The organism is Nocardia sp. NPDC050718 (assembly GCF_040654235.1).
Taxonomy (GTDB): Bacteria; Actinomycetota; Actinomycetes; order Mycobacteriales; family Mycobacteriaceae; genus Nocardia.
The window spans coordinates 55490-111361 of sequence record NZ_JBFAHQ010000011.1 but is presented as its reverse complement, the minus strand read 5'-3'; the positions used below and the strand labels follow the sequence as shown (position 1 = coordinate 111361).

Below are 55872 nucleotides of genomic sequence, written 5' to 3'. Positions count from 1 at the left end.
GGCGTGCTCCAGATGATGACCTCTTCGGCCATCCGGCTCAGGTCGACGCCGATCATGGCCAGCACGAACGCGGCCTCGGCGGCGAAGTCGCGCGCGGAGGTCGCGTCGATCGAATTGGCTGCCGACGCGGTGAAATCGAGCTCGGCGGCGATCTGCTCGGGGTCGAGGCCCAGCGACGACCCGGCCAGCGCGCCCGAGCCGTACGGGGAGATCGCCGCGCGCTTGTCGAAGTCGCGCAGGCGTTCCAGGTCGCGCAGCAGCGGGTGGGCGTGCGCGAGCAGGTGGTGCGCGAGCAGCACCGGCTGCGCGGCCTGCAGGTGGGTCTTGCCCGGCATCACCGCGTCCGGGTGCGCGGCGGCCTGGGCGACCAGGGCGTCGACCACGTCGAGCACGCCGGCGGCGACGCGGCGCACACCGTCGCGCAGCCACATCCGGAACAGGGTGGCCACCTGGTCGTTGCGGGAGCGGCCCGCCCGCAGCCTGCCGCCGAGCTCGGTGCCGACCCGCTCGATCAGGCCGCGCTCGAGCGCGCCGTGCACGTCCTCGTCGGACTCGGCGGGCCCGAAGGCACCCGAGGCGACGTCGGCGGCCAGGGTGTCCAGCCCGGCCAGCATGCCGGTCAGGTCGTCGTCGGCGAGCAGCCCGGCCTTGTGCAGCACGCGGGCGTGCGCCTTGGAGGCGCGGATGTCATAGGGCGCCAGCGCCCAGTCGAAGTGCGTCGACTTGCTCAGCGCCGCCATCGCCTCGGCCGGGCCGGACGCGAATCGCCCACCCCAGAGGGCACCTTCGTTGGTTCCGCTGTGGGTCATCGGATTCTCCTCCGGTCGGGCTGGCGGGCATGGCTGGGCACGGCACCGGCCGGTCCGTGACGGGACCGGCCGGTGTCGAGACTACGACGTGCTGACTACTACTTCTGGTTCAGGTCGCGACGCGCGGCGACCTTCGAGGACAGACCGTGGATCTGCACGAAGCCCTTGGCCAGCGACTGGTCGAAGGTGTCGCCCTCGTCGTAGGTGGCCAGGTTGAAGTCGTAGAGCGACTGCTCGGAGCGGCGGCCGTTGACGACGGCGGAACCACCGTGCAGCACCATCCGGATCTCGCCGGTGACGTGCTGCTGGGTGTCCTGCACGAAGGCGTCCAGCGCGCGCTTGAGCGGGGAGAACCACAGGCCGTCGTAGGCCAGCTCGCCCCAGCGCTGCTCGACCTGCCGCTTGTAGCGGCCCAGCTCACGCTCGATGGTGACGTTCTCCAGCGCCTGGTGCGCGGTGATCAGCGCGATGGCGCCCGGCGCCTCGTAGATCTCGCGGCTCTTGATGCCGACGAGCCGGTCCTCGACCATGTCGAGGCGGCCGACGCCCTGGCGACCGGCGCGGGTGTTCATCTCCTCGATGGCCTGCAGCACGGTGACGGGACGGCCGTCGATGGCGACCGGCACACCCTTGTCGAAGGTGATGATGACCTCGTCGGGGGCCTCGAAGTTCACTGTCGGGTCGGCGGTGTAGTCGTAGACGTCCTTGGTCGGCGCGTTCCACAGATCCTCGAGGAAGCCGGTCTCGACGGCCCGGCCCCACACGTTCTGGTCGATCGAGAACGGCGACTTCTTGGTGACGTTGATCGGCAGGTTGTTCTGCTCGGCGAAGGCGATGGCCTTCTCGCGGGTCCAGGCGTAGTCGCGGACCGGGGCGATGACCTCCAGGTCGGGTGCCAGGGCGCCGATGCCGACCTCGAAGCGGACCTGGTCGTTGCCCTTGCCAGTGCAGCCGTGCGAGACGGTGGTCGCGTTGTGGAACTTCGCGGCCTCGACCAGGTGCTTGACGATCAGCGGGCGGCTGATGGCCGACACCAGCGGGTACTGGCCCATGTACATGGCATTGGCCTGGATGGTGGGCAGGCAGTACTCGTCGGCGAACTCGTCGCGCGCGTCGACCACGATGGCCTCGACGGCGCCGCAGTCCAGGGCGCGCTGGCGCACCACGTTCATGTCCTCGCCGCCCTGGCCCAGGTCGATGGCCACGGCCACCACCTCGGCACCGGTCTCCTTCGCGATCCAGCTGATGGCGACGGAGGTGTCAAGCCCACCGGAGTAGGCGAGTACGACGCGATCGGACATGTCTGTTGTGCTCCTCGAAGTGTGTACGTGATCTGCACGGGCTGCCTGGAGCAGTATGAATGCTCCGGCCGCCGGTCGGCTCGCGCCGCTGCTGCAAATGATTATGCACGATGATGCAATCTCATTCATACCCGGGGGTAGAGATACCACATGCCGCATCGCCCGGCGCGGACGAAATCGCCTATCACCTGCGACGACGTCCGACAGCAACTTGGCAGCAAGCATCGTCTGTGAGACGCTGGTCACATCAGCTACCCATCGGTCGGGGTCGAGGAGTGGACATGCAGCAGCTACGTGATTTCGCCCAGGCGAACTACGACCTGATCGGGGCCGTCGTCATCGGGCTCGGCAATCTGGGGTTGACGGTCGCCAAGACGGTGATCGACCTCGGCACGCCGATCCTCCAGGGCTTCTTCGCCTGATCCCCCGCCCGCACCACCCCACCGGGAGCATCCATGGTTGACGCGATCCTGCAGTTCCTGTCCGACCACTACGAATCCGGCGCCACCGCGGGCCTGCACGTCGGTCGCGTGCTGTTCGACCTGAGCGCCCCGCTGGCGCTGGCCATCCTGAACTTCCTCAACTCCTGACCCGCCAGATCAGCGGTCGCCGAGCCGCGCGGCGAGCCCCGCGCGCACCCGCGGCCAGTCCTCCGCGGTGATCGAGAACAGCACACTGTCGCGCACGGTGCCGTCCGCGCGCCGGAACTGACGCCGCAGCGTCCCCTCGTAGCGCGCCCCGAGCCGCGCGATCGCCTGCTGCGAACGCTGGTTGCGCACATCGGTCTTCAACTGCACGCGGCCTACATGGAGCTCGTCGAACGCGTATTCCAGCAGCAGCAGTTTGGCTTCCGGGTTGACCGGACCGCCCCAGACCGACGGCGTGTAGGCGGTGAACCCGATTTCCAGCGCCGCGTCCCGCGGGCGGACGTCCAGGTAGGACGTGACGCCGAGCACCGCTCCCGCCGCTCGATCGCCGATCCCGGTGCGCGCGCGGACGATCCAGACATGCCAGTCGGGGTTGGCGTTCAATTCCTGGAGATGATCGGCGAACTCGCTCGCCCCGCGCGGGCGCCAGGGCAGGTGCGCCCAGACCGCGTCCGCGTCGAGGGCGGCGAAGAGTTCACCGGCGTCCGCCGACGGATCGACAGTGGTCAGCCGCACCGTCTCGCCGCTCAACCGGGCGCCGTCGGGCACCGGCCACACCATGTCCGGCCAGGGCTTGTCGTCGGGCCGGGGATCGGGCACGGGCTGGAATCGGACGGTCGCTGGACTCTCGGTCACCTGTGCAATGTAGTGCCCATGTCGGCGGTGTGTGGCACTCTGGGAGAGCACTATTCGGCTCGCCAACGTGAGGACGAACAAGATGCTCCATTACGTCGCGCAGGAATTCTCCACTCTCGGCAACGGCGTGCTCGATGTCGGCCGGGCCATCGTCGCCCTGGTACAGAGCATCATCGACGTCGCCACCCCGAACTCCCCCGGCGGCGGCGCGGGCGGCGGGCAGTACCCGTTCACCTGATCCGGCGTGGGCTCCCGCCGCTGAGCGCCGCGCGCCGCTAGTCTCGCCGGCATGGCCGCCGACGATGTGCGACTCCACGCGGGCACCACCGGACTGACCATCGCGCCCGGTGACGGCGGCGCGCTGCACAGCCTCACCGTCGACGGGACCGAACTGCTGCGGCAGGACCCGGGGACGGGCTGTTTCGTCATGGCACCCTGGGCGGGCAGGCTCGGCTACGGCACGTTCACGGTCGGTGACCGGACCTACGAGATGCCGATCAACAATCCGCCGCACAGCATCCACGGCACCGCGCGCGACGGCGCGTGGGAGGTCGTGTCCGCCACGGCGACCGAGGCGACGGTGCGGCACCGGCTGACCGACCCGTGGCCGTTCGCGGGCACCGTCACCCAGCGGTTCGCCCTCACCGACACCGGCCTCACCCTCGACCTGCGCATCGCCACCGACGCCGATCCCTTTCCCGCCCAGGGCGGCTGGCATCCCTGGTTCCTGCGCGAGGTCCCCGCGGCCACGGGTCCGCTCGCCCTCGACTTCCGGCCGGCCTGGCAATACGAGCGCGGGCCGGACTACCTGCCCACCGGCCGCCACATCCCGCCGTCGCCCCCGCCGTGGGACGACTGCTTCGCCATGCCCGACGGCGTCACCGCGCGCCTCACCTGGCCCGGTTTCCTGGAATTCACGATCACCAGTCCCGTCACCGATGTCGTCGTCTGGACCCTGCCGGAGGAGTCGCTGTCGGTGGAGGCCCAGTCGGGTCCGCCCAATGGCGTGAACACCGATCCCCGGATGGTCACGCCGGACGCGCCGCTGGATATCCGGGTGGACTGGACCTGGCGCCGGCTGACCCGGGACTGACCCCGCGGCGGGCGGGATAGCGTGGCGGGGTGCCGATCACGCTCGCCCACCCGGTCGCGGTGCTGCCCCTGGCTCGGCGCCTGCCGCTGTCGGCGCTGGTGGCCGGGGCTATCGCGCCCGATGTCGTCTACTACCTGCCGATTCCGCTGGGTGGTGCCGCGACCCATTCGCTCGTCGGGGTGCTGAGCTGGGACCTGCTGATCGGTGTCGGTCTGCTGCTGGGCTTCCGGCTCTCCGCCGGACCGGCCGCCGCGCTCTTCCCGTTCCGTGTCGCCCTTCCGGCTCGTGTGCCCGCCGATGGTCTCCGGCGCCTGTGGGTTCCGGTCGTCGCCATCGCCCTGGGCGCCCTGACGCACCTCGCGTGGGACTCCTGCACGCAGACAGCCGGTTTCGTGGCGCGGCACTGGGCGCTGCTGCGCACCCCGGTGGTCGGGCCGCACACGGTGTACAACGTGATCGGCTACGCCTCGTCGCTGCTCGGTACCACCGCGCTCGCCCGCTACCTGGTTCGCCGCACCAGCCGACGGTCATCGGCGCCGCCGGTCCGGTGGGGTCACGCGATCCGCACCGGGCTGATCCTCGCTCCCGTCCTCGGCGCCGTGCTCGCCATCGACGACCCGGTGACCCGGGCCAGCTCCTACGACCTGGTCCGGCACACGATCGTCGGCGCAGCCCAGGGACTGGGCTGCGCCTGGACGCTCTACGTACTGCTCTGGCAGATCAGGGGTTTCGGCTCATCGCGGCGACCGGATACTGCGGAAGGTGAGGGCGACCACGAAGGTCAGCGCCGCGATGACGGCGGCGGCGCCGAACGCGGCGGTCATCCCGCCGACGAGGGCGTGCGTCGGTGAACCGCCCGCCTCGCGGGCCGCGGTGCCGAAGACCGTCACCAGGACGGCCAGGCCGAGCGCGCCACCGGTCTGCTGCATGGTCTGCAACGCGCCACCCGCCGCGCCCGCCTCGTCCGGCGACACCGTGGACATGATGATCACGTTCAGCGGCGAGAACGCCAGCCCGATCCCGCAACCCATCGCGACCATGGCGACGAACAGCAGCGGGAAATAGCCGCTGTCGGCCGAGAGCCGGGTCAGCAGCACGAGCCCGGTGGTCATCGCGACGGTGCCGGTCACGGTCACCGGTTTCGGGCCGAAGCGGGCCAGCAACCGGGGAATCAGCCGGATCATCGCGAACATCAGGGCCGCCGTCGGCAGGAACGCGAATCCCGTTGCCAGCGCGCTCATGCCGCGCACGTCCTGCAGATACTGGGTCAGGAAGAAGAACATCGACATGCCCGCCATCGGCCCGAGGAACATGTTCAGGTAGGCGGCGGCCCGATTGCGATCGGCGAACAGGTGCAGCGGCAGCAGCGGTTGCGGTGCCCGGAGTTCGATCGCCACGAACGCCGCGAGCAGCGCCGCGCCGACTGCCAGGGAGATATCGGTGCCCGGCGCGCCCCAGCCGTCGGCGGCCGCGCTGATGAATCCGTAGACCAGCGCGGCGACACCGGCCGTCGCGGTCACCGCGCCCGGCAGATCGAGCCGGGCGGCGCGGCGTGGCGCGTCGGGCAGGTAGCGCAGCGCGAGCGCCAGGATCAGCAGCCCGAACGGCACGTTGATGAACAGCACCGAGCGCCAGCCGACCCATTCGGTCAGCAGTCCGCCGACGATCAACCCGATCGCGAATCCGGCGCTGGACATGCCGGAGAACAAGGCCAGCACGCGGATGCGCGCCTTCGGCTCGGTGAACGTCGTCGTCAGCAGCGCGAGGGTATTGGGCGCGGCCATCGCGCCACCGATGCCCTGCAGCACCCGGGCCGCGAGCAGCCAGCCTGCCGAGGGCGCCAGCCCGCCGGCCAGGGAGGCGAGGGTGAACAGTGTCGTGCCCGCGATGAACAGCCTGCGCCTGCCGAACAGGTCGCCGGCGCGGCCGCCGAGCAGCAGCAGGCCGCCGAAGACGAGGGTGTAGGAGTTCATCACCCAGGACAGGCCGGTGGCGCTGAACTCCAGATCGGTCCGGATCCGCGGCAGGGCCACGTTCATCACCGTGACGTCGAGAATGATCATCAGCTGGCAGGTCAGCAAGGTGACCAGGACGACGCCCGGACGGGCGCGCGCTACCTGGGCTTTCGCCGGAAGTGTGGTGGTGGTCAAGTGCGCTCCATCGAGAGGGAAGCTAAACGGAGATAGTCTCCGTTTATGACAGAGCTAGCATAGGGAGAAAGTCTCCGGTTCCGCAAGCCTAAACGGAGACTTCATCCGTTTCCAGTGGAGGACCGAGTGGACGCACCGTCGCGGCCGATGCGCGCCGACGCGCGCCGCAACTACGAACGCATCATCGAATGCGCGCGCGACGCCTTCGCCGAGCACGGCATCGAGGCACCCCTCGACGACATCGCCCGGCGCGCGGGCGTCGGCCCCGGCACCCTGTACCGGCACTTCCCGAATCGCACGGCGCTGATGGAGGCGGTCTATCGCGCCAATATCGAAACCCTCGCCGCGCGCGCCGCCGAGCTGCGCGAAACCCGCACTCCCCCGGATGCTTTCACCGAGTGGTTCGGCGAACTGGTCTCCTACATCCTGCACCGGCACGGCCTGGCGGCCACCCTCAAGGCCGCGATCGACCGGACCTCCGACGTCTTCGCCGCCTGCTCGACGCTGCTCGCCGAGGCGGCCGAGTCCGTCCTGGTCCCCGTCCAGGAAGCCGGGCTCGTACGCCGTGACGTCACCCCGCGCGACATCCTGCGACTCGGCCACGGCATCGGCGCGGGCTGCCAAGCCGCCCCCGACTCGGCACCCCTGCTCACCGAGATCGCCCTGACCGGCCTGCGCACCCCACCCACCCCGGCAGGATGACCCCGATGCGGATCAGCGTCACCGGCCACATGAACCTCACCCCCGCCACCGAAACCCTGGTGCGCGAGGCGATCTCGGCCCTCCTCACCGACGTCCCCGACCTGGTCGGCATCACCTGCCTGGCCCGCGGCGCGGATTCGATCTTCGCCGAAGCGGTACTGGCGGCAGGCGGACGCCTGGAGGTCGTCCTCCCCTCCCGCGACTACCGCGCGGCCAAGGTGAAGCCCGACCACGCACCCCTGTTCGACGCTCTCCTCGCCCGCGCGAGCACGGTGCGCGTGATGGACTTCGACACCGCGGGCAAGAACGCCTACGAGGCAGCCAACGAAGTCCTCGTCACCGACTGCGACCGCCTCGTCGCGGTGTGGGACGGCAACGAGGGCGAACGCGGCGGCACCGCCACCGTCGTCGAATCCGCCCGCGCCCAGGGCATTCCGGTGGACATCGTCTGGCCGGACGGCGCAACCAGGGAGTAACCCGGCTCTATCTGCGCCGGTGGATCAGTGCATGGCGCGGGATGCCCGGGCAGTCGGCCGCCGGGGGCGACCATCGACCCTCCGGGTCGGCATCAAGGCGAATCCGCTCCGGCACCAAGGTCAGGAGTTGGCGCCGACAACGAAACTCCGTGGATCAGGCCAATTCCTCGATGCGGGCGGCCAGTTCGGCGCCGGTGAGGGGTTCGCGGGCGATGACGGCGATGGTGTCGTCGCCGGCGATGGTGCCGACGATGAAGGGCAGGGCGGCGCGGTCGAGGGCGCTGGCCAGGAAGTGGGCGGCGCCGGGTGGGGTGCGCAGGACGGCGAGGTTGCCGCTGGCGTCGGTGGAGACCAGCAGGTCGCCGAGGAGTTTGGACAGGCGGCCGGTGCCGCCGGTGACGCCGCGGACGGGGCTGCCGTCCTCGGGGACGACGTAGACGCCCGCGCCACCGTCGGCGGCGCGCAGCTTGACCGCGCCGAGTTCGTCGAGATCACGCGACAGGGTCGCCTGGGTGGTCTCGATGCCCTCGGCGGCCAGCAGGGTCGCGAGTTCGGTCTGGCTGCGGACCGAATGCGCGGACAGCAGCTCGACGATGCGCGATTGGCGGCCGGCGCGGGTGCGGGCGATGGCGGGCGAGCCCTTCTCGGGTGCGCTCATCGTCCGACCTCCGCGCCGGCCCCGATTCGCGGTCTCACGCGGCGGCTTTCGCGAGCAGCCAGACCAGTAGCGCCTTCTGGGCGTGCAGCCGGTTCTCGGCCTCGTCCCAGACCACGCTGTGCGGGCCGTCGAGTACCTCGTCGGTGATCTCCTCGCCGCGGTGCGCCGGAAGGCAGTGCATCACAATGGCTTCCGGGTCGGCGGCGGCGAGCAGTGCCGCGTTGACCTGGAACGGACGGAACGGGCCGACCCGGTCGAGACCGTCGTTCTCCTGCCCCATCGAGGTCCAGGTGTCGGTGACCAGCACATCCGCGCCGGTCGCGCCCGCCACCGGGTCGTTGGTGACCGACACCGTCGCCCCGGTCTCCGCGGCCCGCTTGGCGGCGGCCTCGAGGATCCACGGCAGGGGTTCGAAACCGGCGGGCGCGGCGACGGTCACGTTCATGCCCGCGGTCACCCCGCCCAGCAGCAGCGAGTGCGCCATATTGTTGGCGCCGTCGCCGAAGTAGGTGAGGTTCAGCCCGGCGAGGGTGCCCTTGCGCTCGCTGATCGTCTGCAGATCGGCGAGCACCTGGCAGGGGTGGAACTCGTTGGACAGCGCGTTCACCACGGGCACCGTCGCGGTGGCCGACATCTCGTCGAGGCGGGACTGTTCGAAGGTCCGCCAGACGATGGCCTCCACGTAGCGCGAGAGCACGCTGCCGGTGTCGCCGAGGGTTTCCTCCCGGCCCAGCTGGGTGTCGCGGCCGTCGACGACGACGGCGTGCCCGCCGAGCTGGGCGATGCCGAGCTCGAACGAGAACCGGGTGCGGGTGGAGTTCTTCTCGAAGATCACCCCGACCCCGCGCGGGCCGTCGAGCGGCCGGTGCGCGAACGGGTTCTTCTTCAGATCCGCGGCGATGGCGAGGATTTCGGCCTGCTCGGCCTGGGTCACATCGTCGTCGCGCAGGAAGTGGCGCAGGGTCACTTGCTGGCTCCCTTCGCATCGGCGGCGGCCTTGTCGAGGATCTCGGGCAGGTCGGCGACGAAGTTGTCGGCCTGGGTTTCGGTGAGCACCAGCGGCGGCGCCAACCGGATCACGTTCGGCTTGGCGGGATTGATCAGGTAGCCCGCCTCCCGCGCCCGCTCGTCGACATGGGCGGAGATGTCGTTCTTCAGGACGATACCGATCAGCAGGCCCGCCCCGCGCACATGATCGATCTCGGGGTGCTCGAGCAGCGCGATACCGTCGCTGAGCTTCTTGCCCACCCATTCCACATGGGAGAGCAGATCCTCGGAGTCGATCGTCCGCAGGACCGCCAGCGCCGCGGCGGCGCACACCGGGTTGCCACCGAAGGTCGTGCCGTGCAGGCCCGGGGTGAGCAGCTCAGCGGCGCGGCCCTGCGCCAGCACGGCGCCGATCGGCAGACCGCCGCCGAGGCCCTTGGCCAGGGTGATCGCGTCGGGCACGATGCCCGCCGCCTGATGCGCGAAAAACGTTCCGGTGCGGCCGATTCCGGTCTGCACCTCGTCGAGGATCAGCAGCGCGCCCGCCCGCGAGGTGATCTCGCGCGCCCGGGCCAGGTAGTCGAACGGCGGGACGACCACACCGCTCTCGCCCATCATCGGCTCCAGGAACACCGCGGCGGTGTCGGTGTCGACGACGGCCTCCAGCGCGGCGGCGTCACCGTAGGGCACGTGCACGACGCCGGGCGGCATCGGCTCGAACGGTTCCCGCTTCGAGGGCTGACCGGTGAGCGCGAGCGCGCCCATGGTCCGGCCGTGGAAGGCCTCCTCGGCGGCGACGATCTTGGTCCGGCCGGTCAGCCGGGCCATCTTGAACGCGGCTTCGTTGGCCTCGGTGCCGGAGTTGCAGAAGAACGCCTTGCCCTCGCCGTCGCCGAAGTGCGCGAGCAGCTTCTCGGCCAGCTCGATCACCGGCTCGCTGGCATACAGGTTCGACACGTGGCCGAGCGTGCCCAGCTGCTGGGTGACCGCTTCCAGGATGGCGGGGTGGGCGTGGCCGAGGCTGTTCACCGCGATGCCACCGAGGAAGTCGACGTAGCGCTTGCCGTCGGCGTCGTAGAGCACCGCGCCCGCGCCGCGCACCAGCGCGACCTTCGGGGTGCCGTAGTTGTTCATCATCGCGGCCGACCACCGCTGCTGCAGCTTCTCTACTTCACTCATGCGGTCACCATCGTTCCGATTCCTTCTCCGGTGAACAACTCCAGTAGTACCGAATGCGGCACCCTGCCGTCGATCACATGGGCGCTGGGTACCCCACCCCGCACCGCCCGCAGGCACGCTTCCATCTTCGGCACCATGCCCGCATCCAGGCGCGGCAGCAACTCCGCGAGCGCCGTCGCGTCGATCTCGCTGGTCAGCGAGGAACGGTCGGGCCAGTCGGTGTAGAGGCCCTCGACGTCGGTGAGGACGACGAGCTTCTCCGCGCCGATGCCCTCCGCCAGCGCGGCGGCGGCGGTGTCGGCGTTGATGTTGTGCACCACGCCGTCGGCGTCGGGGGCGATGGTGGACACCACCGGAATGCGCCCGGCGTCGATCAGATCGAGCACGGCACCCGGATTGACCTCGGTGACGTCGCCGACCAGGCCGATGTCGGTGGCGACACCCTCCACCGTGACCGTGCGCCGGGTCGCGGTGAACAGGTGCGCGTCCTCACCGGAGATGCCGACCGCGTACGGGCCGTGCGCGTTGATCAGCCCGACGAGTTCGCGCCCGACCTGGCCGAACAGCACCATCCGCACCACGTCCATCACCTCGGGGGTGGTGACGCGGAAGCCGCCGCGGAACTCGCCCGCCATGCCGAGCTTCTTCAGCATCGCGTTGATCTGCGGGCCACCGCCGTGCACGACCACCGGGTGCACGCCGACGGTGCGCAGGAACGCCATGTCGGCGGCGAAGGCGGCCTTGAGCTCGTCGTCGATCATGGCGTTGCCGCCGTACTTCACGACGACGACCTTGTCGCGGAACTTCTGCAGCCACGGCAGCGCGTCGGCGAGCACGTGCGCCTTGTCCAGCGCCGAGAGGGACTGCACCACACCGCTGCTCATGAGCTGTACGCCGAGTTCTCTTCGACGTAGGCGTGCGAGAGGTCGGTGGTGCGCACCATCGCGGTGCCCGCGCCGACGTTCAGCTCGATCAGCACCGCGATGTCTTCGCCGGACAGGTCGACCTCGCGCGCGCCGGGCGCGCCGACGCTGTCGACACAGACCGGATTGCCGTTGAACGACACCGCGATCCGGTCCGGGTCCAGCGTCACCGGGGCGATGCCGACGGCGGCGAGCACCCGGCCCCAGTTCGGGTCGGAGCCGAACAGCGCGGTCTTGACCAGGCTGTCGCGGGCGACCGCCCTGGCCACGGTCAGGGCCTCGTCCTCGGAGGCCGCGCCGGTGACGGTGATCTGCACCCGCTTGGTGACGCCCTCGGCGTCGGCCATCAGCTGGGCGGCCAGGTCGTCGCACACGGTGAAGACGGCCGCGTCGAGGTCCTCCTGCGACGGGGTGACGCCGCTGGCGCCGTTGGCCAGCAGCAGCACGGTGTCGTTGGTGGAGCAGGAACCGTCGACGTCGAGCCGGTCGAAGGTGTACTTGGTGGCCTGGCGCAGCGCCCGGTCGAGCTGCTCGGGCGTGGCCACCGCGTCGGTGGTGAGCACGACGAGCATGGTGGCCAGCGACGGGGCGAGCATGCCCGCGCCCTTGGCCATACCGCCGACGTTCCACTTGTCCTCGTGGTGGAACGCCGATTCCTTCGGCACGGTGTCGGTGGTCATGATGGCGTGCGCGGCGTCGGAGCCGCCGGACATGCCACCGCCCATCTCGTGCACGATCTCGGTGACGGCGGGGATCAGCTTGTCCATCGGCAGCCGGTCACCGATCAGGCCGGTGGAGCAGACCGCGATCTCGCCCGCGCCGGTCTCGGTGCCCCAGTTGCTCAGCGCGGCGGCGAGTTCCTCGGCGGTCCGGTGGGTGTCCTGGAAGCCGCCGGGCCCGGTGCAGGCGTTCGCGCCGCCCGAGTTGAGGATGACCGCGCGCACGCGCCCCGACTTCAGCACCTGCTGCGACCACAGCACCGGCGCGGCCTTGACCTGATTGCTGGTGAAAACACCGGCGGCCGCGTATTCGGGGCCCTCGTTGAGGACCAGGGCGAGGTCGGGCTTGCCGCTGGCCTTGATGCCCGCCGCGATACCGGCGGCGCGGAAGCCGAGCGGGGCGGTGACGCCCTGGGTGTGGATCAAGTTGCCGTGGTCCGTCGAGTGCGGATCAGGGGTCGTCACGGTGCCACTCCTACGGTGGAAAGTCCTGCGGTCTCGTCGAATCCGACGGCCAGGTTCATCGATTGCACCGCGGCGCCCGCGGTGCCCTTGGTCAAGTTGTCGATCGCGCCGATCACCACGAGCAGGCCCGCGTCGGTGTCGACGGCGACCTGCAGGGTGATGGCGTTGGAGCCCAGCACCGAACCGGTCTGCGGCAGAACGCCTTCGGGCAGCAGATGCACGAACGGTTCGTCGGCGTAAGCCTTTTCGTAGACGGCACGCGCCTCGGCCGCGTCCACCTTCACCGGGGCGGTGCAGGTCGCGAGGATGCCGCGCGGCATCGGGGCGAGCACCGGAGTGAACGACACCGCGACGTCGACGCCGCCCGCCGCCTTCAGGTTCTGCGCGATCTCGGGGGTGTGCCGGTGCGCGCCGGCGATGCCGTAGGCGCGGACGCTGCCCATCACCTCGGAACCGAGCAGGCCGACATCGAGCTTGCGGCCGGCACCGGAGGTGCCGCTGACGGCGACCACGTTCACGGTCGGCTCGATGATGCCCGCCGCGATGGCGGGCGCCAGCGCGACGCTGGACACCGTCGGGTAGCAGCCGGGCACGGCGATGCGCCGGGCGCCGGTGAGCCGCGCCCGGCCGCCGGGCAGCTCGGGCAGGCCGTAGGGCCAGCTGCCCGCGTGGGCGCTGCCGTAGTACTTCTCCCAGGCGGCGGCGTCGGTGAGCCGGAAGTCGGCACCGCAGTCGATGATCACCGTGGACTCGGGCAGTGCCTGCGCGATGGCGCCGGACTGGCCGTGCGGCAGGCCGAGGAAGACGATGTCGTGCCCGGCCAGGACCTCGGGGGTGGTTTCCTGCAGGATCCGGTCGGCCAGCGGCAGCAGATGCGGCTGGAGCGCGCCCAGCGCGGTGCCCGCGTTGGATCCGGCGGTCAGCGCCCCGATCTCGAGGCGCCCGGTTCGGTATTCGGGGTGCGACAGCAGCAAACGCAACACTTCGCCACCGGCGTATCCACTCGCACCGGCAACCGCCACCCGCAGCGCGGGTCCTCCCGACGAATCAACCATGTGATGATTATGCACGACTATGCAAGCTCATTCATGGGCAGGTGCGGTCGCGAGCGGCGCCTTCCCGCCGATCAAGCGCGCTACCAGCGGGAACAGCAGAACCGTCGTCGCGCCGGCGGCGACCAGAACCGAGGCGGTATCCGCCGTCATCAGCTCCGTCGACACGGCCACCTGGGTGACGGCGACGATGATCGGCAGGCCGGTGGCCGCGAACAGGGCCAGCTGAGCCCGCTCGTGCGGCGATTCCAGATTGCGCCCGTGCGGGACGAACCGCTCGCTCAGCCACACCGGCAACCCGCGGGCGACGGCGATCGCCGCCACGAACGACACCCACAGCAGCGGCCTGTTCGCCACCGCCGACATATCGATCGCCATGCCCGAGACCACGAAGAACACCGGGATCAGCAGCCCGTAGCCGATGGTCTCGAGCTGCTCGTCGACGCGCGGATGGCCCGCGGCGATTAGCCTGCGCAGCACCATGCCCGCGGCGAAGGCGCCGAGCACCACGTCCAGGTCGAAGCGTTCGGCCACCACCATGAGCACCAGCAGCAACAGGATCGACCCGCGCACCGGCAGCTGGGAGGTGCCGCCGTCCATCCTGGCCAGCGCCGCCCCCAGATCGGGGACGCGGCCGAACAGCCGCACCGGGATCAGCCCGACCAGCAGCGCCGCCAGCACGAACAGCGCGAGCACCACCAGCGCGGCACCGACATTGTGACTGCTCAGCAGTACCGACATGGCCACGATCGGGCCGAGCTCGCCGACCGCGCCGTGCGCGAGCACCGCCCGGCCCAGCGCGGTGTCGAGCAGCCCGGCCTGTTTGATGATGGGCAGCAGGGTGCCCAGCGCGGTGGAGGTCATCGCGATCGCGACGGCGATGTGGTTGGTCGTCGATTCGCTGCTCGCCAGCACGCTGACCAGGCCGAACGCGAAGACGAGACCGGCCAGCCACACCAGCCAGGCCACCCGCCCCGACTTGCCGCCGAGCAGTTTCGGGTCCAGTTCGTAGCCCGCGAGCAGGAACAGCATGCCGAGGCCGAGTTCCTTGATGAGGTCGACGCCGCCGTCTGCGGTGGCCCAGCCGAGCGCGAACGGCCCGAGGATCGTGCCCGCCACGAGCAGGATCACCACATCCGGCACGAAGCCACGCAGTGCCCGCGACAGCAGCGGCGCCACCACCGCCACGAGCGCGATCCAGAACAGCGAGACGATCGGCGACGGCGCGTCGACGGCGGCGGCGAGCAGCTCCATGCGCCTCATCGTGGCACAGCGGCCCGGCCGAATCCGGGCACCTCGCTGGCCGTCCGGACGAGAATCGTTGCACCCGCGAGTGTCGATTCGGCGGCGTCCCGTTCGTATAGGAGATGAACCCCCACGAAAGGACGATCATGAAGCAATACCTGTTGTGCATCTATCAGCCCGACGGTCCGGCGCCGTCGAACATCGGCACGATCCTCTACGAGCTGGCCGCGCTGAACGAGGAGATGCGGGCGGCCGGGGCCTGGGTGTTCGCGGTCGGCCTGCACGCGGCGAGCACCGCGACCGTCGTGCGGGCGAAGGAGGGCGAGGTGCTGATCACCGACGGGCCCTTCGCCGAGGGCACCGAGCACATCGGCGGCTTCACCCTCATCCAGGCGGCCGATCTGGACGAGGCGATGGACTGGGCGGGCCGGCTGGCCGCGGTACTCACCCTGCCGATCGAGGTGCGGCCGGTGGCGAGCGGCTAGATGGACATCGAGGCGGTCTTCGCGGAGAACTACGGGCGCGCGGTCGCTTCCCTGATCCGCGTCTTCGGTGACATCGGGGTCGCCGAGGACGCGGTGCAGGAGGCCTTCGCCGCCGCGGTCGTGCGCTGGCCGGTCGACGGGGTGCCGCCGAGCCCGGCGGGCTGGATCATCACCACGGCGCGCAACCGCGCGATCGACCGGCTCCGTCGCGAGGCGACCCGGGCCGACCGGCACGCCGAAGCCGCTCTCCTGCACGCGGATCCGGCGGCGCCCACCGACAGCTTCCCCGACGACCGGCTGCGCCTGATCTTCACCTGCTGCCATCCGGCGCTCGCCCCCATCGCCCGGGTCGCCCTGACGCTGCGGCTGCTCGGCGGGCTCACCACCGCCGAGATCGCCCGGCTGTTCCTCGTCTCCGAATCGGCGATGGCGCAACGGCTCGTGCGCGCCAAGGGCAAGATCCGCGACGCCCGCATCCCCTATCGGGTCCCCGCCGACGCCGAACTGCCCGCGCGGCTGCCCGCCGTGCTCGCCGTCGTGTATCTCGTTTTCACCGAAGGCTATTCGGCCACCTCGGGCCCCGATCTGATCCGCGCCGACCTGTGCGCCGAAGCGATCCGGCTGGGCCGCCTGCTCACCGATCTGCTCCCCGGCGAGCCGGAGATCCTGGGCCTGCTCGCCCTCATGCTGTTCACCGAATCCCGCCGGACCGCCCGCACCGACGGCGAGCACCTCATCCCGCTCGCCGACCAGGACCGCACCCGCTGGGATCGCGACCTCATCGACGAGGCCCGATCCCTGCTCCGAGAATGCCTGCGCCGCAACGCCCCCGGCCCCTATCAGCTCCAGGCCGCCATCAACGCCGTCCACGCCGACGCCCCCACCGCGGCCGCCACCGACTGGCCCCAGATCCTCACCCTCTACGACCACCTCTACACCCTCACGCCCACCCCCATCGTCGCCCTCCACCGCACCGTCGCCCTCGCCGAAGTCCACGGCCCCAACGCCGCCCTCGCCGAACTCACCACCATCGACCTCCCCACCCACCACCTCTACCACGCCCTCCGCGCCGACCTCCTCCGCCGCGAAGGCCGCCTCCCCGAAGCCGTCACCGCCTACAACACCGCCCTCCCCCTCACCCCCAACGACATCGAACGCGAATACCTCCGCCACCGAAGAGACTCCCTCCGGGATCCCTGAGCCCGAGCGATACTGGAGTCCGTGGCCGAGGCCTTCCGGCAAGCCGGAGACCAGGACGAGACGCAGTTGTTCATCGAACTCGTCTATCACGGCCTCGGCCGGACAAAAGCGGGCACGACCTGGAAGGAACTCATGGACGCCGATCTCTCGTACTTCCGCGGACCCCTTGCTCAGGCGCTGCGGGAAGAAGGCCGCGACGAAGGGCTGGATGAGGGGCGGGCCAAGGATGTGCTGCTCATCCTTCGACATCGCGGGGTTCATGTTCCGGAGGATGCCGCCGCACGCGTCACCGCATGCCGGGACCAACAGACCTTCGACGTATGGATGCGGCGGGCGCTGGAAGTCTCCACTGTCGAGGCTCTGTTCGACTGAGCGGTCGGTCGGGCCGTCAGCGTAGGTGGGCGGGGTCTATGCCGAGGGTTTCGGCAAGACCGGTTTCTCCTGTAGGGGTGACGCGGATGGCGCGGCCGGTTCCGGACGGGGTGATCCAGGTCAGGGCCAGCAGGCGGCGGTGCAGGAGGACCGCGGCGGGGCCGCCGAGGTGGGTGCGGCGTTCGGTCCAGTCCAGGCAGGGGCGGGTCAGGGGACGGCGGGAGCGGGTGAGGGTGGGCTCGTCGATGCCGAGGGTGGTGGTGAGCCAGGTGGTGCCCGCGGGGGTCAGGGTGTGGGCGTTGTCCGGGTCGAGGAGGCCGCGGTGGGCCATGGCGTCGGTGATGGTGACGCCGAGGCGGCCGGCCAGGTGGTTGTAGCAGGTTCGCCCGCGCGCCAGGGCCGCGTCGGCGGTGGCGGCGCGCAGGTTCTTCGGTGGGGTGGGGGTCGGGTCGAGTTCCGCCAGCAGGGTTTCCAGGAGCTGGGCGATCGCGGGGCTCGCCAGTTCGACGTAGCGGTGCCTGCCCTGTTTGCGTTCGGTGATCAAGCCCGCCCCGCACAGGCGGTCCAGGTGGGCCGTCGCGGTGGACGGGGCGACGCCGGTCAGGCGGGCCAGTTCGCCGGCGGTCCAGGCGCGGCCGTCGAGCAGGGCCAGGCACATGTGGGCTCTGGTCCGGTCGGCGAGGACGGCGGCCCAGTCGGCGAGGGCGGCGGCGCGGGCGGGCATCTCCCCATCATGCGACGGCGATTGTTCGGCGGCCACCGAACTGTCGCGGGCCTACCGTCGATGTCGTGATCAGCGATCCCGAGCTCGTCCGAGAACTGCTCCACACCGCGCCGATGCCGCCGGTGCCCGACGCGCCCGGTCCGGGCATCGCGTGGCTGCGCGCGTCCGTCCCCCGATTCTGCGATGGTCTCGTCCATCAGCGCCGACGGGCGGCGGTGCGACGCGAGCTGGATCGCCTCAACCCCGCCGTCCTTCGGATCGCCGCCGCCGCCCGAGCAGACCAGCCACTGGCCCATGTCAGGGTGCTGCTCGCGGCGATGGGGATCCCTGAGCGTGCGGTCGTGGCGGTGGCGGTCGTCGCGGCCGCCTATCAACCACACGAACCGATCACGCCGGAGGCGGACGCGGCGGTGCGTGAACTCGTGGCTCTGTGCACAGCGCCCGCGCGTGTCTCGGGGTGCACGCACGACAGCGCAGGGGTGTCGGCGGCCGGATACGTCACTGGTAGGCACGGCACGCTCGCGGGAGCCCCGCACCGACCAGCCCGCACCGCCTCTGCGGAGGTCGGCGACATCGCGACGCCGGGCCGGACCGCCGCCCCCTCGGGCACCGACCGACACACACCGGGCAACGGAACGCCCACCTCCGACAGCGAGACCACCGACGACGAGCGGATCGCCGCACGGATCTGCATCCTGGTGCAGGCGTGCGCGGGGACCGGCGAATTGATTGCGGCCGCCCGCGCCTCGGACATCGGCGCCCCAGCCGACCGCCCGGCACTGATCATGGCGACCACGCCGCCATTGCGCTCCACACGGCGGCTCGTCGACGGTGTGGTGACCGAACTCGATCTTCGCCATCCGGGGCTCGGATTCGGCGCGGGACCGCACCGCTGCCCCGGGCACGAACTCGCGGTCGCCATCGCCAACGGCATCCTCGAATCCGAGACCCCACCTGCGCTTTTCGAGCCGGGCGGGGAACGGCCGCTGCCCGGATCGGCTCCGCGGCCTACGCCGCACCTCCGGTCCGGGTCGAGCGTCGAGCCCACGATGAGGACGCTGCCCGATGGGAACCTACGGATCGAGCCGAACGCATACGCCGAACCACGCACACTCACCGAACCAGGCCATCGGCCCGCGCGAAACCAACCGACCAGCTCACACCGTCCAACGGAGCCGCGCCCCGCGCGAGAGCCGGACACGGCGTCGATCGGGCCTGGAAACGGCCGAGCGCCGACGAATGCCCACCCACGTACTCCGTACCCCGCGGATTCGACCGACTTCCACGCACTCCATCATGGCGAGCGGCCGTTGATCCTGCCCAATGCCTGGGACTTCACCTCCGGCGCCCTGCTCGCGGACGCGGGATTCCCAGCCATCGCCACCACCAGTCTGGGGGTCGCCGCCGCAGCCGGTCTGCCCGATGGCAAAGCCGCGTCCGCGACCGAAACCTTCGCTCTCGCCGCCCGATTGACGCGACTGCCGGTTCTGGTGAGCGTCGATATCGAAGCCGGGTTCGCCGAGGACCCCGCCGAAGTCGCCGACTATGTCGCCCGGCTGGCCGATCTCGGCGTCGCCGGAATCAATATCGAGGACGGCCGCGACAACACCTTCCTGGCCACGCCGCAGGAACAGGCTGACCTCGTGCACACCATCAAGACCCGCACACCACATCTGTTCGTCAACGCCCGCGTCGACACCCACTGGTTCGGCATCGACGAAGACTCGACCGTGCACCGGGCCCGGCTGTACGCGGCGGCGGGCGCCGACGGATTATTCGTCCCTGGCGTCACCGACCCGGCCATGCTGCGCACCCTCGTCGCCGCGACCCCGCTGCCACTGAACACCCTGTACGCACCGACCGGCCCCGATCCCGACACCCTCGCCGCGCTGGGCGTGCGCCGGATCAGCACCGGATCGGCCCTGTACCGGGCCGCTCTCGGCGCGGCGGTCGGCCTGGCCCGCACCCTCCGGGGCGATCCGGGCGAGTTGTCGGCGCCGCCCGACTACCGGCGCATCCAGGCCCTGCTCGCGGCGGCGAACACCGCCTAGCGCGGGTCAGTCCTTGCGGACCACCCGCTCGCCCGCACCGGGCTTCCACACGGTGATGTCGAGGTGGTCGTCGTCGACCTCCACAGTGGAAGCGCCGGTGAGATCGGCGACGTAGAAGTGGTCGAACTTCTCACCGCGGATGTCGAAACCGCTGTCGTCGAAGAGTTTCTGGGCGAAACGCGCGTGCACGGCCTCGTCCGGCAGATCGGTGACGGTGCCGAACAGTTTGGCGTCACCGTCGGTGACCTTGGTGTCGACGGTCGCGGTGTGCAGGCAGAACCGCGGGTCGCGGGCGAGGTCGGCGAACTTCCTGGTGTTCGGCATGCCGGCCAGGATCAGCATGCCCTCGAAGATCGTCGGCTCGATCGGGCTGATCCGCGGCGACCCGTCGGCGCGGACGGTGCCGAGCAGGCACAGATTGCCGGTCGCCTGGTGCCTGCGCAGGAACAGGGCGGAGATTCGCGGTGCTTCCTCGGTGAACTGGCTCCATGTGGTCATAGTCGAACAGTACGACTCAACCTTGACATCCTGTGTCAAGGTTTCCGGCTAGTCTCGAGAACATGCGAGCGAGCAGGTTGGTGCAGCTGCTGCTCCTGTTGCAGGCCAAGGGCGGGGCGACCGCGACCGAGCTGGCGCGGGAGCTAGAGGTATCGGTGCGCACCGTCTATCGGGATGTCGAGGCGCTGTCGGCGGCCGGGGTCCCGGTGTACAGCGAGCCGGGGCGCGGTGGCGGCGTGCGGCTGATCGACGGATACCGCACCCGGCTGACCGGCCTCACCTCCGACGAGGCCGACGCGGTCCTGCTGGCCGGACTGCCCGGCGCGGCCGCCGACCTCGGCCTCGGCACCGTGCTCGCCACCGCTCAGCTCAAGATGCTGGCCGCGCTGCCGCCCGAACTGCGCGGCCGCGCCACCCGCATCGCCGAGCGCGTCCACATCGACATGCCCGGCTGGTTCCACCGCCCGGACGACACCCCCACCCTGGCGGCGGTCGCCGACGCGCTGTGGCACGACCGCAGGCTCGCGATCAGCTACCGGCGCCGCGACAAGACCGTCGAGCGCACGGTCGATCCGCTCGGCCTGGTCATGAAGGCTGGCACCTGGTATCTGGTCGCCCGCGAGACCACCGACATCCGTTCCTACCGGGCAAGCCGCATCACCGCCGCCGAGCCCACCGGCGAATCCTTCACCCGCCCAGCCGATTTCGAGCTCACCGCGCACTGGTCGGCGTCGGCCGACGAATTCGCCCGCGCCATCCTGCGGGTCCGGGCGCGGTGCCGGGTCTCGGCCGACCACCTGGGCCTGCTGCGCTTGATGAACGACCCGGCGGCCGTCCGCGACGCCCTGGCCTCCGCGAGCGTGCCCGACGACTCCGGCTGGGTCGAGATCACCCTCCTCGGCGAGTCCTACGAGATCCTCGCCCACGCCCTGCTCCCCCTCGGCGAACATCTCGAGGTTCTCGACCCACCCGAACTCCGCTCGGCCATGGCCACCACCGCGGCCGCCATGCACGCCCGCTACCACCCGCCGATCTGACGGCCACCGCTCCGCTCACGGTCGTCGTGGACGGACCCGAGCGGCGACGGCGGGCTCTCGGGCCGCCGGACCCGTCCACGACGACACGAGACCTGTGCGCCCGCGCGCGGCGTCGGTCAGCACGTCCAGTCGAGGACCTCGCCCATCGCACGCAGGGAAAGAGAGGCGGGCACGAGCCGCAGGACGTTGTCCCGCAGGGCGACCAGGGGTGCGGCCGACAGCTGGCCGATGGTGCCGATGCGGGCCGATCGGGTGGCGATCATCCGGGTCCGGGGACGGCGCTCCCGGTCGTACCGGGCCAGGCCGTCGGGTTCGGCGGCCAGGCGGGCCAGCACCACCGCGTCCTCGAGCGCCTGGCACCCGCCTTGGCCGAGATTCGGGGTCATCGCGTGGGCGGCGTCGCCGAGCAGGGCGATCCGGCCCGCGGTGAACGACGGGAGGGCGGGGATGTCGTAGATGTCGTTGTGCAGCACCGCGTTCGGGTCGGCGGCGGCCAGCAGCGCGGGGATCGGGTGATGCCAGCCGGCGAAGCGGTCGCGGACCTCGGCGAAGGTTCCCGGCGCGTGCTCGGGTGCGTTGTAGACGGCGAAGCAGTACACCCGGCCGTCGGCGAGCGGCGCCATGCCGAACCGTGCTCCGCGACCCCAGGTCTCCCCGAATTCGGTCAGTTTCTCCGGGAGTTCGACCACCGCACGCCAGGCGGTGTACCCGGCGTACCGAGCCCGCACCTCGCCGCAGACCGCACGCCGGACCACGCTGTTCAGGCCGTCCGCGCCGACGACCAGGTCCGCGGTCGACACCCCCGCCGAGTGCGTCACCGATCCGTCGGGGTCGGCCGACGACACCGCGATCCCCGTCCGCACCGTGTCCTCGGGCAGCGCCGCACGCAGGATCTCGAGCAATGCGGCGCGGTGGACCACCACCGGAGCGCCGAACCGCTCGCGCAGCGTCGCCACATCGGTGCGCGCGAGCCGCCGGCCGCGCGCATCCCGAACCCCGGCCGACACGTCCTCGACCGCCTGCGCCCGCACCGGGGACCCGACGCCGAGGGCATCCAGTGCCCGCAAGGCGTTGGACCACAACGAGATTCCCGATCCGACCTCGGTGAGCTCCGGCGTCCGCTCCAGCACTTCCACCGACCAGCCCCGGCGCGTCAACGCCAGCGCCGTAGCCAATCCCCCGATTCCACCACCGACGACGATTGCTGTGGACATCGCACTCTCCCCTCGTTGCAAGTACAACCCACCGTACTACCGCCGTAGTGCCGAACACTATGGCTGTAGTACGTGTCACTACAGCAGTAGTATTGCCGGGTGGCCACGAAACGCGAACAGATCCTCGACGCCGCCATCGACGTGCTGGGCACGCGCGGGCCGCGGGCGCTGACCCACCGCGCGGCCGACGACGCGGCGGGTGTTCCCAACGGGTCGGCCTCCAACTACTTCCGCACCCGCGAAGCCCTGCTGATCGGCATCGCCCATCGGCTGGAGGAACGCGATCGCGCCGACTGGGCGGCACTGAACCACCTGCTCGGCCCCGCCACGATCGAGCATCTCGTCGAGAGCCTCGCCCGGTTCGTCCTGCACGCCACCGGCCCCGATCGGGCGCGCACCCTCGCCAGGTTCGCGCTGTTCGGCGAGGCACAGACGATGCCCGCGCTGCACGAATCGTTGCAGCGCGGGCATCATCGGCTCCGGGACTGGGCGATCGAGATGGCGGCGGGCGTCGGGATCGCCCCCGGTGACACGACGATCCTGGTCGACTATCTCGACGGTGTCCTCGTGCACCGGCTCGGCGGTGCGGGAACCGACACCGATCCCCGCATCGCGATCGGCAGGCTGGTCGGCGCGCTGACCGTCAGCTGACGATCGCGAACAGCACCGCCGCCACCGCGAAACTCACCACGGACAGCACGGTTTCGAGCACCGTCCAGGTCTGCAGGGTCTGCTTCACGGTCATGTTGAAGTACTTCGCGATGATCCAGAAGCCGCCGTCGTTGACATGGCTGGCGATGATCGAGCCCGCCGCGATCGCCATGGCGATCAGCGCGATCGACATCTGCGAGTAGCCCTGATCGGTCACCAGCGGCGCGACGATGCCGCCGGTGGTGACGATGGCGACCGTCGCCGAACCCTGCGCCACCCGCAGACCGCAGCTGATCAGATACGACAGCACGATCACCGGCAGGCCCGCCGCGGACATGGTGTCGGCGAGCGCGGTGCCGATGCCGGTCGCGGAGATGACCTTGCCGAAGAAGGCGCCCGCGCCGACCACCAGCAGCACCATGCCGACCGGCTTGAGCGATTCGGCGGTGATGGTGCTCAGTTCCTGCACCGACGATCCGCGCCGGATACCGAGCAGGTAGAACGCCACCAGCACGGTGATGAGCAGCGCGACCGCCGGCGTGCCGAAGAAGGTGAGCACCTGCAACAGGGCCGAATCCTGGTCCAGCAGCTGGTAACCGAAGGTCGCGCCGAGGATCAGCACCAGCGGGATCGCGATGATCGCGCCGATCAGGGCGACCGATGGCGGCGACTTCGTCAGCACGGCCGTGCCGCCGGAACCTTCGGCGCTGTCACCAGCAGTCGCCCCGTTCGGCTCGAGCGGCACGAACTCACTGGGCACATCGACCTGCACGCGCTTGCCGATCCAGGTACCCCACACGATGCCCGCGGCGATGAATCCCGGGATGCCACAGACGAATCCCATGATGATCAGCCAGCCCAGGCTCACCCCGAGCAGACCACCCAGCGCGACCGGACCGGGGTGCGGCGGCAGGAACGCGTGCGTCATCGACAGCCCGGCCAGCATCGGCATGGCGTAGAGCACCAGCGAGCGTCCGCCGCGCTTGGCCGCGACATAGACCAGCGGTGCGAGGACGAAGATGCCGATGTCGAAGAACACCGGGATGCCGAAGATCAGGCCGAGCAGGCCCATCGCGACGGGAGCGCCCTTCTCGCCGAACGTCTTCAGCAGTTTGTCGGTGAGCACGTCGGCGCCGCCGGATCGTTCGAGGATCGCGCCGAGCACGGTGCCGAGACCGATGATCACGGCGATGTGCCCGAGGATTCCGCCGAAGCCGGTTTCCAGCAGTGATTCACCGGCTTTCAGTGGTGTGCCGACGATCTGGGAGACCGGGAGTCCCGCGGCCAGCGCCAGCAACAGACCGGTCAGCAGCAGCGCGACGAACGGCTCCAGTTTGACCTTGATGATGGCGATGAGTAGCACGGCGATCGCGAGACCGCACAGCACCAGCAACCCGGGGGTGGTGGTGCGCAACCAGTCGACAGTGGCGCCCATGGGGATACCTCTCAATCAAGCGAATGGACGAAGCGTGCGGCTTGAGAGCCGATGTGGGACCAGCGCGAATTCGCGACGTCCAGGGGCGCGACCACCTCGGTGCCCGCGGTGACGGCGATCGCTCCCGCCCGCAGGAACTCGCGGGCATTGTGGGAGTTGACGCCGCCGGAGGGGATCAGGAACACGTGCGGGAAGGGACCGAGCAGGTCCTTCAGATAGGCGGGCCCGAGCGCGCGCGCCGGGAAGATCTTGACCGCGGCCGCGCCCAGCTCGACCGCCGCCAGCACCTCGGACGGGGTGAACGCGCCCATCACGACCGGAATCCCGTGCGCGACAGCGACGTCGGCCACCTCGGGCCGCAGCGCGGGCGTCACCAGGAACTTCGCGCCCGCCTCGATCGCGGCCTCGGCCTGATCGCGCCGGGTCACCGTACCGACGCCGATCACGGCGGCGCTCACCGCCGAGGCCTTGCGGACGGCGTCGAGCACGCCGAGGGTGGTGAAGGTGAGCTCGACCGCGCGGATGCCCGCGCCGGCCAGGGCTTCGGCGAGCCCGACCGGGTCGGGGATGTCCGGCGCCCGCACCACGGTGAGCGCGCGGTCGGCGCGGATCACCGCCATCGCCTCGGACGACGAGCTCTGCAGCGGGTTCATCGGGTCTCCTCTCGGGTGGCGTCCAGCCGCAGCGCGCGACCGGCGCGCACTCCGGTCGCGCTGCCGTTCTCCAGCGCGAATTCGCCGTTGACCAGCACGTGCTGGATGCCCTGTGCCTGTTGTCGGGGATCATCGAAGGTCGCGGTGTCGTGGATCGTCGCCGGATCGAAGACGACCAGGTCGGCAGCGTGACCGGGGCGGATCAGGCCGCGCTCGGCCAGCCGCAGCCGGGCGGCGGGCCTGCCGGTGAGGTGGTGCACGCACTCCTCCAGCCCGAGCACACCGAGTTCGCGGACATAGCGGGACAGGTAGCGCGGGAAGGTGCCCCAGGCGCGCGGATGCGGCCGGGCGCCCACGAGCAGACCGTCACTGCCGCCCATATGGCCCGCGTCGACCATGATCGCGCGCACGTTCTCCTCGTGGCCGACGTGCTGCAGGATCGTGGTGGCCAGCTGATCCCGGCGCAGCAGCTCGAAGAACACCTCGACCGGCGCCCGGTGCGCCGCGTCGGCGATCTGGGCGACGGTGCGGCCGACGTAGCCCGCCAGCGCGTCGTCGCCGACGCCGCTGATCTGGATGGTCTCCCATTCGACCGTGACCCCGTGACACCCGTCGGAGCCGTTGACGTTCACGTCCGCGGTGATCCTGGCGCGCTCGGCGGCGTCGTCGAGCCGGGCCAGCGCGGCGTCCGGTCCGCCCGACATCGCCCAGCTCGGCAGCAGCGCCGACAGCGTGGTCGAGCCGGGCAGGTACGGATAGGTGTCGAGGGTGATGTCGCAGCCGTCGGCCCGGGCCTGAGCGACCATCGCGAGGAATTCCGGTGCGCGCCCGCGGTTCACGCCGAAGTTCATGGTGGCGTGGGTCAGGTGCAGCGCGCAGCCGGTGACCTTCGCCAGCCCCATCATCTCCGCGTAGGCCTCCAGCGCGCCCGCGCCGTAGGAGCGGGTGTGCGGGGCGTAGAAGCCGCCGTAGGAGGCCACGACCGCGCACAGCGCGGCCAGCTCACCGGTGTCGGCGTACATGCCGGGGGTGTAGGTGAGCCCGCTCGACATGCCGACCGCGCCCTCGTCGAGCCCCTGGGCCAGCAGCGCGCACATCCGGTCGATCTCGGCCGTGGTGGCCGGGCGCTGCTCGGTGCCGACGACGAGCAGTCGCAGCGTGCCCTGCGGCACCAGGTAGGCGGCATTGGGCGTGATGCCCTGATCGAGCCGGTCCAGGTACTGCCCGACCGTGCGCCAGGAGAAGTCGAAGCCGGCCGGATTGCCGTTCCAGCCGGCGATCTGCTTGCGCACCACCGCGAGCGCGGCGTCGTCGATCGGCGCGTAGGACAGGCCGTCCTGGCCGATCACCTCGGTGGTGACGCCCTGGGTGATCTTCGGGAAGTGGTCGGGGTGGGTCAGCAGGTGCAGGTCCGAATGCGCGTGCATGTCGATGAAGCCGGGGCTGAGTACCGAACCCGGGTGTGCCGGAACCACTCTCGCGGTCCCGGTGTCGATCGATGCGGGTGCGGCCACCTCGGCGATGCGCCCGCCACGGATCAGGACGTCGCCGCGAACGCGCGGGTCACCGGTGCCGTCGACGATGTCGATGTCACGAAACAGTAAGTCGGTCATGGTCATCGGTCAGAAGTAGGTGCGGATCAGGTCGACAACGCGCGGGTGCCGTGCCGCCGCGTCGTCGATCACCGGGATGAGGCGCCACTTGTCGAACGCCGTGCACGGGTGCGACAGCCCGAGCCGCACGATACTGCCGACCGGGAGATCGGCGGCGTCGGCGCCGGGCAGCCGCAGGAAGGTGTGCTGATCGTTGAGCGCGCTGACGTGCGCGCCCGCGGGCAGCGCGCCGCCGACCACCAGCTGCGGCACCGGCAGCCCCTCGTCGAAGGGGAAGTCGCGCTTCCCGCCGTCGAGCAGCGCCAGTTCCGGTTCCGGCCGCGAGACCACGCGGGCCCAGCCGTGCATCGCGGCCCGCAGACCGGGGTCGACGGCGGGCGCGGCCAGCGGCGAGATGCCGGCGTAGAAGCCGTCGTCGTGGACGAGGTAGGCGCCGCTGCGCAGCACGACCGTCGTGTTCGCGTCGGCCAGCCCGGCCAGTTCCGCGACGACGAGTTCGGGATAGGCGCTGCCGCCCGCGGTGACGATCGCCGGACCGGCGTAGGCCCCGGCCGCGGCGAGTTCGGTGTGCAGGGCGGCCAGTTCACCGAGGTAGTCGCGCACGGCCGCGACGCCGGCGCTGCTGCGATCGTGGGCCAGCGCGCCCTCGTACCCGGCGACACCGGCGAGGGCGAGCCGGTCGCTGGCCCGCAGCGCGGCCGCGACGGCGTGGCCTTCGACGCGGGTCCGCGCGCCCGTGCGCCCGTGCGGGCCGCCGAGTTCGACCAGGACCCGGACCCGGGGGCCGGGCGGGGTGTCGCGCAGGACCTTGTCCATCAGCTCGACGGTGGCGACGCTGTCGGCCCAGCAGAAGAACTCGAACCCGGCATCGCGCGCTGATTCCGCGGCGACCCAGGTCAGGGCGGCCGGATCGACGAGCGCGTTGGCGAGCATGATCCGCCCGACGCCGAACGAGCGCGCGACCTGGGCCTGCCAGCCGGTGGCCAGCGTGATCGCCCACGACCCCGCCGACAGCTGGTCGCGCCAGAGCTGCGGGGCCATCGTGGTCTTGCCGTGTGGTGCCAGCGCGACGCCGGCGGCCGCGGTCCAGCGCGCCATCAGCGCGATATTGGCGTCGAGCAGCCCGCGGTCGAGGGTGAGCAGCGGGGTTTCCCACCGGTCCAGTTCCGGTGCGTCCGCGAGATATTCGCGCACGGTCCGGCCCCAGGCCGCGGGCGGCACGCTCTTGTCGCGCGGGCCGATCGCCTCGTCGGCGAGCGCGTCCACGACGGCGTTGTCGATCGTCACAGCATCCCTTTCCCTCGAGCGACCGGGAGTCACCCGGCCGCTCGGTCATATCGGGTAAACATTGCATGATGTGCAACGCTGGTTGCATCTAATGTTTCTGCTCGTTATTGTGCATCCCAGAGGCAGTGACCGCAACCACGAAAGGGCGAAAAAGGTGACCCAGGCAACATCGGTGCCGCCCAGAGCGGTCACCGTGGGCGAGGGACTGGCCGTGCTCGTTGCCCGCCCCGGACCGCTGGAGCAGTCCCCGCACTTCGACCGGAGCGCGGGTGGCGCCGAGGCCAATGTGGCCACCGTGCTCACCCAGCTCGGGGTCGCGGCGGCGTGGCTGTCCCGCGTGGGCGACGACGGCTTCGGGCGCTATCTGGTCGCGCAACTGGCGGCCCAGGGCGTCGAGGTCGGCGCGGTCGCCGTCGATCCGGACCGGCCGACCGGGCTCTACGTCAAGGAACGCGGCAGCGGGTCGGGCGCCGCCCACGACCTGCCCGCGCACGCCAGCCGGATGCACTACTACCGCGCCGGGTCCGCCGCCAGCGCGCTGTCGCCCGCCGATCTCGCGACCCGGACGGCCGCCGCCCTGCTCGACGACACCGACCTGGTGCATTTCACCGGCATCACCCCGGCGCTGTCGGAGTCGGCCAACCAGCTGACCCGCACCCTGCTCGCCCTGCCCCGGCGCGGCCGGCTGGTCAGCTTCGACCTGAATTACCGCCCGGCACTGTGGGGTTCGCGGGTCGACGAGGCCGCCGACGAACTCGCCGCCCATGTCCGCGGCGCCGACGTGGTGCTGCTCGGCGCCGACGAGGCCGAGGAGCTCTTCGGCACCGGCGATCCGGCCGCGTTGCGCGCGCTGTTCCCCGAGCCGGCCCAGCTGGTCGTCAAGAACGACAAGCACACCGTCACCGGATTCGACGGCGACACCGTGGTCGAGGTGCCCGCGCTGGCGCTCGAGATCACCGAGCGGATCGGCGCCGGTGACGCTTTCGCCGGCGGCTACCTCGCCGCCCTGCTGCACGACGCCGACCCGCGCACCCGGCTGCGCTACGGCCATCTGTGCGCCGCCGCCGCGCTCACCGCCACCGGCGACGCGGCGAAAATCCCTCCGGTACAGGACATCCGGCGACTCGCGCAGCTGCCGGACGCAGACTGGGCCGGGCTGCGCTATCCGGACGCACTGGATGGGACGATCAGGCCATGAGTCAAAGCGTGTCGCGCGCCCTGTCCATCCTCATCGCCCTCGGCGAGGACTCGCAGTCCCTCGACGAGCTGGCCGGGCGGCTCGGTGTGCACAAGTCGACCGTGCTGCGCCTGCTGCAGACCATGCAGGCGGAACGATTCGTCGTGCGCGACAACGCCCACCGGTACTCGCTGGGCACCCGCATGTTCGAACTGGCCAGTCACGCGCTGGAGAACCGCGATGTCCGCACCGTCGCCCGACCGCACCTGAGCGCGCTGGGCGCCGCCACCGGACAGACCGTCCACCTGGCCGCCTACGAGTCCGGCGACGCCGTCTACATCGACAAGGTCGATGCCGAGCAGGCGGTCCGGATGTACTCGCGGATCGGCAGACCCGCGCCGCTGCACTGCACCGCGGTCGGCAAGGTGCTGGTCGCGGCCCTGCCGCGGGCCGAGTGGCGCGCGGTCGCCGCGCGGCTCGACTACCACCCCTTCACCACCCGCACCCTGCGCACGCCCGAGCAGTATCTGGCCGAGCTGGAACTGGTCGCCGCGCAGGGCTTCGCCGAGGACCACGAGGAACACGAGAGCTTCGTCAACTGCATCGGCGTGCCGGTGCGCGACGGAATCGGCGCGGTGGTGGCCGCGGTGTCGGTCTCGGTCCCCGACGTGCTGCTCGACCACGATCAGGTGCTGGCGCTGTTGCCGCAGGTCAGGGCGACCGCCGACGCCATCTCCACCGAACTCGGCTGGGCCCCCCGCCGAGACGTCACCGCGAGGAAAGGCTGAACTCCATGGCTGCCGAGAAGTCCGTCAAGATCGCCGTGCGCACCACCGACGCGCCCGCGCCGGCGCACACCTTCTCCCAGGGCGTGCGCAAGGGCCCGTTCGTGCAGGTCTCGGGCCAGGGACCGGTCGACCCGGCGACCAACGAATACCTGCACCCCGGCGACGTCGCCGCGCAGACCACCCGCACGCTGATGAACGTCAAGGCGATCGTCGACGCCGCCGGAGCCACCTTCGACGACGTGGTGATGCTGCGCGTCTATCTCACCAAAAGGGAGGATTTCGCGGTGATGAACGAGGCGTATGGTGAATTCGTCACCAAGCACACGACCGGTGACGTGCTGCCTTCCCGCACCACCGTCTTCACCGGCTTGCCGCGCGCGGAGATGCTGGTCGAGATCGACGCCATCGCCGTCGTAACGGACTGAGCCACAACGTTTCCGGTGATGTCTCCGACATCACGCACCACCCCGTGTTGAGATGGGGCGGCCCCTTCCGGGGGCTGCTCCGCCCGTTCTACCCGAGGATCTGCCATGTTCGCCAAGATCGCCCGCCCGCTCGCCGTCGCCGCCGTCGCCCTCTCCGTCACCGCCGTCGGCGCGGGTACCGCCTCGGCCGCCACCGCCGAGCCCGTCGTCGGCTCGGTCGCCGTCTGCATCGGCATCCCGGTCGGCCCGGTGACCGTCACCTTCTGCATCTAGCAGCTAGCGGCTAGCCGGAGTTACGCAACGCGGTGGCCAGGCCGTTCATGGTGAGCAGGATGCCCCGCTTCACCAGTTCGGAATCGTCACCGCCGCGCAGCCTGCGCAACAGATCCACCTGCAGCTGATTGAGCGGTTCCAGGTAGGGGAAGCGGTTGTGGATCGACTCCGCCAGGGACGGGTTGTCGCTGAGCAGTTCCTCGTGGCCGGTCACGGCCAGGTACATGCGGATGGTGCGGGCGTGCTCGTCGCGGATCATCCCGAAGATCTGCGCGCGCAGCGCCGGGTCCTCGACCAGGTCGGCGTAGCGGGCGGCGATGTCGAGGTCGCTCTTGGCCATCACCTGGGCCAGGTTCGACAGCACCGTCCGGAAGAACGGCCAGCGCTGGTAGAGGTCGGTGAGCCGGGCCAGCCGCTGCGGATCGTCGCCGACCCAGTCCGCGAGCGCGGTGCCGGTGCCGTACCAGCCCGGCAGCATGACGCGCGCCTGGCTCCAGGCCATCACCCACGGGATCGCGCGCAGATCCGACACCGAGTTGGTGGGTTTGCGCGAGGCCGGGCGGCTGCCGATATTGAGGTCGCCGACCTCGGCGACCGGGGTGGACTGCCGGAAGTAGGCGACGAAGCCCGGGGTGTCGTGCACCAGGCGCCCGTAGGCCGCGCGGGCCCGGGCGGCGAGCTCGTCGAGCAGCTCGTAGGCCGGTTCGGCATCCTCGCCCAGCCCTTCCACGTCCAGCAGCGTCGATTCCAGGGTGCCCGCGATCAGCGACTCCAGATTGCGGTGCGCCGCACCCTGTTCGGAGTACTTCGCGGCGATCACCTCGCCCTGTTCGGTGAGCCGCAGCGAGCCCTGCACCGCGCCCGCCGGCTGGGCCAGGATGGCGTCGTAACTGCGCCCGCCACCGCGGCCGACGGTGCCGCCGCGGCCGTGGAACAGCCGCAACCGGATGCCCGACTTGCGCGCCACCTCGACCAGATCCAGCTCCGCCCGGTACAGCGCCCAGTTCGCGGCCAGGTACCCGCCGTCCTTGTTGGAGTCGGAGTACCCGAGCATCACCTCCTGCCGCATCCCCGCCGCGGCGACCAGTTCGCGATACACCGGCACGTCCAGCACCGCCGCCAGCGTCGCCGCGCCGGCACCCAGGTCCTCGATGGTCTCGAACAGCGGCACGATGCCGACCGGGCTGCTCGGCGCGCCCTCGGCGGTACCCGGATCGAGAATGCCCGCTTCCTTGAGCAGCAGCGCCGCCTCGAGCATGTCGCTGACCGAGGTGCACATGCTGATGATGTAGTTCGGGATGGCGGCGGCGCCGAAGGTATCGATCACCTCCTTGCCCGCGCGCAGCACGCCCAGTTCCTTGGCGGCGAGCTCGCTGAGCTGCGCGTGCGGACCGAGCAGCGGTCGGCGGGTCCGCAATTCGTTCGCCAGCAGCTCGACCCGCTCGACCTCCGACAGGCTCGGGTAGTCGGCGTGCACGCCCGACCAGGCCAGCAGTTCGGTGACGACCTGCTCGTGCACCTCGGAGTTCTGCCGCATGTCCAGGGCCTGCAGGTGGAAGCCGAAGGTCTCGATGGCGTGGCGCAGCGCGGCGAGCCGGTCGTCGGCGAGCAGGGCGTCCCCGCCTGCGCGCAGCGAGAGGTCGACCGCGTCGAGATCGTCGAGGACCGCCTGCGGCGTGGCGTATGGCGCGGCGCCCCCGTCGAGACCGTGCTCCGGCAGGGCACCGAGCGCCCGTAGGGCGGTGGCGCTGAGCCGGGCCCGGATCGCGTGCAGCGCACGGCGATACGGCTCGTCGGCGAAGACCGCCGGGTCGGGATAACCGGCCTCGGCGAGCGCGGCGACCGCTGGGCTCACCTGGACCAGCCGGGCCGACAGCGACAGCGTCTTCTCCAGCTCGACCAGCTCGTCCAGGTACCGGCCGAAGGCGTAGGCGGCGGCCTGCTCGGCGGCGGTGTGCACGACTTCGCCTGTCACATAGGGATTTCCGTCGCGGTCGCCGCCGATCCAGGAGCCGGGGCGCAGGATCGGGCGCGGCAGCAGCTCGGCCTCGGGCCAGCGGTACCGCAGCGCGGCGCGCACCTGCGCGTTGATCGCCGGGATGACGTCGTAGAGGGTCAGGTCGTAGTAGCGCAGCCCGACCGAGATCTCGTCCTGGATCCGCAAGCGCGCCAACCGGATCAGCGCGGTGCGCCACAGGGTGAGCACCTCGCGGCGGATCCGCAGTTCGGACTCGTCGAAGCCGGGATCACCGGGTTCGAGCCTGCGCCGCAGCCGCATCAGCTCGGTGATCTTGGCCTGCACGTCGAAGACGGTGCGCCTGCGGGTCTCGGTCGGGTGCGCGGTGATCACCGGGGAGACCAGCGCGTCGGTGAGCAGTTCGGCTACCGTCGCGCCGTCGAGGGCGGCCGCGTCGAGCTTGTCGTAGGTGGCGGCCAGCGAGGAGTCCTGTGGCGGCTCCCCCGCCGAGACGTGCGCGGCGCGGCGCCGGTCGCGCTGGATGTCCTCGGCGAGATTGGCCAGCAGCACGAAGTAGCTGAACGCCCGGATCAGCGGAATCGCGATCTCGGTGGGCGTGCCGTCGAGCATGTCGGCGACCGCGCTGCGTTCGACCTCCTCGCGGCGCACCCGGAACGCCTCGGTGCGCACCCGCTCGATCAGGTCGAAGACCTCGGGACCCTCGTGGTCGCGGATGGTGTCACCGAGGATGCCGCCGAGAAACCGGATGTCCTCGCGCAGCGGCCGGGTGGCTTCCTGCTCCTGCACGGTTCGCGATTCGCCCATGGAAAGACAGTATTGCCGCCGTGGCCGTCCCGCGACCCGGCGACGCGCCCCGGCCCACCACGATGCCCGAGGTCACACCTCCAGCGACCGGATCACCCGCGCCGGGTTGCCGGCCGCGAACACCCGGTCGGGCAGATCGCGGGTGACCACGCTGCCCGCGCCGACCACCACATCGTCGCCGATGGTCACGCCGGGGCACACGATCACCCCGCCGCCGAACCACGCGTTGTTCCCGATCCGGATCGGTGCCGCGGATTCCCACCGCTGCCTGCGCTTCTCGTGATCGTCCATCGGGTGCAGGGCGGTCAGCAGCTGGCAGCGCGGCCCGATCGAGCAGTCGTCGCCGATGACGATCGGCGCGCAGTCGAGCAGGATCGCGTCGTAGTTGAGGAAACTGTTGGACCCGATCTCGACGAGATAGCCGTAGTCGCACTGGAACCGGGGCATGATCCAGGAGCCCTCCCCCAGCTTGCCCAGCAGCGCACCCAGCAACTCGGTCCGGCGGTCGGTCTCGTCGGGGCCGGTCCGGTTGAACTCGTCGCACAGGCGTTGTGCCCGTTGCCGTTCGGCCACCAGCTCGGGATCGCTGTCCTTGTAGAGCTGCCCGCTCACCATCCGCTGCTTCTGCTCGCCCATGACGCCGAGTGTAGGGGCGGACGACGGCATGCCATTGTGCGTCGACGGGCGGATCGTCAGCGTTGATCAGCATGGTGTCGATGACGCATCTGTACGTGCAGGTCATCGCGGTCGCCGTCGGGCTCGGTGTCTGCATCCCGCTGTTCGGGCTGATCTTCGACACGCTGTGGGCACTGGCGGCCGACTCTGTGCGCGGCTGGCTGGCCCGTACGCCACGGCGGATGGCCGCGGTCGGCGGCACCAGCGGCCTGATGATGATCGGGCTGGGTACGTCGCTGGCCTTCACCGGACGCAAGGACTGACCTCCGGCGATGCCGCGGCAGCGCCGCGAAAGTAGGGTCGGTGTCGTGACAACAGCGCGGACCCGGCACAACTACACCGGCACCTCGGTCGCCGAACGGCAGATCGAGCGCCGCGCGCTGTTCATCGAGGCCGGGCTGACCGTGTTCGCGGAGAAGTCCTATGCCAACAGTTCGCTGACCGACGTGTGCGCGGCGGCGGGACTGTCGCGACGGCAGTTCTACGAGCAGTTCGCCGGACGCGAGGAACTGCTCGTCGCCGTCTACGACTCGGTGCAGGGCAGGGCGCGGGAGGCGGTGGCGGCGGCACTGGCGGCGGCCGAGACCGACGACCTGCGCGCGCTCATCGACGCCGCGGTCCGCGCCTACACCAGGGCGATCACCGACGATATCCGGTGCGTCACCGTGGCTTTCGTGGAGATCGTGGGAGTGAGCCCGGCGATCGAGGCGCATCGCGCGCAGGTCAGGGACCAGTGGGGCGAGGTGGTCGCCGCGATCGCGCAGGGGCGCGAGGGCGTGCGGACCCCGCCCGGCGGCTGGCGGGTCGCGATGGCCGCCTTCATCGGCGCCGTCAACGGCGCGGTGCACCAGTGGAGCATGGACGACCCACGGCCACCCGTGGACGAGCTCGTCGATGTCTTCTCCACCCTGCTCAACGCGCTGACCGCCGCGTAGCCCGACCGCCGATTGCGATCTACACCACACCCGTGCCATAGTAGCCGTCATTGAGACGAAGGCGTCTCAATTCACGTGAGGACTGTGCACGATGAGATCTCCCTTCGCTCTGCGATGGATGGCCCTGGTCACCGGCGCGCTCGCGGCCGCGACGGTGCTGGTGGCCGGGCCGGTCGCGGCCGAACCGGCCGCCGTGGCGCCCGCGCCGGTGATTCCCCTCCCGCCCGAACTCGATCCGGGCTTCTACCTGCCGCCCGCCGAGGTCGTGGCAGCCACGGCGCCGGGCGCGATCATCGCCGTCCGGCAGGTGCGCGTCGCCGATTTCGGCCTGCTGCCGATCGATGTCGACGCCTGGCAGGTGTCCTACCGCTCCAACAACAGCCGCGACGAGGCGATCCCGGCGGTCGCCACCGTGATCAAGCCGCGCGGCCAGGCGCCCGCGCCGCGCAAGCTGCTCTCGGTGCAGCTGGCCGAGGACTCCACCGCGGGCTACTGCGCGCCGTCCTATGCGCTGCAACATCTTTCGGTGGCCCCGCTCGCGGGCCAGATCGTGGTGCCCGCCGAATTCCTGTTCGCCCAGGCCGCGCTGGCGCAGGGCTGGGCCGTCGTCGTGCCCGATCACCAGGGCCCGAACTCGGCCTACGCGGCCGGTCCGCTGGCCGGGCGGATCACCCTCGACGGCATCCGCGCGGCGACCTCGTTCGCGCCGCTCGAAGTGGGACCGACCGCGCCGGTCGGCCTCTACGGCTATTCCGGCGGCTCGATCGCGACCGGTCACGCCGCCGAGCTGAAGGCCACCTACGCGCCCGAGCTGAACATCGTGGGCGCGGCCGAAGGCGGAGTGGGCGCCGATCTCGGCGCGGCGCTGAGCATGGCGAACAACCAGCTCACCTCGGGCCTGGTCTTCGCGGCCGTCCTCGGCCTCACCCGCGAGTACCCGGACTTCGCCGCCTATCTCGACCAGCGGCTCGATCCACTCGGCAAGGGCCTGTCCGCGATCAAGTCGCCGCTGTGCGTGCAGTACCAGTCGGCCCTGCTGCCGTTCCTGAACCTCACCGGCATGATCGGCTCCGACGGCAACCCCCTGGACGACCCGCCGGTGGCGGCGATGCTCGACGACACCCGCATGGGCAAGTCCACCCCCGATATGCCGATGTTCGTGTGGCATTCCGCGTGGGACGAGATCCTGCCGCTGGGCGCGACCAACACCCTGGTCGACACGTACTGCCGGGACCCGAAGACCTCGCTCACCTACACCCGCGACCACGCCAGTGAGCACGTCGTCGCCGAGGTGGTCGGCGGTCCGGCGGCGCTGCTGTGGCTGCGCGACCGGCTCGACGGCGTCCCCGCCCCGACCGGCTGCACCATTTCCGACGCGGGCACCATGGCCGCCACGCCGGGCGCGCTCGGCTTCCTCGGTGACACCCTGGCGGCGAAGTTCGCCACCCTCTTCGGCACGCCGCTGGGCAGCCGCTGAGCCGACGCCGGGTGCGGTCGACTCGGCCCGCGCCCGGCGGAATCCCTTGGGGCGAGGGAACCTTCACCCTCCAGCACTGACCTCCCGCGCACCGACGAATTCGGCGATACAGGTTGACGTTCAATGTTGATTTGTATCATACTCGCCCAGTTCGTCGATCATGAGCAGGAGGTGCCCCGGTGACCGACAACGCACGGGCAGCGCTGGAGATTCTTCGCGATGCGGGGCAGTTCAAGTGGTATGTCATTCCGCTCTTACTGCTGGTCATCTACGTTTACTCGGTCGAGGTCGAGCGCAGAAACTGGAACGTGCTGTTCGCCGGCCTGGCGCTGTGGGGCATGGACTGGTTCAACGAGATCTGGAATTCGCTGGTCTTCCACGTCACCGACCGGGCGCCGGTCTGGGGCGCGAGCGGGCCGACGGCGTACCAGATCCTGATCGGGCTCAATATCGAGATCTGCTTCATGTTCGCGATCATGGGCGTCGCGGCGGCGAAGATGCTGCCGCCCAAGGAGACCCGGATCTTCGGGCTGCCGAACCGGCCGGTGCTCATCGCGGTGAACTCGGCCGCGGCGGTCGGGGTCGAAGTAGTGCTGAACAAGGCGGGCGTGCTCACCTGGGACTGGTCGTGGTGGCAGCCGGGCTTCCCGTTCCTCATCTGGATCATCGGCTACGTGCCGTTCTTCGCCGCGTGCTTCTACGTGCACGACCTGCCCAGCGTGCGGAGTAAGGCGCTGGTGGTCGGCACCATCTTCGGCATCGACGCGATCGCGCTGATCGTCTTCGGCGCGGCGGGGTGGCTGTGAGGGGCGGGCACGCCGTCCGGCGTGGCGCGCTGCTCGCGGCGACCGGACTGGTGTTCGCCGCGGTGACGGCACCCTCGGCGACCGTCGCCGACCCGGGCTGTCTGCCGATCGGCACCGTCGGCACGCCGGAGGTGACGGTCGACGACTCCACCGCGGGCCTGGCCGACTTCGCCCCGGCGACGGTCGCCCTGCCCGACCAGGTGTACTTCCGCTCGACCACCGAGTCGTTCAACCGGCGCTGGACCTTCGCCACCCGTGACGGCGCGGTGTACGTGAAAGAGGCCGCCGCCGTGGGCGGTTGGCGCACCGTGGCGCTGCCGGGCTGTCTGGCGGGCACGATCTCCGGTGTCTCGGCCGACGACGACGAAGTGATGATGATCGACCGCGACGGCCGGTTCATCACCATGGATCACGCGCTCAGCGCGCCCAGGGACTGGAACTGGAGCAGCCGCTACGGCACGCCGCTGTGGACCGGGCCGGGCAATTCGCTGCCGCCGGGGACGCTCACCTGGTCGTGGTCGGTGCTGTCACCCACCGAAGATCACGTCTGGACCGACACGGCGGGCAACGAGCATCCGGTCGGCGGGGCCAAGGTGTCGCACGTGTTCGCCCTGACCCACGGTGGTCAGCGGATCCAGTACGTCGATCCGTGGCTGCCGGTGGACCACAGCTACGAGATGGGCATGCCGCTGGGTGGGCGCTTCCAGGCGGTGGCGCTGTCGACCAGCGCGTCGACCTCGCTGGTGGTCAACCGGTTCGGTGACTTCTACACGCGGCTCTACGATTTCGACATCTCCGGCGCGGACAAGGTGTTCTTCCGCTACTCCTACGAGGACCAGCGGGGGCTGCCCGAGGCGCCGGACATGCTCGCCGAGCGCGTCGACAGCCGGTACGCCGCGATCCAGCTGCCCGCGCCGGACTGGGTCGCCCAGCCGAAGGTGCCCGGCGAGATCACCGACCGCATCTCCGTCCACCGGACCGCGCCCGGCTCGGCCGCGCGCGAGCTGCGGGTGGAGGGCCGGGACGGCGGGCGCACCGGCTACTGGCGCAAGACGCTCACCGATTCCGCGTGGTCGTTCGTGCCCACCGATCAGCCGCTCACCGGTGCGGCACTGGAGAATTCGCCGATCAGCCGCGCGACGGAAACGCTCGGACCGGCCTCGCCCTACGACTATCTCGGCGCGTCGTCCCAGGGCTGGACCGCCCAGGTGCGTTCCTTCGACCACGCCGTGTCCCCCACTCCCCTGCGCGTCGACTTCACCGACGGCACCGGCGTCGACCTCGTCCTGCACACCGTCGACGGGTTGCGCCAGACCCCGCAGCAGCCCGGTATCACCGGTCAGCCGCGCGTCTTCGACGGCACGATCGAGGTACCCGAGCGGCTGCTGGCCACGCTCGACACCCAGCCGGTCGCGGTGCGCGATTTCGTCCGGAACACCCTGGGCGGCAACCGCTTCACCGACACCTCCGTCGAGGTCACCGACCGCGCGTTCCGCCTGGCCCGGTGGGACCTCACCCTGAATCGACGCTGATTCCGGGCACCGGGCGGTGGGTCAGCTCACCTCCCGGTGCCGGGGCTGGACACGATGCAGCAGGACCTGTTCGAGCAGGGCGACCAGGACATCGCGGACCGAGTCGCGGTCGCGCGCGTCGCAGTCCAGCACGGGGATCCAGTCGTCGAGGCCGAGGGCTTCGCGGACCTCGGCGAGGTCGAAGTGGGTGGCGTCGGCGAAGCGGTTGACCACGACGACGAACGGGGTGTCGTGCTCCTCGAAGTAGTCCAGCACGGGGTAGCAGTCCTCGACCCGGCCGGTGTCGACGACGATGACCGCGCCGAGGGCGCCGTCGACGAGGTCGTCCCAGAGGAACACGAAACGGTCCTGGCCCGGGGTGCCGAACAGGTACAGGATCAGCGACTGGTCCAGGGTGATCCGGCCGAAGTCCAGCGCGACCGTGGTGGCGGTCTTCTCGGCGCGGCGGCCCGGGTCGTCGACGCCGATCGATACCTCGGTCATCGACGCCTCCGTCACCAGCGGCTCGATCTCGGAGATGGCGCCGATGAAGGTGGTCTTGCCGACGCCGAAGCCGCCGCTGACCACGATCTTCACCGACGACGGCATCGCCGGTGCGGCGGTACGGAATTCAGAGTGCGCGAACAAGATCCCTGATCCTCTCGATGGCGGCGGTCGACAGTTCCGGGGCGTCGCGAACCGACACGTGGCCCGCCGCGGCCAGGTCGCTGACGATCACCTTGGCGATGCCGACCGGAACGCGCAGGGCGGCACCGATTTCGGCGATGGAGTGCGGTCGCAGGCACAACTGCACGACGGTGCGTTCCTCGAACCGCAGCGGCGCCGACAGCGCGGACGGCGGTGCCTGCACGAGAGTTTCGATGCGCAGCCCGTCCAGCACCGGGACGGTGCGGCCCGCGGTGACCACGAACGGCCGCACGAAGCGGTCGTCGACGTCGTCGACGTCGGTGGGCGCCACCGGCACCGGCGGTAGCTCCTCGCGCCAGCCGGTCGGGCGGTTCATCGGGATCATGCGCGGATCGGGCAGCCGGGGACGATCGGGATCTCTCATCTGCGCAACGACTCTCGCAGTTCGCCGATCAGCCGCGGGTCGAGCAGCGAACCCGCGCGTTCGGCCAGCACCGCCATCTCGTAGCCGACCAGGCCGACATCGCAGCCACCGTCGGCGATCACCCCGAGGCAACTGCCGTCACCGAGCGCCGAGACCAGCAGGAAGCCGCGCTTCATCTCGATCATGATCAGCTTCAGGCCGTCGAAATCGTAACTGCGCGAAGCACTGCGGGCGAGGCTGGACAGGCCCGACACCATGGCGGCCAGCCGGTCGGCGCCGGTGCGGTCCAGGCCGTCGGACATGGCGATGAGCAGCCCGTCGGAGGACACGGCGACGGTGTCGCGCACGCCGTCGGTGTTGCGGACGAAGTTGCCGAGCAGCCAGTTGAAGGTGTGGGGATCGGCGGTCGGTAGATGGGTGGTCACCGGGAGCTCCTGTGGTCGGGTCCGATCGGTCAGTGGGTCGGATCGTGCGGGGTGGTACCGGGTGTGGTGTCGCCGCCGCGTTCGTGGCCGGTGCGGAACGACGAGAGCATGGTGCGCGTCTGGTCGGGGGTCCGTTCGACGACCGGCGGCCGGTCCTCGCGGAGCACCGGTTCCCGGCGCGGACGGTCGGGCGAGCCGGTGATCTTGGCGCGCTTGCTGCGCTTCACCAGTCCGTTGCGGGTCCGTTCGACGGCGGCGGGGCCGGTCGGGTCGACGGCCGCCAGATCGTGCCGGATACCTGACGCCGGCGCGTCGGCGCGCGCGACCTCCGCGGAGTCACCGTGCGCCACGCCGTTGCGGCCGCGGTCGGCGGCAGGAGTCGTGCTGGGGCGCACCGGGTGCGCGCCCGGCGTGTGCACACCGTTGCGCACCCGATCCGCGCCGGGGGCGCCGTTCGTGCCGAACGACGCCGGTCCCAGACCGTTACGCCCGCCGCTCGGGTCGGCGGATGCCGGTGCTCCGCCGTCGCGTGGGTGATCGCCCGCGCCGGGGATCGCCGGGGCCGGATCGGTCGGTGTGCCGTGGTAGCCGATGGCATTGGTGGTGCTGCTGAGGAACTGCGCGTAGACCGAATCGCCGGGGGCGGCGGCGCCGTTGAGCGGAGCGGAGTCGGGGTTGCGGCTGTGCCGCGATCGGTCGGGCGCGTCGAACCGCCAGTGCTCCGTCAGCGCGTTCGGCGACCGGGAGTCATCTTGCACGACAGCGGCTCCGGCGACGTCCGGCGCGACGGCCGTGCCATTGCGCCCCGGCGGCACGTCCGCGCGGCCGGACTCCGGTGCGCCGGAGCGGTCCCGGGCGGCGGCCGGTTCGACCGGGCGGGCGCTCTCGTCGACGAGAATGCTCGGCGGCAGCAGTAGGCGGGCGACGATGCCGCTGACCGGGGAGGTGTTGAGCTCCACGTCGATGCCGAGGCGACCGGCCAGCCTGCCGACGACGTAGTGCCCGAGGTAGCGGGTGGAGGCGACGATGAAGTCCTGTTCGCCGCGCAGCCGCGCATTGGCCTCGGCGAGCTGGTCGGCGGGCATGCCGACACCGTGGTCGACGACGGCGAGCAGATACCCGCCCGCCACCTTGCGGCCGTAGACCTCGACCTCGAGGTCGGGCGGGGAGAAGGCCAGGCCGTTCTCGATGAGTTCGGCCAGCACATGGGCGAGTTCGCTGACGACCGCGCCCGCGATCGCGATGTCGTCGACCCGGCGCAGCACCACCCGGCGGTAGTCGTCGACCTCCGACAACCCGGCCCGGATGACATCGGTGAGCGCGATCGGCTCGGCCCACCGGCGCGGGCTCGCCTCACCGACGAGCACCAGCAGGCTCTCCGCGTTGCGCCGCATGCGGGTGGCCAGATGATCGAGTTCGAACAGGTTCGACAGCGCCTTCGGGTCCAGTTCCTCGCGCTCGAACTCGCTGATCAGCCCGAGCTGCCTGCGCACCAGGTTCTGGTTGCGGCGGGCCAGGTTGGCCATCGACTCGGTGGTGTTGCGCCGCACCAGCGCCTGCTCGGAGGCCAGGTCGAAGGCGGTGGACTGCACCCGGTCCAGCGCACCGGCGACCGCGCCGATCTCCGCGCTGGCGCCGGGCGGCGTGCGCACGGGCGCGGGCGGTTCGGGGCGGCTGTCGGCGGACCCGCGCCACGCGGCGATCACCTCGGGCAGCCGGCTCGACGCCACGTCGTCGGCTTCGGCGGCGAGCCGGGCCAGCGGGCGGACGATGGCCCGGATACTCGCGAACACCAGCGCCACCTCGGCGGCGATCGCCAGCAGGGCAGCCAGGGCGAAGGCGGCCAGGATCAGCGCGGCGTCGCGGCGCAGGTCTTCGGCACGGGCGCGCACGTCGTCGCCGACGCCTTGCTGCACGACGCGCTGTTCGTCGATGACGTCGGTCATCCGCGACCACCACACCGCCGGGTCGACGAGCTGGGTCAGCGGACCCGCCGTGGAGGCGATCGCGACATTCTCCGATTCGGCTGCCAGCGTGGCACTCTCCCCCGCCATGACCGCGTCGAGCCGGTCCTGCTGGGCTGGCGTGGCGTCGCGGTCGAACTGGGTGAGCGCGGCATTGCGGGCGGCGCGGATGTCGAGGAACTGCACGTACTCCCCCGGCCCGAACTCCCCGGCGGCGAACACACCGTTGAGGAAGCCGCGTTCGCGCGCGGTGAACTCCTTGGCGTCACCGAGGGCGTAGAGCGCCTGCAAGCCGTGCCGCACCGCCGGATCGCGAGCCTGGTCCAGGCCGAGCGCCAACCGGTTCATCGCGTCGATGCTGTCGGAATAGAACTGGAAGGCCGCCGGGCGCGAGACCGTGCGCGTATCGATCTGCGAGCGAACGCCGGGCAGACCGGCCAGATGCCCCAGCGCCGAGCGGACCTCGCCCGCGCCGGGCGGATCGGCCGCGATGATGCCCGCCAGATTCCGCAGCGCCGCGTCGGTGCCCGCCCGCTGCTCGGTGACCGGGGCCACCAGCCGCTGGTCGCCGCCGAGCAGACCGTTGCTCAGGCCGCGTTCGCGCTGCACCTGGTGCACCAGATCCTGGGCGGCCAGCGCCACCGCGACCGCGTCGACGGTCTCGCCACTGCGCCGGAAGGCGCTGATCTGCCCCGCCATCGTCAGGCCGAGCAGGGCGAGCACCAGCACCAGCGAGACCGCCAGGATCCGGGCGAGCTGCCCGGCGATGGTGCGCGGCCGGATCAGCCTGCCGCCCGCGGCCTGCCGACGGGAATGTGAACGCACCACCTGCTCCTTCGAAACACCGGCGGGTGGATTTCCCGGCGGCCCACTGAAAGTCAGGTGTCAACTTGCACTGCCCGGACGGCAGGGTCAATCCGGGACAGCGTAAGAACGTGTTTCGTGCACTGATCTCAACATGCCGGAAATCAACGGGGCTTTCTGTGTCCGAAAGCTCACAGCCCCCACCGCAATTGCGTGACCGGCCCGTTCGATGCGCGACACATAGCGACTGATAGCGGCCGTGACGCCGCCCACATTTCCGGCGACGCGTTTCCGGTGCTCGACCGAAAACGCGCGCGCGTCAACCGCTCCGAAATGAACGATAGCGAGACGAAATACGAATCCCCGGGTCATTCCGGAATTTCGAGACCGAACGGTGATTACTCGCCGGCGAGAATGCCGAGCACCTGCTCGGAGAAGAAGAACGGCTCGAGCCGCTCCCGGATCAGCCCGGCCAGCACACCGTTGCGCTTGGCCGACTCGATGACGGCGGGACCGTAGCGCAGGATCTCGGTGGCGACGTCCTCGGCGTTCAGGCCGAGCTCGGGCAGCATCGCCGAGAGCGTGTGCTTGCTGTACTTGTCGTAGAACACCTCGACGCACTCGCGCACGAGCATGCCGAAGTATTCCTTCTCCCTGGTCGTCACCGCGATCTCGTAGCAGATCTGGACCAGTTCGTTGAGGTCCTTCTGGGTCAGGTACTCGCGCAGGCCGGCCACCGGCTCGTCGGCGTGCAGGTCCCAGAACTCCATGGCCGCCGAGTGCACCGGCGCGTCGCGCAGCATGTCGCGGATGGCGTTGTTGGTGCGCTTGAGCGCGAACAGGGCGCCCTTGCCCGCGAGGTCACCCACGAAGGTGCTGTCGGCGACCTTCTTGGCGCGGTTCGCGGCGGACTGGCCCAGCGACATCAGCGAGGAGACGCCGGGGATCTTCTCGGCGCGTTCGCGGTTGGCCTGCATGAAATCGCCGATCAGCTTGTCGACGAAGCGGGCCGCGACGGTGGCCACCAGCGGGCTCTCGGTGAGCCGGTCCAGGATGCGCTCCTGGGCCTGGTGCATGCCGAAGATCTTCTCCAGCAGCGCCTCCACCGGCTCCCGGTCGACGACGTCGCCGAGGGTGTACTCGGTGTTGGCCGCGATGTGGTCGTAGATCGCGTCGGAGAAGATGCCGACGGTGTCGGCGATGACGGGGCTGCCGCCGATGCGGTCGAAGACGGTCGCGACGGTCTCCTCACCCTGTTCGAGCGAGACCACGTCACCGAAGACGATGGTGTCGCCGACGGCGAGCACCGCGGCCACGTCGCGCGCGATCACCTCGGCGAACCGTTCGCCGGTCACCTCGGCGAGCAGGAACTCGACCTGCGCGTCGAGTAGTCGTTCGGCGATCTGGCGCGCCTGCGTCATCGGGTCCACCCATCACGGTCGTTGCATCGGACGGGAGACCTTGCGGCTACTTGTCGTCGGCTCCGGAATCGTTGCGCTGCATCGATTTCCGGATCTGGTCCAGACGCTCGCGCGCGGCTTTCTCCCGCGCCTCCCACTGTTCGTCGGCACTGCGACCCGCGGGGGTCTGCCGGTCGAGCTCACCCATTCCCTGCGCGGTGCCGAAGCGCTGCTCGACCTTATCGCGAACCGCGTCGAAAGTCGGTACTCCGGAAGTGGAATACCCGCCGGTCGCAGTGGGTGCGGCCGTTCCGGGCAGGCCATGCGGTACCGGCGGTACCGGCATGGCGCCTCCGACCTGCTCCGATGCGACGGACACCACATCGGCGTCCAGGACATCCGTGTCCAGAGTCACAGGGCCACCGGTCTCGGCATGACCGGCCTCGACCTGGGCGAGCGCGGCGGCGACGGCGCCGAGGCCCGGCCGCCCGGCGACGGCGGCCCGCAGCACCGACACCAGTTCGGCGTCCGGCAGCGCGGCCAGGTGACCGAGGATCTCGCTCGTTTCGCTCATACCGCCAGGCTACGCAGACCGGTGCGACAGGCCCAGGAGATCAGGCCAGGAAGGTGTCGGTCCACGCGACGATGCGCCGGGGCCACGCCGGGCCCAGCGCGTCGATGACGTCGTTGTGGCCCGCGCCGGGGACGACGACCAATTCCTTCGGCTCCCCGGCCGCGGCGAACAGCCGCTCGGCGTGGCGCAACGGGAGCAGTTCGTCCCGGTCGCCGTGGAACATCAGCACCGGCACGCGGAGTTCGGCGATCCGGCGCAGGCTCGGGTACGCGTTCGGGATCAGCGGCGCGGGCAGGAACGGATAGACCGACCGGGCCGCCGCGCGCATGCTGCTGAAGGTCGACATGAGCAGCAGGCCCGCGGGCGGATGCTCGGTGGCCAGCTCGAGCAGGACGCCGCCGCCGAGCGACTTGCCCAGGTACAGCACCCGCTCCGGGTCGACCCCTGGCTGGTCGAGCAGGGCGGCGCGGACCGCCCTGGCATCGAGATAGGTGCCCTGCTCGCCCGGCGCGCCCGTGCTGTGGCCGAAACCGCGGTAGTCGAAGGCGAGCACGTCGAATCCGGCCCGGACCAGCAGCGCGATGATCGGCACCCGGTCGCCGATGGTGCCCGCGTTGCCGTGGGCATAGAGGATGTGCCCGCGCGGGCGGTCGGCGCGCACGAACCAGCCGTGCACGTCGACGCCGTCGGCGGTGCGCATGGTGAGGTCGCGGTAGTCGAGGCCGAAGGCGGCGGGGGTCTGGGCGACATGCTTGTCCGGGTGGTAGACCAGCGCGTTCATGACCCGGGTCGCGGGATGTCGGATCACTTGCCGCGGCCCGCCTGGAAACCGAAGTCCCAGTGGTAGAGCCGGGCGATCTCCACGACGCCGCCGCCCGGCTGACCGGCCGGCGGCCGGACGAAGGTGCCCTCGCGCCGGACCACCAGCTCGCCGTTCACGTTCTCCAGCACGGCGAGCACGGCGTCGCGGGAGTTGTCGGTGCAGCCGTCGAGGGTCATCTCGATCGGCGCCGAGTTCGCCGGATGCAGGGTGACGGTGGCGTGCACGCCGCGGAAATCGCTCGCGCCGTCATAGATCGAGGCGAACACCAGGATGCGGCGGAAGAACCGGGTGTAGTCCAGATTGATCGAGAGGTTCTCGCCGGTGATGCTGGCGCCGGTGCGGTCGTCCTGGTCCAGGTGGATGAACGGCGGTTCGTACAGCGCGCCGAACCGGCGATCCAGCGCGCGCACGGAGCCGATCGCACCGTTGACCAGCTCGAAGAAGCAGCACAGATCGAGGTCGATGTTCTTGCCACGCAGCTTGCCGAACAGGCGACCGGAGGCGGCCATCGAGGTCCAGTTGAGGTTGACCCGCATGACGCCACCGGTGGCACCGTGCTTGGTGAGCGAGACCGAAGGCGCTTCCTTGGTGAGCGAGACCTTGCCCAGGTTCACCGGTGGCGCTGAGGGCGGGGCGTACGGCTGCGGCTGGTTCGGCTCGGCCGGAGCGAACGGCTGTGTCGGCGGCGCGGAGGGTTGCCCGGCCGGCGGGTACGGCTGCGGGGCGGGCGCGAAGTGCGGTGGGGCCGGTTGCGGTCGGGGCGGGGGTGGAGTGGGGGCGTCGTCGACGGTGATGCCGAAGTCGGTGGCCAGGCCGGCGAGGCCGGAGTCGTAGCCCTGGCCGACGGCGCGGAACTTCCACGCGCCCTGGCGGCGGTACAGCTCACCCAGGACGAAGGCGGTCTCGGTGGTGGCCCCGGTGCTGTCGAAGCGGGCGACCTCGGCGCCGGTGGCCGCGTCGAGCACCCGGATGTAGAGGCCGTGGAACTGTCCGAAGGTGCCGCCGTCGGCGGAGGCGGCGAGCACGATCGTCTCGATCTGCGGCTCCACCTGGACCAGGTTCACCGACAGCGTGTCGACGACGATGTCGCCCTGCTGTTTTCCTTCGTGGCGCACCGCGCCCGACGGGTGCACGGCCTGGTTGTAGAAGACGAAGTCGTCGTCGGAGCGCACCTTCGCACCGGCCAGCAGCAGCGCGGACGCGTCGGCGTCGGGCACCCCGGCCCCCGACCGCCACCCGAGTTCGACGCGGACGGCCGCAGCGGGGACCGCGACATTGGCGCCTTTCATCATCGACACACCTGCCAACCTAGCCCGCCCACTCGCCCCGCCCAAGCCGCGCGGTCGCGGCGGCGGGGTGAAACACCCGATCTCGGTGACCGGGTCGCGAGTCCTGTTGGACGGTGCCCCGTTCCGGGAAGCAGCGGATGGGCAGCCGGGCGCCCCTAGCGTCTCGCGAATGAGCAATTCAGTTGTAACGCGGAAGCGGAAGTCGTTGTTGTCGTTGGTATCCGTGCCGCTGATGGCCGTCGGGCTGGTGGCGGTGGGGTTGGTCGGCACCGCCGACGCCGCCCCCGGCGGGGGCGCGCCCACCCGGATCGACCTGCAGGGCGCCGCCAATGTCCGGGACCTGGGTGGGTACGTCACCTACGACGGGGCGAAAGTCAAGTCCGGCAAGCTCGTTCGGGCCGACGCGCTCGCCAAGCTGACCGATGCCGATCTGCAGAAGCTGGCGGCGCTGAAGGTCGGGAAGGTGATCGACTTCCGGACCCCGGCCGAGATCCAGTCGATGGGGGCCGACAAGCTGCCCGCCGGCGCCGCGCTGGTGGCCCGGCCGATCGACGACGGCGGCATGTTCGTGAAGATGTACCAGGCGATCTCGTCGAAGGACCCGGTGCAGCAGCAGAACATGCTGGGCGACGGCAAGGCCGAGCAGATCATGCAGAACGTCTACCTCAACTTCTTCACCCCCGACGCGCTGGGGAAGTTCGGGCAGTCGGTCCGCGATCTCGCGGACACCGGGAACGCCACGCTGTACCACTGCACCGCAGGCAAGGACCGGACCGGCTGGCTGTCCTACGTGACCCTGCGCGCCGTCGGCGTGCCGGAATCGGTGGCGCGGCAGGACTACCTGCTGTCGAACCAGTACCGGGCGGCGGCGGACGCCGCACTGCGGGCCCAGCTGAAGCAGGCGGGCATCATGCAGAACCCGGATCTGCTGATTCCCCTGCAGGAGGTCCGCGACGACTACCTCGAGGTCGCGCTCGCGCAGATCGACGAGAAGTTCGGGGACTTCGGCAAGTACCTCACCGACGGACTCGGGCTCGACGGCTGGACCCTGATGAAACTGCGGAAGAACCTGGTGTCCTGACCGGAGGAACGACGAAGGCCGCCCGGCGGGATGCCGGGCGGCCTTCGCGCGGTGGATCAGCCGCGCAGTTCGGCGCCGACCGCGGTGCCCGCCGCGGCGACGGCGGCATCGCGCGCGGCGCTGGCCTCGTCCTCGGTGAGGGTGCGGTCGGTGGCGCGGAAACGCAGGGCGTAGGTGAGGGACTTGCGGCCCGCCCCGGCCTGGGCGCCCTCGTAGACGTCGAACAGCGCGATGTCCTCGAGCAGGTCACCACCGCCGGTGCGCAGCGCCGCTTCGACGCTCGCGGCGGGCACGGCCTTCTCCACGCTGACCGACACGTCCTGCAGGACGGCGGGGAACGCCGACACGGTAGGCGCCGGACGGGCCTGGGTCAGCGGCAGCGCGTCGAGGTCGAGTTCCAGCGCGCAGGTGCGCGGCGGCAGACCGGCACGCTCGAGCACGGCCGGGTGCAGCTCGCCCGCGTGGCCGACCACGACACCGTCGACGACCAGTTCCGCGCAGCGGCCCGGATGCCACGGCAGGTGCACCGCGGCCCGGCGCTCGACGGTGACACCGGCGGCGTCGGCGACGGCGTCGACCAGCGCGAAGGTGTCGGCGGCCTCGGCCTGGCGGCCCGGGCCCCAGGGTCCGCGCGGGTCGCGCTTGCCGCTGAGCACCGCGGCCACGTGCACCGGCTGCGCGGGCAGCGACGCGGTGAGCTCGGCGATCTGCTCGTCGGTGGGGCGCCGGTCCACCGGCAGTGCCTCGACCGCGTGGGTCCCGGCGCCGGGCAGCACGACCTGGGCGATGCCGTAGATCGTGAGGTCGCGGGCGCCGCGGGAGATGTTGCGGGCGGCCACTTCCAGCAGACCGGGCAGCAGGGTGGTCGCCAGCTCGGGCCGCTCGGTGTCGAGCGGGTTCAGCACGCGGGTGGTGTTGCGGCGCGGATCGCCCGCGTCCAGGCCCCACACGTCGAACACCCCGGCGGGCAGGAACACCGGCGCGGGCACCTCGACGCCACCGGCGAAGGCCAGTGCCCGGCTCACGGCCCTGCGCCGCTTCTGCGCGGCGGTCAGACCGCGACCGGCGGGCGCGGACGGCAGCACCGACGGGATCTGCTCGAGACCCTCCAGGCGCAGCACCTCCTCGACCAGGTCGGCGGGCTGGGCCAGGTCGGGCCGCCAGCTCGGCGGGGTCACCAGCAGCTGGGTCTTGCCCGCGTCGTTGACCTCGATCTCGACTCCGGCGCCGATCTGGGCGAGCCTGCGCACGGCGGTACCCGCCGGGTAGGTGACGCCGGCGACGCGGTCGGGCAGGTCGATGTCCATCGCGATCGGGGCGACCGGCGCGAGCGGCACCCGGATGTCGGTGAGCATGGCTTCGATGGTGCCGCCGGTGATCTCGGCCAGCAGCGTCGCCGCCCGGTCGAGCGCGACGATGTTGATCTCCGGGTCGACGACGCGCTCGTAGCGCTTGCCCGCCTCCGAGACCAGCTTGTGCCTGCGCGCCGTGCGGTACACCCGCAGCGGGTTCCAGGTCGCGGCCTCGAGCACCACGTCGGTGGTCTCCGGGCCGACCTCGGTGCTCGCGCCGCCCATCACACCGGCCAGCGAGACGACGCCGGAATCGTCGGCGATCACCACGTCCTCGGCGTCGAGCGTGCGCTCGGTGTCGTCGAGGGTGCGCAGGGTCTCGCCCTTGTGCGCCGAGCGAACGACCAAGCCGCCGTTGAGCTTCGCCGCGTCGAAGGCGTGCAGCGGCTGGCCCAGTTCGAGCATCACGTAGTTGGTGACGTCGACGGCGGGCGAGATCGGGCGCATGCCCGACAGCATCAGCCTGCGCTGCAGCCACAGCGGGCTCACCGCGTTCGGGTCGATCCCGGTGACCCGCCGCGCGCCGAACCGCGTGCACTCGGAGTCGGCCTCGAGCCGTACCGGCCAGGCCGTCGCGTCGCCGTCGGGCAGCGTCCGCACGGCGGGGTCGGCGTATTCGAGGTCGAAGCCGCAGGCCAGCTCGCGGGCCAGGCCGCGCACCGAGAAGCAGTAGCCGCGGTCGGGGGTGATGTTGAGCTCGATGATCGTGTCGTCGGTGCCCAGCAGCACATTCGCGTCGTCACCCGGCTGCGCCGAGCCGGGCTCGAGCACGAGGATGCCGTCGTGATCCTTGCCGATGCCGAGTTCGGCGACCGAGCAGATCATGCCGTTGGAGGTGTGCCCGTAGGTCTTGCGGGAGGAGATCTTGAACCCGCCCGGCAGCTCACCACCGGGCAGCACCACGACCACCAGGTCGCCGACCGCGAAATTGCGGGCGCCGCAGACGATCTCCTGCAGCTCGGGGTTGCCGACGTCGACCTTGCAGAAGCGGATCGGCTTCTTGAACTCGGTCAGCTCGGTGATCTCGGCGACCCGGCCGACGACCAGCGGCTTGTCGATGTCACCACCGATCGGCTCGAGCTTGTCGACCTCCTCGACCTCCAGGCCGACGCGGACGAAACCGGCGTCGAGCTCTTCGGCGGACACCGACCATTCCGGGGTGGTGCGCTGCAGGATCTCGGTCAGCCAGGACTGCGCTACTCGCACGTGACTTTTCGCTCTCTCTCAGGACCGGATACCGAAGGGCAGGGTGAACCGCACGTCACCCTCGACGATGTCACGCATGTCGGGGATGCCGTTGCGGAACTGCAGCGTGCGCTCCATGCCCATGCCGAACGCGAACCCGGAGTACTCCTCGGGATCGATGCCGCTGGCGATCAGGACCTTCGGGTTGACCATGCCGCAGCCACCCCACTCGACCCAGCCCGCGCCGCCCTTCTTGTCCGGGAACCACACGTCGACCTCGGCCGAGGGTTCGGTGAACGGGAAGTAGTTGGGGCGCATACGGGTTCGGGTGTCGGGGCCGAACAGCGCGCGCGCGAACGCGTCCAGGGTGCCGCGCAGGTGAGCCATGGTCAGGCCCTTGTCGATGGCCAGACCCTCCACCTGGGAGAACACCGGGGTGTGGGTGGCGTCGAGTTCGTCGGTGCGGAAGGTGCGGCCGGGGCACACGACGTAGATCGGCAGCTCGCGTTCCAGCATCGAACGCACCTGCACCGGGGAGGTGTGCGTGCGCAGCACCTGGCGCGAACCCTCCGGGGCGATGTGGAAGGTGTCCTGCATGGTGCGCGCCGGGTGGTCGGGCAGGAAGTTGAGCGCGTCGAAGTTGAAGTGCTCGGTTTCGACCTCGGGACCCTCGGCGACCTCCCAGCCCATGCCGACGAACACGTCGGCGATCTGCTCGGAGATGACGGTGATGGGGTGGCGGGCACCGACCGGCTGACGGCGCGCGGGCAGCGTGACGTCGATCTTCTCGGCCACCAGCACGGCCTGATCGCGCTCTTCCAGCAGCGCGGCGCGGCGCGCATCGAACGCGTCGGACACGCGCTTGCGGGCGACGTTGACCCGCTTGCCCGCGTCGGCCTTCTCGTCCTTGGGCAGCGTGCCCAAGCCGCGCTGAGCGAGCGCGATCGGCGACTTACCGCCGATGTACTCGGTCTTGGCGACCGCCAGCGCATCCAGATCAGCCGCAGCGGCGAACGCCTTCTCGGCCTCCGCTGCCGCTGCCGCGAGTGCCTCCTCGGTCAGCAAGGCGTTCTGCTCGACTCCACTGTTGTCGTCGGCCACGATCGTTCGACTCTCCCCTGGGGATCGGTTCACGGGTGCGTCATTGCCTACCCGTATCGGTGCTGCATAAATCCTATGGGATCGGCTTCGCGCGATTCATCCGGATTACCGGCGGCGCGATCGAGACCGTGCTAGTGCGCGCTGGAAGGTCCCGATATGGACCGACAAGTCCAGGTCAGACGGCCTTCCCCGGGTCTCGACCAAGATCGGCGACTCGCCGCGAAATCGTGGGAACCGAATCGCTTCGAGTCCCGTCCAACCGTTCATACACATCAGCGTGTTCGACTCGAGAACAGGACGACTCGATGCCGGAACAGACTTGCGATTCGACCCCACCCCCGGGCCCCCGCACCCGCCGGACGGCCCCGGGCAGCGGACTGGCCCTGTGCGGACTGGGCATCCGGGGCCACCGCCACCGTCCCTTCCCCCGCGCAGCGGGCCCCTGCCCCCAGCGACCGATCGGGCCGCGGGAAACCGAGCCAGACCAGGGCGCCTCCCCTCGACCGGAGGACCTCGGTTGACGGCCGATCCGACGTCACGGACCCGGAGCACCGCGGCGGGGAGCGGGCTGGGCCGGTCGGGTCTCGGCGTCGGGTCCAGCCGCCGACCACCCCGGAGCCTGGAGTTCCGGTCGTGCCCGGACGGTCCCGTCGAGCCGGGAACACCCGGACCCGGACGATCGTGGGCGAACCGGGCCACACGGGCCCGGCGGGCCGAACCCTGCGTACCCCGGTTGTATGTGCGGTTCCAGATGGCTCATCCGGATCGGTGGGGGCGGTTTCCCGGTGTCTTCGCGCTGGTGGACGGCTTGTCGGCGGCGGGGCGGTTGACGGTCGCGCAGGAGCGGTTCCGGCGCGTCGGCAACGAGTGGTTGACCACGCACCTGGTGAATCCCTATGCGCCGCACCGGCAATCCGACGGTCGGCGGCTGCACCCGCGGGCGAGCGCGTGGTTCACCTCGACGGCCGCGGACGCGATCGACCGGGTCGGTGGCTATCTCGACATCCTCGACGAGCACGGGATCGCGTGGGCCCGGCTCGACACCGATACACCGGGCGTCATCGTCTACGACGATCCGCGGCAGGTCCTCGCCGTGCCGGTCGGGTCGACCGGCGCCGATCGGCGCTGACCAGGCGGACACGGCGCTGGTCCGCGCACCGGACGGCACGCGGACCAGCGCCGCGGGATCAGGCAGCCCTGGTCGCGTGCCGGGGCAGGAAGACCGCGATGACGGCCGCGACGGCGACCAGGCCCGCGCCGACCCAGACCGCGGGGACGAGCCCGTCGACATAGGACTGGGGGTCGGTGTAGGCGCCGTAGGAGGCGAAGACCGAGGCCAGGATGGCGATGCCCATGGCGACGCCGACCTCGCGGACGGTGCTGTTGATACCGGAGGCCATGCCCTGGTCGTCGGGGGCGGCGCTGTCCATCACGATCGTGGAGGACGGGGCGAAGGTCAGACCCATGCCGATCCCGCCGAGCACGAAGGGCGCGACGAAGTTGATGTAGGGCAGGTCGACGGTGATGATCAGCGCCATCCACGCCAGCGAGAGCGCGAGGCAGACCTGCCCGGCGGCGATGAGGAGCCGGGGTCCGACCCGGTCGATCACCAGACCGGCCAGCGGCGCGACGACCATCGGAACCATCGTCCACGGCATCGTGCGGATGCCCGATTCGAGCGGCGAGTAACCCTGCACCACCTGGAAGTACTGGGCCAGCAGGAAGATCGCGCCGAACACCCCGGCGGAGAACGCGAAGGAGACGAGGAAGCTCAGGCTCAGGCCACGGGAGGCGAACATGTGCAGCGGGAGCATCGGATCGGCGGTCCGGTTCTCCCAGACCACGAAGACGGCGAGCAGCAGACCGCCGCCGATCAGCGCGGTGAGCACGGCCGGTGCGGTCCAGCCGTCGTCGGCACCGTGGATGACGCCCCACACCAGGGCCAGCACGCCGCCCGCCGAGAGCACCAGACCGACGAGATCGAGCTTGCGCGCGGCGCCGAAGGACTCACCGAGCATGCGCGCCGCGAACGGCATCGCCAGCAGGCCCACCGGAACGTTCAGCCAGAAGATCCACTGCCAGTTCAGCCCGTCGACGACCGCGCCGCCGACCACCGGACCGACCGCGATGCCCAGGCCCGCGATCCCGCCCCAGATGCCGATCGCGGCGCTGCGCATCCGCTCGGGGACCGCCGCCGCGAGCAGGGTCAGCGACAACGGCATCACGGCCGCGCCGCCCGCACCCTGCACGGCGCGCGCCGCGATGAGCATCCACGGTTCGGTGGCCATGGCGCAGGCCGCCGAGGCGACGACGAACAGCGCGATACCGGCCAGGAAGACCCGGCGCCGCCCGATCCGGTCACCCAGCGCCGACGCCGTCAGCAGCAGTGAGGCGAAGGACAGCGTGTAGGCGTTGACGAACCACTGCAGGTCCGAAAGTGACGCTCCCAGTTCGGTTTTGATCACCGGTAGAGCGTTCGTCACGACGAGGTTGTCCAGCGTCACCATGAACATCGGCACGGCGACCGCGGCGATGACCGCACCGAGCGGCTTGGCCTTCGCACCCGCGGCGGGCGGCGTCTCGGCGGTGGACGTGCCGCCTGGATCGAGTGTTTGCGTCATCTCTCCGAGCCCCTTGGTTGTTATTCACTGATAACTACGCTCAATGGTTATGCATCGGCTGATAACATGTCAAGTGAAAGGGGACTGACCAGGAGGTGGACAACCGGATGGACGGCACGACCAGAACGCGGATGACCGCGTCGCAGCGCAGCGCCCAGGTGCTCGCCGCCGCCGTCCAGGCATTCGCCGAATCCGGTTATGCCGCAACGAAAACCGACGAGATCGCCCGGTTGGCCGGGGTATCCCAACCCTATGTGATCCGGCTGTTCGGCACCAAGCAGCAGCTGTTCATCGCGGTCCTGCACGAGGTCTGCGCCCGCATCGAGCAGGTCTTCCGCAGCGCGGAGATCGAGCCCGGCGCCGACACCGCCACGGCGCTGCAGGCGCTCGGCAAGGCCTACGAGGTCTTCCTCGAGGAACGCGTCCTCCCCCTCAACCTGCTGCACGGGGCCGCCGCGAGCGCCGATCCCACCATCGGCGAGCACATGCGCGAACGCTTCGGCCGGATCTACCGGCTGATCGGCGAACTCACCGGCGCCGACACCACCGAATCACGCCGCTTCGTCGCCAGCGGCATGCTGCTCACGATCATGACCGCCATGCAGGTGGCGGGCGCGGCGGCGATCCCGCTCCCCTGGGCCACCGAGATTCTCGACGACATGCGCGAGAGCATCGACCCGCACTGCTGAGGCGGCACTAGCGCGCGTGCTGGACGCGCGCGCTCGCGTAGAGGCAGATCGCCGCGGCGGCAGCGAGATTCAGGCTCTCGGCCCGGCCGTGGATGGGGATGCGGATACGGTGATCGGCCCGCGCCGCGACGGCGGGGTCGAGGCCGTGGGCCTCGTTGCCGAAGAGCCAGGCGACCGGGCCCGCGAGGATCTCGTCGGCGGAGTCCAGATCGACCTCACCGTTGGCGGCGGTGGCCAGGATGGTCACGCCCGCCGCGGAGATCGCGTCCAGGGTGGCGCCGATGTCGCGACTGCGCGCGATCGGCACATGGAACAGGCTGCCCGCGCTGGCGCGGACGCATTTGCCGTTGTGCGGGTCGACGGTATCCCCCGCCAGGACCA

Annotated in this window: 57 protein-coding genes (2 of these 57 only partly in view); 25 read left to right on the top strand and 32 right to left on the bottom strand. The window is 70.6% G+C overall.

Going from position 1 to position 55872, the window contains the following annotated elements:
- Together argH and AB0H54_RS31875 are read right to left on the bottom strand one after the other, a co-directional pair.
- Positions 1–809: the 5' portion of an argininosuccinate lyase gene (argH, locus tag AB0H54_RS31880; protein ID WP_357350508.1), read on the bottom strand. The gene continues 610 nt to the left of window position 1, outside the view; 809 of the gene's 1419 nt are visible here — the first part of the coding sequence; it begins with the start codon at positions 807–809; its stop codon lies beyond the left edge, outside the window.
- A 98-nt stretch (positions 810–907) separates the two neighbouring features.
- Positions 908–2110, bottom strand: a complete 1203-nt coding sequence (locus AB0H54_RS31875) for an argininosuccinate synthase (RefSeq protein WP_355281740.1) — start codon at positions 2108–2110, stop codon at positions 908–910.
- 281 nt (positions 2111–2391) lie between these two features.
- Here AB0H54_RS31875 and AB0H54_RS31870 point away from each other — a divergent pair, with 281 nt between their 5' ends.
- Together AB0H54_RS31870 and AB0H54_RS31865 are read left to right on the top strand one after the other, a co-directional pair.
- Positions 2392–2532: a hypothetical protein gene (locus AB0H54_RS31870; RefSeq protein WP_218718162.1), complete on the top strand. Its 141-nt coding sequence runs from the start codon at positions 2392–2394 to the stop codon at positions 2530–2532.
- A 33-nt stretch (positions 2533–2565) separates the two neighbouring features.
- Positions 2566–2700, top strand: a complete 135-nt coding sequence (locus tag AB0H54_RS31865; protein ID WP_355281738.1) for a hypothetical protein — start codon at positions 2566–2568, stop codon at positions 2698–2700.
- A 9-nt stretch (positions 2701–2709) separates the two neighbouring features.
- Here AB0H54_RS31865 and AB0H54_RS31860 read toward each other — a convergent pair whose 3' ends face one another.
- A complete protein-coding gene (locus tag AB0H54_RS31860; RefSeq protein ID WP_355281736.1) occupies positions 2710–3393 on the bottom strand; it encodes a GNAT family protein in 684 nt (227 codons plus the stop codon).
- 82 nt (positions 3394–3475) lie between these two features.
- Between AB0H54_RS31860 and AB0H54_RS31855 the strand changes: the two genes are divergently transcribed.
- Genes AB0H54_RS31855 through AB0H54_RS31845 form a run of 3 tightly spaced genes read left to right on the top strand, consistent with a single transcriptional unit; the run spans position 3476 to position 5337 of the window.
- On the top strand, positions 3476–3631 hold the full coding sequence (locus AB0H54_RS31855; RefSeq protein ID WP_357350505.1) for a hypothetical protein: 156 nt from the start codon (positions 3476–3478) through the stop codon (positions 3629–3631).
- A gap of 51 nt (positions 3632–3682) precedes the next feature.
- Positions 3683–4486, top strand: a complete 804-nt coding sequence (locus AB0H54_RS31850) for an aldose 1-epimerase (RefSeq protein WP_357350503.1) — start codon at positions 3683–3685, stop codon at positions 4484–4486.
- A gap of 29 nt (positions 4487–4515) precedes the next feature.
- Positions 4516–5337 (top strand): DUF4184 family protein, encoded by an 822-nt coding sequence (locus AB0H54_RS31845; RefSeq protein WP_357350501.1) that lies wholly within the window; start codon positions 4516–4518, stop codon positions 5335–5337.
- On the opposite strand, the gene AB0H54_RS31840 is transcribed toward AB0H54_RS31845, so the two are convergent.
- Entirely contained in the window at positions 5221–6636 is a 1416-nt protein-coding gene (locus tag AB0H54_RS31840; RefSeq protein ID WP_357350499.1) for an MFS transporter, read from the bottom strand. The two genes, AB0H54_RS31845 and AB0H54_RS31840, sit on opposite strands and share 117 nt — an antisense overlap.
- Before the next feature lie 147 nt (positions 6637–6783).
- Here AB0H54_RS31840 and AB0H54_RS31835 point away from each other — a divergent pair, with 147 nt between their 5' ends.
- Both AB0H54_RS31835 and AB0H54_RS31830 read left to right on the top strand, forming a co-directional pair.
- Positions 6784–7338, top strand: coding sequence for a helix-turn-helix domain-containing protein (locus AB0H54_RS31835; protein WP_357350573.1), 555 nt, complete (start codon positions 6784–6786; stop codon positions 7336–7338).
- Positions 7339–7343: 5 nt separating this feature from the next.
- A complete protein-coding gene (locus tag AB0H54_RS31830) occupies positions 7344–7814 on the top strand; it encodes a hypothetical protein (protein WP_357350497.1) in 471 nt (156 codons plus the stop codon).
- A gap of 154 nt (positions 7815–7968) precedes the next feature.
- Here the strand turns inward: AB0H54_RS31830 and AB0H54_RS31825 are convergent, their stop codons facing one another.
- From AB0H54_RS31825 to AB0H54_RS31795, 7 genes are read right to left on the bottom strand one after another with little or no spacing between them, the layout of a single operon-like run.
- Complete coding sequence (locus AB0H54_RS31825) at positions 7969–8472, bottom strand: arginine repressor (RefSeq protein WP_218718167.1); 504 nt, start codon at positions 8470–8472, stop codon at positions 7969–7971.
- A 34-nt stretch (positions 8473–8506) separates the two neighbouring features.
- Positions 8507–9439 (bottom strand): ornithine carbamoyltransferase, encoded by a 933-nt coding sequence (argF, locus tag AB0H54_RS31820; RefSeq protein ID WP_357350495.1) that lies wholly within the window; start codon positions 9437–9439, stop codon positions 8507–8509.
- On the bottom strand, positions 9436–10638 hold the full coding sequence (locus AB0H54_RS31815; RefSeq protein WP_357350493.1) for an acetylornithine transaminase: 1203 nt from the start codon (positions 10636–10638) through the stop codon (positions 9436–9438). Before AB0H54_RS31815 ends, argF begins: the two co-directional genes overlap by 4 nt.
- Complete coding sequence (gene argB, locus AB0H54_RS31810; protein WP_357350491.1) at positions 10635–11522, bottom strand: acetylglutamate kinase; 888 nt, start codon at positions 11520–11522, stop codon at positions 10635–10637. The genes AB0H54_RS31815 and argB overlap by 4 nt, the downstream gene beginning before the upstream one ends.
- The gene (argJ, locus tag AB0H54_RS31805) at positions 11519–12745 is read right to left on the bottom strand and encodes a bifunctional glutamate N-acetyltransferase/amino-acid acetyltransferase ArgJ (protein ID WP_357350489.1); all 1227 of its coding nucleotides are present in this window, start codon (positions 12743–12745) and stop codon (positions 11519–11521) included. Before argJ ends, argB begins: the two co-directional genes overlap by 4 nt.
- Entirely contained in the window at positions 12742–13800 is a 1059-nt protein-coding gene (gene argC / locus AB0H54_RS31800; protein WP_357350487.1) for an N-acetyl-gamma-glutamyl-phosphate reductase, read from the bottom strand. Before argC ends, argJ begins: the two co-directional genes overlap by 4 nt.
- 27 nt (positions 13801–13827) lie before the next feature.
- On the bottom strand, positions 13828–15051 hold the full coding sequence (locus AB0H54_RS31795) for a cation:proton antiporter (RefSeq protein ID WP_357350485.1): 1224 nt from the start codon (positions 15049–15051) through the stop codon (positions 13828–13830).
- Positions 15052–15188: 137 nt separating this feature from the next.
- Between AB0H54_RS31795 and AB0H54_RS31790 the strand changes: the two genes are divergently transcribed.
- The 3 genes from AB0H54_RS31790 to AB0H54_RS31780 are packed head-to-tail and all read left to right on the top strand — an operon-like array spanning position 15189 to position 17099.
- Positions 15189–15527, top strand: coding sequence for a YciI family protein (locus AB0H54_RS31790; RefSeq protein WP_357350483.1), 339 nt, complete (start codon positions 15189–15191; stop codon positions 15525–15527).
- Entirely contained in the window at positions 15528–16727 is a 1200-nt protein-coding gene (locus tag AB0H54_RS31785) for an RNA polymerase sigma factor (protein WP_357350481.1), read from the top strand.
- 21 nt (positions 16728–16748) lie between these two features.
- Positions 16749–17099, top strand: a complete 351-nt coding sequence (locus tag AB0H54_RS31780; RefSeq protein WP_357350479.1) for a hypothetical protein — start codon at positions 16749–16751, stop codon at positions 17097–17099.
- A gap of 16 nt (positions 17100–17115) precedes the next feature.
- On the opposite strand, the gene AB0H54_RS31775 is transcribed toward AB0H54_RS31780, so the two are convergent.
- Positions 17116–17823 carry a helix-turn-helix domain-containing protein gene (locus tag AB0H54_RS31775; RefSeq protein ID WP_357350477.1) on the bottom strand — a complete coding sequence of 236 codons (708 nt, stop codon included), beginning with the start codon at positions 17821–17823 and terminating at the stop codon, positions 17116–17118.
- A gap of 65 nt (positions 17824–17888) precedes the next feature.
- On the opposite strand from AB0H54_RS31775, the gene AB0H54_RS31770 reads away from it, so the two are divergent.
- Positions 17889–19874, top strand: coding sequence for an isocitrate lyase/phosphoenolpyruvate mutase family protein (locus tag AB0H54_RS31770; protein WP_357350475.1), 1986 nt, complete (start codon positions 17889–17891; stop codon positions 19872–19874).
- A gap of 6 nt (positions 19875–19880) precedes the next feature.
- Here the strand turns inward: AB0H54_RS31770 and AB0H54_RS31765 are convergent, their stop codons facing one another.
- Positions 19881–20372: a pyridoxamine 5'-phosphate oxidase family protein gene (locus tag AB0H54_RS31765; protein WP_355281684.1), complete on the bottom strand. Its 492-nt coding sequence runs from the start codon at positions 20370–20372 to the stop codon at positions 19881–19883.
- Positions 20373–20434: 62 nt separating this feature from the next.
- Here AB0H54_RS31765 and AB0H54_RS31760 point away from each other — a divergent pair, with 62 nt between their 5' ends.
- On the top strand, positions 20435–21409 hold the full coding sequence (locus tag AB0H54_RS31760; RefSeq protein WP_357350473.1) for a YafY family protein: 975 nt from the start codon (positions 20435–20437) through the stop codon (positions 21407–21409).
- 116 nt (positions 21410–21525) lie between these two features.
- On the opposite strand, the gene AB0H54_RS31755 is transcribed toward AB0H54_RS31760, so the two are convergent.
- The gene (locus AB0H54_RS31755) at positions 21526–22623 is read right to left on the bottom strand and encodes an FAD-dependent oxidoreductase (RefSeq protein WP_357350471.1); all 1098 of its coding nucleotides are present in this window, start codon (positions 22621–22623) and stop codon (positions 21526–21528) included.
- 99 nt (positions 22624–22722) lie between these two features.
- Between AB0H54_RS31755 and AB0H54_RS31750 the strand changes: the two genes are divergently transcribed.
- Entirely contained in the window at positions 22723–23274 is a 552-nt protein-coding gene (locus tag AB0H54_RS31750) for a TetR family transcriptional regulator (protein WP_357350469.1), read from the top strand.
- Here AB0H54_RS31750 and AB0H54_RS31745 read toward each other — a convergent pair.
- The 4 genes from AB0H54_RS31745 to AB0H54_RS31730 are packed head-to-tail and all read right to left on the bottom strand — an operon-like array spanning position 23267 to position 28262.
- Positions 23267–24709, bottom strand: a complete 1443-nt coding sequence (locus AB0H54_RS31745; protein ID WP_357350467.1) for a gluconate:H+ symporter — start codon at positions 24707–24709, stop codon at positions 23267–23269. The genes AB0H54_RS31750 and AB0H54_RS31745 overlap by 8 nt on opposite strands.
- A gap of 11 nt (positions 24710–24720) precedes the next feature.
- On the bottom strand, positions 24721–25362 hold the full coding sequence (locus AB0H54_RS31740) for a bifunctional 4-hydroxy-2-oxoglutarate aldolase/2-dehydro-3-deoxy-phosphogluconate aldolase (protein WP_357350465.1): 642 nt from the start codon (positions 25360–25362) through the stop codon (positions 24721–24723).
- Positions 25359–26975: a D-aminoacylase gene (locus tag AB0H54_RS31735; RefSeq protein WP_357350463.1), complete on the bottom strand. Its 1617-nt coding sequence runs from the start codon at positions 26973–26975 to the stop codon at positions 25359–25361. Before AB0H54_RS31735 ends, AB0H54_RS31740 begins: the two co-directional genes overlap by 4 nt.
- 9 nt (positions 26976–26984) lie before the next feature.
- Positions 26985–28262, bottom strand: a complete 1278-nt coding sequence (locus AB0H54_RS31730) for an amino acid deaminase (RefSeq protein ID WP_357350461.1) — start codon at positions 28260–28262, stop codon at positions 26985–26987.
- A gap of 154 nt (positions 28263–28416) precedes the next feature.
- Here AB0H54_RS31730 and AB0H54_RS31725 point away from each other — a divergent pair, with 154 nt between their 5' ends.
- The 4 genes from AB0H54_RS31725 to AB0H54_RS31710 all read left to right on the top strand — a co-directional run bounded on the left by AB0H54_RS31725 (position 28417) and on the right by AB0H54_RS31710 (position 30925).
- Complete coding sequence (locus tag AB0H54_RS31725; protein ID WP_357350459.1) at positions 28417–29460, top strand: sugar kinase; 1044 nt, start codon at positions 28417–28419, stop codon at positions 29458–29460.
- A complete protein-coding gene (locus AB0H54_RS31720; protein ID WP_357350457.1) occupies positions 29457–30227 on the top strand; it encodes an IclR family transcriptional regulator in 771 nt (256 codons plus the stop codon). The genes AB0H54_RS31725 and AB0H54_RS31720 overlap by 4 nt, the downstream gene beginning before the upstream one ends.
- A 5-nt stretch (positions 30228–30232) precedes the next feature.
- The gene (locus AB0H54_RS31715; RefSeq protein WP_355281657.1) at positions 30233–30652 is read left to right on the top strand and encodes a RidA family protein; all 420 of its coding nucleotides are present in this window, start codon (positions 30233–30235) and stop codon (positions 30650–30652) included.
- Between the two features lie 105 nt (positions 30653–30757).
- Positions 30758–30925: a hypothetical protein gene (locus AB0H54_RS31710; RefSeq protein WP_355281655.1), complete on the top strand. Its 168-nt coding sequence runs from the start codon at positions 30758–30760 to the stop codon at positions 30923–30925.
- A 10-nt stretch (positions 30926–30935) separates the two neighbouring features.
- On the opposite strand, the gene ppc is transcribed toward AB0H54_RS31710, so the two are convergent.
- Both ppc and AB0H54_RS31700 read right to left on the bottom strand, forming a co-directional pair.
- Complete coding sequence (gene ppc / locus AB0H54_RS31705) at positions 30936–33707, bottom strand: phosphoenolpyruvate carboxylase (protein ID WP_357350454.1); 2772 nt, start codon at positions 33705–33707, stop codon at positions 30936–30938.
- Between the two features lie 72 nt (positions 33708–33779).
- On the bottom strand, positions 33780–34343 hold the full coding sequence (locus AB0H54_RS31700) for a sugar O-acetyltransferase (RefSeq protein WP_357350452.1): 564 nt from the start codon (positions 34341–34343) through the stop codon (positions 33780–33782).
- Positions 34344–34423: 80 nt separating this feature from the next.
- Between AB0H54_RS31700 and AB0H54_RS31695 the strand changes: the two genes are divergently transcribed.
- The 5 genes from AB0H54_RS31695 to AB0H54_RS31675 all read left to right on the top strand — a co-directional run bounded on the left by AB0H54_RS31695 (position 34424) and on the right by AB0H54_RS31675 (position 39132).
- The gene (locus AB0H54_RS31695; RefSeq protein WP_357350450.1) at positions 34424–34645 is read left to right on the top strand and encodes a hypothetical protein; all 222 of its coding nucleotides are present in this window, start codon (positions 34424–34426) and stop codon (positions 34643–34645) included.
- A gap of 45 nt (positions 34646–34690) precedes the next feature.
- The gene (locus AB0H54_RS31690; protein ID WP_357350448.1) at positions 34691–35317 is read left to right on the top strand and encodes a TetR/AcrR family transcriptional regulator; all 627 of its coding nucleotides are present in this window, start codon (positions 34691–34693) and stop codon (positions 35315–35317) included.
- Between the two features lie 91 nt (positions 35318–35408).
- Complete coding sequence (locus AB0H54_RS31685; RefSeq protein WP_357350446.1) at positions 35409–36794, top strand: lipase family protein; 1386 nt, start codon at positions 35409–35411, stop codon at positions 36792–36794.
- A gap of 179 nt (positions 36795–36973) precedes the next feature.
- Positions 36974–37600, top strand: coding sequence for a hypothetical protein (locus tag AB0H54_RS31680; RefSeq protein WP_355281639.1), 627 nt, complete (start codon positions 36974–36976; stop codon positions 37598–37600).
- The gene (locus AB0H54_RS31675) at positions 37597–39132 is read left to right on the top strand and encodes a hypothetical protein (RefSeq protein WP_357350444.1); all 1536 of its coding nucleotides are present in this window, start codon (positions 37597–37599) and stop codon (positions 39130–39132) included. The genes AB0H54_RS31680 and AB0H54_RS31675 overlap by 4 nt, the downstream gene beginning before the upstream one ends.
- A gap of 21 nt (positions 39133–39153) precedes the next feature.
- On the opposite strand, the gene AB0H54_RS31670 is transcribed toward AB0H54_RS31675, so the two are convergent.
- The 8 genes from AB0H54_RS31670 to AB0H54_RS31635 form a co-directional block, all read right to left on the bottom strand.
- A complete protein-coding gene (locus tag AB0H54_RS31670; RefSeq protein ID WP_357350571.1) occupies positions 39154–39720 on the bottom strand; it encodes an ATP/GTP-binding protein in 567 nt (188 codons plus the stop codon).
- Between the two features lie 22 nt (positions 39721–39742).
- The gene (locus AB0H54_RS31665) at positions 39743–40183 is read right to left on the bottom strand and encodes a DUF742 domain-containing protein (RefSeq protein ID WP_357350442.1); all 441 of its coding nucleotides are present in this window, start codon (positions 40181–40183) and stop codon (positions 39743–39745) included.
- The gene (locus AB0H54_RS31660) at positions 40180–40608 is read right to left on the bottom strand and encodes a roadblock/LC7 domain-containing protein (RefSeq protein ID WP_355281632.1); all 429 of its coding nucleotides are present in this window, start codon (positions 40606–40608) and stop codon (positions 40180–40182) included. The genes AB0H54_RS31665 and AB0H54_RS31660 overlap by 4 nt, the downstream gene beginning before the upstream one ends.
- 29 nt (positions 40609–40637) lie before the next feature.
- Positions 40638–43397: a nitrate- and nitrite sensing domain-containing protein gene (locus AB0H54_RS31655; RefSeq protein ID WP_357350440.1), complete on the bottom strand. Its 2760-nt coding sequence runs from the start codon at positions 43395–43397 to the stop codon at positions 40638–40640.
- A gap of 377 nt (positions 43398–43774) precedes the next feature.
- The gene (locus tag AB0H54_RS31650) at positions 43775–44797 is read right to left on the bottom strand and encodes a hypothetical protein (protein WP_357350438.1); all 1023 of its coding nucleotides are present in this window, start codon (positions 44795–44797) and stop codon (positions 43775–43777) included.
- 46 nt (positions 44798–44843) lie between these two features.
- The gene (locus AB0H54_RS31645; RefSeq protein WP_357350436.1) at positions 44844–45350 is read right to left on the bottom strand and encodes a hypothetical protein; all 507 of its coding nucleotides are present in this window, start codon (positions 45348–45350) and stop codon (positions 44844–44846) included.
- A gap of 40 nt (positions 45351–45390) precedes the next feature.
- A complete protein-coding gene (locus AB0H54_RS31640; protein WP_357350434.1) occupies positions 45391–46158 on the bottom strand; it encodes an alpha/beta fold hydrolase in 768 nt (255 codons plus the stop codon).
- The gene (locus AB0H54_RS31635) at positions 46155–47465 is read right to left on the bottom strand and encodes a TerD family protein (RefSeq protein ID WP_357350569.1); all 1311 of its coding nucleotides are present in this window, start codon (positions 47463–47465) and stop codon (positions 46155–46157) included. The genes AB0H54_RS31640 and AB0H54_RS31635 overlap by 4 nt, the downstream gene beginning before the upstream one ends.
- A 205-nt stretch (positions 47466–47670) precedes the next feature.
- On the opposite strand from AB0H54_RS31635, the gene AB0H54_RS31630 reads away from it, so the two are divergent.
- Positions 47671–48543: a tyrosine-protein phosphatase gene (locus tag AB0H54_RS31630; RefSeq protein WP_357350432.1), complete on the top strand. Its 873-nt coding sequence runs from the start codon at positions 47671–47673 to the stop codon at positions 48541–48543.
- 56 nt (positions 48544–48599) lie between these two features.
- Here the strand turns inward: AB0H54_RS31630 and pheT are convergent, their stop codons facing one another.
- Entirely contained in the window at positions 48600–51101 is a 2502-nt protein-coding gene (gene pheT / locus AB0H54_RS31625; protein ID WP_357350430.1) for a phenylalanine--tRNA ligase subunit beta, read from the bottom strand.
- A gap of 18 nt (positions 51102–51119) precedes the next feature.
- Positions 51120–52181, bottom strand: a complete 1062-nt coding sequence (gene pheS / locus AB0H54_RS31620; protein ID WP_357350428.1) for a phenylalanine--tRNA ligase subunit alpha — start codon at positions 52179–52181, stop codon at positions 51120–51122.
- 751 nt (positions 52182–52932) lie between these two features.
- Here pheS and AB0H54_RS31615 point away from each other — a divergent pair.
- Complete coding sequence (locus AB0H54_RS31615; RefSeq protein ID WP_357350426.1) at positions 52933–53310, top strand: hypothetical protein; 378 nt, start codon at positions 52933–52935, stop codon at positions 53308–53310.
- Positions 53311–53368: 58 nt separating this feature from the next.
- Here AB0H54_RS31615 and AB0H54_RS31610 read toward each other — a convergent pair whose 3' ends face one another.
- Complete coding sequence (locus AB0H54_RS31610; protein ID WP_357350424.1) at positions 53369–54802, bottom strand: MFS transporter; 1434 nt, start codon at positions 54800–54802, stop codon at positions 53369–53371.
- 107 nt (positions 54803–54909) lie between these two features.
- Here AB0H54_RS31610 and AB0H54_RS31605 point away from each other — a divergent pair, with 107 nt between their 5' ends.
- Complete coding sequence (locus AB0H54_RS31605) at positions 54910–55491, top strand: TetR/AcrR family transcriptional regulator (protein ID WP_357350422.1); 582 nt, start codon at positions 54910–54912, stop codon at positions 55489–55491.
- Positions 55492–55498: 7 nt separating this feature from the next.
- Here the strand turns inward: AB0H54_RS31605 and AB0H54_RS31600 are convergent, their stop codons facing one another.
- A protein-coding gene (locus AB0H54_RS31600; RefSeq protein WP_357350420.1) for an RNA methyltransferase crosses the window boundary here: on the bottom strand, positions 55499–55872 show its final stretch. It continues 424 nt past the right edge of the window; 374 of the gene's 798 nt are visible here — the last part of the coding sequence; its start codon lies off the right edge, out of view — the gene reads right to left on this strand; it ends in the stop codon at positions 55499–55501.

Coding starts and splice junctions, on each gene's coding strand:
- AB0H54_RS31605 (WP_357350422.1), top strand. CDS start 54,910: ATGGACGGCACGACCAGAACGCGGATGACCGCGTCGCAGCGCAGCGCC.
- AB0H54_RS31650 (WP_357350438.1), bottom strand. CDS start 44,797: ATGACGCAGGCGCGCCAGATCGCCGAACGACTACTCGACGCGCAGGTC.
- AB0H54_RS31835 (WP_357350573.1), top strand. CDS start 6,784: ATGCGCGCCGACGCGCGCCGCAACTACGAACGCATCATCGAATGCGCG.
- AB0H54_RS31665 (WP_357350442.1), bottom strand. CDS start 40,183: ATGAGAGATCCCGATCGTCCCCGGCTGCCCGATCCGCGCATGATCCCG.
- AB0H54_RS31825 (WP_218718167.1), bottom strand. CDS start 8,472: ATGAGCGCACCCGAGAAGGGCTCGCCCGCCATCGCCCGCACCCGCGCC.
- AB0H54_RS31795 (WP_357350485.1), bottom strand. CDS start 15,051: ATGGAGCTGCTCGCCGCCGCCGTCGACGCGCCGTCGCCGATCGTCTCG.
- ppc (WP_357350454.1), bottom strand. CDS start 33,707: ATGGGCGAATCGCGAACCGTGCAGGAGCAGGAAGCCACCCGGCCGCTG.
- AB0H54_RS31765 (WP_355281684.1), bottom strand. CDS start 20,372: ATGACCACATGGAGCCAGTTCACCGAGGAAGCACCGCGAATCTCCGCC.
- AB0H54_RS31760 (WP_357350473.1), top strand. CDS start 20,435: ATGCGAGCGAGCAGGTTGGTGCAGCTGCTGCTCCTGTTGCAGGCCAAG.
- AB0H54_RS31695 (WP_357350450.1), top strand. CDS start 34,424: ATGACGCATCTGTACGTGCAGGTCATCGCGGTCGCCGTCGGGCTCGGT.
- AB0H54_RS31755 (WP_357350471.1), bottom strand. CDS start 22,623: ATGTCCACAGCAATCGTCGTCGGTGGTGGAATCGGGGGATTGGCTACG.
- AB0H54_RS31710 (WP_355281655.1), top strand. CDS start 30,758: ATGTTCGCCAAGATCGCCCGCCCGCTCGCCGTCGCCGCCGTCGCCCTC.
- argC (WP_357350487.1), bottom strand. CDS start 13,800: ATGGTTGATTCGTCGGGAGGACCCGCGCTGCGGGTGGCGGTTGCCGGT.
- AB0H54_RS31670 (WP_357350571.1), bottom strand. CDS start 39,720: ATGCCGTCGTCGGTGAAGATCGTGGTCAGCGGCGGCTTCGGCGTCGGC.
- AB0H54_RS31855 (WP_357350505.1), top strand. CDS start 3,476: ATGCTCCATTACGTCGCGCAGGAATTCTCCACTCTCGGCAACGGCGTG.
- AB0H54_RS31830 (WP_357350497.1), top strand. CDS start 7,344: ATGCGGATCAGCGTCACCGGCCACATGAACCTCACCCCCGCCACCGAA.
- AB0H54_RS31645 (WP_357350436.1), bottom strand. CDS start 45,350: ATGAGCGAAACGAGCGAGATCCTCGGTCACCTGGCCGCGCTGCCGGAC.
- AB0H54_RS31700 (WP_357350452.1), bottom strand. CDS start 34,343: ATGGGCGAGCAGAAGCAGCGGATGGTGAGCGGGCAGCTCTACAAGGAC.
- AB0H54_RS31715 (WP_355281657.1), top strand. CDS start 30,233: ATGGCTGCCGAGAAGTCCGTCAAGATCGCCGTGCGCACCACCGACGCG.
- AB0H54_RS31720 (WP_357350457.1), top strand. CDS start 29,457: ATGAGTCAAAGCGTGTCGCGCGCCCTGTCCATCCTCATCGCCCTCGGC.
- AB0H54_RS31865 (WP_355281738.1), top strand. CDS start 2,566: ATGGTTGACGCGATCCTGCAGTTCCTGTCCGACCACTACGAATCCGGC.
- AB0H54_RS31685 (WP_357350446.1), top strand. CDS start 35,409: ATGAGATCTCCCTTCGCTCTGCGATGGATGGCCCTGGTCACCGGCGCG.
- argB (WP_357350491.1), bottom strand. CDS start 11,522: ATGAGCAGCGGTGTGGTGCAGTCCCTCTCGGCGCTGGACAAGGCGCAC.
- AB0H54_RS31870 (WP_218718162.1), top strand. CDS start 2,392: ATGCAGCAGCTACGTGATTTCGCCCAGGCGAACTACGACCTGATCGGG.
- AB0H54_RS31635 (WP_357350569.1), bottom strand. CDS start 47,465: ATGATGAAAGGCGCCAATGTCGCGGTCCCCGCTGCGGCCGTCCGCGTC.
- AB0H54_RS31610 (WP_357350424.1), bottom strand. CDS start 54,802: ATGACGCAAACACTCGATCCAGGCGGCACGTCCACCGCCGAGACGCCG.
- AB0H54_RS31745 (WP_357350467.1), bottom strand. CDS start 24,709: ATGGGCGCCACTGTCGACTGGTTGCGCACCACCACCCCCGGGTTGCTG.
- AB0H54_RS31815 (WP_357350493.1), bottom strand. CDS start 10,638: ATGAGTGAAGTAGAGAAGCTGCAGCAGCGGTGGTCGGCCGCGATGATG.
- AB0H54_RS31735 (WP_357350463.1), bottom strand. CDS start 26,975: ATGACCGACTTACTGTTTCGTGACATCGACATCGTCGACGGCACCGGT.
- AB0H54_RS31875 (WP_355281740.1), bottom strand. CDS start 2,110: ATGTCCGATCGCGTCGTACTCGCCTACTCCGGTGGGCTTGACACCTCC.
- AB0H54_RS31790 (WP_357350483.1), top strand. CDS start 15,189: ATGAAGCAATACCTGTTGTGCATCTATCAGCCCGACGGTCCGGCGCCG.
- AB0H54_RS31740 (WP_357350465.1), bottom strand. CDS start 25,362: ATGAACCCGCTGCAGAGCTCGTCGTCCGAGGCGATGGCGGTGATCCGC.
- AB0H54_RS31615 (WP_357350426.1), top strand. CDS start 52,933: ATGGCTCATCCGGATCGGTGGGGGCGGTTTCCCGGTGTCTTCGCGCTG.
- AB0H54_RS31775 (WP_357350477.1), bottom strand. CDS start 17,823: ATGCCCGCCCGCGCCGCCGCCCTCGCCGACTGGGCCGCCGTCCTCGCC.
- AB0H54_RS31785 (WP_357350481.1), top strand. CDS start 15,528: ATGGACATCGAGGCGGTCTTCGCGGAGAACTACGGGCGCGCGGTCGCT.
- AB0H54_RS31850 (WP_357350503.1), top strand. CDS start 3,683: ATGGCCGCCGACGATGTGCGACTCCACGCGGGCACCACCGGACTGACC.